Source organism: Buchnera aphidicola (Rhopalosiphum padi) (genome assembly GCF_005080845.1).
Taxonomy (GTDB): domain Bacteria; phylum Pseudomonadota; class Gammaproteobacteria; order Enterobacterales; family Enterobacteriaceae; genus Buchnera; species Buchnera aphidicola_AO.
Genome location: NZ_CP034858.1, coordinates 230,686 through 288,356, shown reverse-complemented (window position 1 = coordinate 288,356; position 57,671 = coordinate 230,686). Strand labels below are relative to the sequence as shown.

General features: G+C 25.7%; 51 protein-coding genes, 3 tRNA genes, 1 rRNA gene and 2 pseudogenes (2 of these 57 only partly in view). 34 read left to right on the top strand and 23 right to left on the bottom strand.

Going from position 1 to position 57,671, the window contains the following annotated elements:
* From lepA to acpS, 5 genes and pseudogenes are all read left to right on the top strand, one after another.
* Positions 1 to 1,521 carry the 3' portion of a translation elongation factor 4 gene (gene lepA / locus D9V76_RS01350; protein WP_172599428.1) on the top strand. The gene continues 273 nt to the left of window position 1, outside the view, so the window shows 1,521 of its 1,794 coding nt (coding positions 274-1,794); the start codon falls outside the window, past its left edge; the stop codon is at positions 1,519 to 1,521.
* 15 nt (positions 1,522 to 1,536) lie between these two features.
* Positions 1,537 to 2,471 (top strand): annotated as a pseudogene (gene lepB, locus D9V76_RS01345) (signal peptidase I).
* Between the two features lie 137 nt (positions 2,472 to 2,608).
* Positions 2,609 to 3,289 (top strand): ribonuclease III, encoded by a 681-nt coding sequence (rnc, locus tag D9V76_RS01340; RefSeq protein WP_158337074.1) that lies wholly within the window; start codon positions 2,609 to 2,611, stop codon positions 3,287 to 3,289.
* Positions 3,286 to 4,140 carry a GTPase Era gene (gene era / locus D9V76_RS01335; protein ID WP_158337072.1) on the top strand — a complete coding sequence of 285 codons (855 nt, stop codon included), beginning with the start codon at positions 3,286 to 3,288 and terminating at the stop codon, positions 4,138 to 4,140. The genes rnc and era overlap by 4 nt, the downstream gene beginning before the upstream one ends.
* A gap of 91 nt (positions 4,141 to 4,231) precedes the next feature.
* Positions 4,232 to 4,612, top strand: a complete 381-nt coding sequence (gene acpS / locus D9V76_RS01330) for a holo-ACP synthase (protein WP_158337070.1) — start codon at positions 4,232 to 4,234, stop codon at positions 4,610 to 4,612.
* 30 nt (positions 4,613 to 4,642) lie between these two features.
* On the opposite strand, the gene tadA is transcribed toward acpS, so the two are convergent.
* Positions 4,643 to 5,101 carry a tRNA adenosine(34) deaminase TadA gene (gene tadA / locus D9V76_RS01325; protein ID WP_158337068.1) on the bottom strand — a complete coding sequence of 153 codons (459 nt, stop codon included), beginning with the start codon at positions 5,099 to 5,101 and terminating at the stop codon, positions 4,643 to 4,645.
* Positions 5,102 to 5,111: 10 nt separating this feature from the next.
* Positions 5,112 to 5,603 carry an SsrA-binding protein SmpB gene (gene smpB, locus D9V76_RS01320; protein ID WP_158337066.1) on the bottom strand — a complete coding sequence of 164 codons (492 nt, stop codon included), beginning with the start codon at positions 5,601 to 5,603 and terminating at the stop codon, positions 5,112 to 5,114.
* Between the two features lie 123 nt (positions 5,604 to 5,726).
* On the opposite strand from smpB, the gene D9V76_RS01315 reads away from it, so the two are divergent.
* Positions 5,727 to 6,008, top strand: a complete 282-nt coding sequence (locus D9V76_RS01315; protein ID WP_158337064.1) for an RnfH family protein — start codon at positions 5,727 to 5,729, stop codon at positions 6,006 to 6,008.
* A 9-nt stretch (positions 6,009 to 6,017) separates the two neighbouring features.
* On the opposite strand, the gene D9V76_RS01310 is transcribed toward D9V76_RS01315, so the two are convergent.
* The 5 genes from D9V76_RS01310 to dnaQ form a co-directional block, all read right to left on the bottom strand.
* Positions 6,018 to 6,587, bottom strand: a complete 570-nt coding sequence (locus tag D9V76_RS01310; RefSeq protein WP_158337062.1) for a nucleotide exchange factor GrpE — start codon at positions 6,585 to 6,587, stop codon at positions 6,018 to 6,020.
* Between the two features lie 99 nt (positions 6,588 to 6,686).
* Positions 6,687 to 7,151: a xanthine phosphoribosyltransferase gene (gpt, locus tag D9V76_RS01305; protein WP_158337060.1), complete on the bottom strand. Its 465-nt coding sequence runs from the start codon at positions 7,149 to 7,151 to the stop codon at positions 6,687 to 6,689.
* A gap of 109 nt (positions 7,152 to 7,260) precedes the next feature.
* On the bottom strand, positions 7,261 to 7,839 hold the full coding sequence (lpcA, locus tag D9V76_RS01300) for a D-sedoheptulose 7-phosphate isomerase (RefSeq protein ID WP_158337058.1): 579 nt from the start codon (positions 7,837 to 7,839) through the stop codon (positions 7,261 to 7,263).
* 87 nt (positions 7,840 to 7,926) lie between these two features.
* Positions 7,927 to 8,000, bottom strand: a tRNA-Asp gene (locus tag D9V76_RS01295).
* A 73-nt stretch (positions 8,001 to 8,073) separates the two neighbouring features.
* Positions 8,074 to 8,790, bottom strand: a complete 717-nt coding sequence (dnaQ, locus tag D9V76_RS01290) for a DNA polymerase III subunit epsilon (protein ID WP_158337056.1) — start codon at positions 8,788 to 8,790, stop codon at positions 8,074 to 8,076.
* Positions 8,791 to 8,836: 46 nt separating this feature from the next.
* Between dnaQ and rnhA the strand changes: the two genes are divergently transcribed.
* Complete coding sequence (gene rnhA, locus D9V76_RS01285) at positions 8,837 to 9,319, top strand: ribonuclease HI (RefSeq protein ID WP_158337054.1); 483 nt, start codon at positions 8,837 to 8,839, stop codon at positions 9,317 to 9,319.
* A 33-nt stretch (positions 9,320 to 9,352) separates the two neighbouring features.
* Positions 9,353 to 10,114, top strand: a complete 762-nt coding sequence (gene gloB, locus D9V76_RS01280) for a hydroxyacylglutathione hydrolase (RefSeq protein ID WP_158337052.1) — start codon at positions 9,353 to 9,355, stop codon at positions 10,112 to 10,114.
* Here gloB and D9V76_RS01275 read toward each other — a convergent pair.
* From D9V76_RS01275 to D9V76_RS01265, 3 genes are all read right to left on the bottom strand, one after another.
* Positions 10,106 to 10,178, bottom strand: a tRNA-Ala gene (locus D9V76_RS01275). The two genes, gloB and D9V76_RS01275, sit on opposite strands and share 9 nt — an antisense overlap.
* Before the next feature lie 16 nt (positions 10,179 to 10,194).
* Positions 10,195 to 10,271 (bottom strand) — tRNA-Ile (locus tag D9V76_RS01270).
* A 61-nt stretch (positions 10,272 to 10,332) separates the two neighbouring features.
* Positions 10,333 to 11,881, bottom strand: a 16S ribosomal RNA gene (locus D9V76_RS01265).
* 366 nt (positions 11,882 to 12,247) lie between these two features.
* Here D9V76_RS01265 and argS point away from each other — a divergent pair.
* Positions 12,248 to 13,990, top strand: a complete 1,743-nt coding sequence (gene argS / locus D9V76_RS01260; RefSeq protein ID WP_158337050.1) for an arginine--tRNA ligase — start codon at positions 12,248 to 12,250, stop codon at positions 13,988 to 13,990.
* A gap of 103 nt (positions 13,991 to 14,093) precedes the next feature.
* Here argS and flhA read toward each other — a convergent pair whose 3' ends face one another.
* Entirely contained in the window at positions 14,094 to 16,181 is a 2,088-nt protein-coding gene (gene flhA, locus D9V76_RS01255; protein WP_158337048.1) for a flagellar biosynthesis protein FlhA, read from the bottom strand.
* On the bottom strand, positions 16,174 to 17,325 hold the full coding sequence (gene flhB, locus D9V76_RS01250; protein ID WP_158337046.1) for a flagellar biosynthesis protein FlhB: 1,152 nt from the start codon (positions 17,323 to 17,325) through the stop codon (positions 16,174 to 16,176). The genes flhA and flhB overlap by 8 nt, the downstream gene beginning before the upstream one ends.
* Before the next feature lie 199 nt (positions 17,326 to 17,524).
* Between flhB and D9V76_RS01245 the strand changes: the two genes are divergently transcribed.
* Entirely contained in the window at positions 17,525 to 19,240 is a 1,716-nt protein-coding gene (locus D9V76_RS01245; RefSeq protein WP_158337044.1) for a proline--tRNA ligase, read from the top strand.
* 56 nt (positions 19,241 to 19,296) lie between these two features.
* Here D9V76_RS01245 and dnaE read toward each other — a convergent pair whose 3' ends face one another.
* The 9 genes from dnaE to rpsB form a co-directional block, all read right to left on the bottom strand.
* Positions 19,297 to 22,779: a DNA polymerase III subunit alpha gene (gene dnaE / locus D9V76_RS01240; RefSeq protein WP_158337042.1), complete on the bottom strand. Its 3,483-nt coding sequence runs from the start codon at positions 22,777 to 22,779 to the stop codon at positions 19,297 to 19,299.
* A gap of 32 nt (positions 22,780 to 22,811) precedes the next feature.
* Positions 22,812 to 23,270 carry a 3-hydroxyacyl-ACP dehydratase FabZ gene (fabZ, locus tag D9V76_RS01235; RefSeq protein ID WP_158337040.1) on the bottom strand — a complete coding sequence of 153 codons (459 nt, stop codon included), beginning with the start codon at positions 23,268 to 23,270 and terminating at the stop codon, positions 22,812 to 22,814.
* 97 nt (positions 23,271 to 23,367) lie between these two features.
* Positions 23,368 to 25,767, bottom strand: a complete 2,400-nt coding sequence (gene bamA, locus D9V76_RS01230) for an outer membrane protein assembly factor BamA (RefSeq protein ID WP_158337038.1) — start codon at positions 25,765 to 25,767, stop codon at positions 23,368 to 23,370.
* Positions 25,768 to 25,942: 175 nt separating this feature from the next.
* Positions 25,943 to 26,683 (bottom strand): polyprenyl diphosphate synthase, encoded by a 741-nt coding sequence (gene uppS, locus D9V76_RS01225; protein ID WP_158337037.1) that lies wholly within the window; start codon positions 26,681 to 26,683, stop codon positions 25,943 to 25,945.
* A gap of 56 nt (positions 26,684 to 26,739) precedes the next feature.
* Positions 26,740 to 27,936, bottom strand: a complete 1,197-nt coding sequence (ispC, locus tag D9V76_RS01220; RefSeq protein WP_158337036.1) for a 1-deoxy-D-xylulose-5-phosphate reductoisomerase — start codon at positions 27,934 to 27,936, stop codon at positions 26,740 to 26,742.
* A 101-nt stretch (positions 27,937 to 28,037) separates the two neighbouring features.
* The gene (gene frr / locus D9V76_RS01215) at positions 28,038 to 28,595 is read right to left on the bottom strand and encodes a ribosome recycling factor (RefSeq protein ID WP_158337035.1); all 558 of its coding nucleotides are present in this window, start codon (positions 28,593 to 28,595) and stop codon (positions 28,038 to 28,040) included.
* A gap of 55 nt (positions 28,596 to 28,650) precedes the next feature.
* Complete coding sequence (gene pyrH / locus D9V76_RS01210; protein ID WP_158337034.1) at positions 28,651 to 29,373, bottom strand: UMP kinase; 723 nt, start codon at positions 29,371 to 29,373, stop codon at positions 28,651 to 28,653.
* A gap of 100 nt (positions 29,374 to 29,473) precedes the next feature.
* Positions 29,474 to 30,274, bottom strand: coding sequence for a translation elongation factor Ts (tsf, locus tag D9V76_RS01205; RefSeq protein ID WP_158337033.1), 801 nt, complete (start codon positions 30,272 to 30,274; stop codon positions 29,474 to 29,476).
* A gap of 41 nt (positions 30,275 to 30,315) precedes the next feature.
* On the bottom strand, positions 30,316 to 31,050 hold the full coding sequence (gene rpsB / locus D9V76_RS01200; protein ID WP_158337032.1) for a 30S ribosomal protein S2: 735 nt from the start codon (positions 31,048 to 31,050) through the stop codon (positions 30,316 to 30,318).
* A 294-nt stretch (positions 31,051 to 31,344) separates the two neighbouring features.
* On the opposite strand from rpsB, the gene map reads away from it, so the two are divergent.
* On the top strand, positions 31,345 to 32,130 hold the full coding sequence (gene map / locus D9V76_RS01195) for a type I methionyl aminopeptidase (RefSeq protein WP_158337031.1): 786 nt from the start codon (positions 31,345 to 31,347) through the stop codon (positions 32,128 to 32,130).
* Positions 32,131 to 32,180: 50 nt separating this feature from the next.
* Complete coding sequence (gene dapD / locus D9V76_RS01190) at positions 32,181 to 33,005, top strand: 2,3,4,5-tetrahydropyridine-2,6-dicarboxylate N-succinyltransferase (RefSeq protein WP_158337030.1); 825 nt, start codon at positions 32,181 to 32,183, stop codon at positions 33,003 to 33,005.
* Positions 33,006 to 33,052: 47 nt separating this feature from the next.
* Here dapD and degP read toward each other — a convergent pair whose 3' ends face one another.
* Complete coding sequence (gene degP / locus D9V76_RS01185) at positions 33,053 to 34,489, bottom strand: serine endoprotease DegP (RefSeq protein ID WP_158337029.1); 1,437 nt, start codon at positions 34,487 to 34,489, stop codon at positions 33,053 to 33,055.
* Positions 34,490 to 34,802: 313 nt separating this feature from the next.
* Between degP and D9V76_RS01180 the strand changes: the two genes are divergently transcribed.
* The 22 genes and pseudogenes from D9V76_RS01180 (at position 34,803) to speD (ending at position 57,398) form a co-directional block, all read left to right on the top strand.
* Positions 34,803 to 35,732 (top strand): FAD:protein FMN transferase, encoded by a 930-nt coding sequence (locus D9V76_RS01180; protein WP_172599427.1) that lies wholly within the window; start codon positions 34,803 to 34,805, stop codon positions 35,730 to 35,732.
* Between the two features lie 292 nt (positions 35,733 to 36,024).
* Positions 36,025 to 37,740: an acetolactate synthase 3 large subunit gene (gene ilvI / locus D9V76_RS01175; RefSeq protein WP_158337027.1), complete on the top strand. Its 1,716-nt coding sequence runs from the start codon at positions 36,025 to 36,027 to the stop codon at positions 37,738 to 37,740.
* 3 nt (positions 37,741 to 37,743) lie between these two features.
* Positions 37,744 to 38,220: an acetolactate synthase small subunit gene (gene ilvN / locus D9V76_RS01170; RefSeq protein WP_158337026.1), complete on the top strand. Its 477-nt coding sequence runs from the start codon at positions 37,744 to 37,746 to the stop codon at positions 38,218 to 38,220.
* A 162-nt stretch (positions 38,221 to 38,382) separates the two neighbouring features.
* Positions 38,383 to 39,321, top strand: coding sequence for a 16S rRNA (cytosine(1402)-N(4))-methyltransferase RsmH (gene rsmH, locus D9V76_RS01165; protein WP_158337720.1), 939 nt, complete (start codon positions 38,383 to 38,385; stop codon positions 39,319 to 39,321).
* Positions 39,318 to 39,527, top strand: coding sequence for a cell division protein FtsL (locus tag D9V76_RS01160; RefSeq protein WP_253254728.1), 210 nt, complete (start codon positions 39,318 to 39,320; stop codon positions 39,525 to 39,527). The genes rsmH and D9V76_RS01160 overlap by 4 nt, the downstream gene beginning before the upstream one ends.
* Positions 39,528 to 39,624: 97 nt before the next feature.
* Complete coding sequence (gene ftsI, locus D9V76_RS01155) at positions 39,625 to 41,343, top strand: peptidoglycan glycosyltransferase FtsI (protein WP_158337025.1); 1,719 nt, start codon at positions 39,625 to 39,627, stop codon at positions 41,341 to 41,343.
* Between the two features lie 23 nt (positions 41,344 to 41,366).
* Entirely contained in the window at positions 41,367 to 41,903 is a 537-nt protein-coding gene (locus D9V76_RS03210; protein ID WP_253254727.1) for a Mur ligase family protein, read from the top strand.
* Between the two features lie 5 nt (positions 41,904 to 41,908).
* Positions 41,909 to 42,898, top strand: coding sequence for a Mur ligase family protein (locus D9V76_RS03205; RefSeq protein WP_253254726.1), 990 nt, complete (start codon positions 41,909 to 41,911; stop codon positions 42,896 to 42,898).
* Entirely contained in the window at positions 42,858 to 43,673 is an 816-nt protein-coding gene (locus D9V76_RS03200) for a Mur ligase family protein (RefSeq protein WP_253254725.1), read from the top strand. Before D9V76_RS03205 ends, D9V76_RS03200 begins: the two co-directional genes overlap by 41 nt.
* The gene (locus D9V76_RS03195) at positions 43,649 to 44,233 is read left to right on the top strand and encodes a glutamate ligase domain-containing protein (RefSeq protein ID WP_253254724.1); all 585 of its coding nucleotides are present in this window, start codon (positions 43,649 to 43,651) and stop codon (positions 44,231 to 44,233) included. The genes D9V76_RS03200 and D9V76_RS03195 overlap by 25 nt, the downstream gene beginning before the upstream one ends.
* Entirely contained in the window at positions 44,217 to 45,284 is a 1,068-nt protein-coding gene (mraY, locus tag D9V76_RS01140) for a phospho-N-acetylmuramoyl-pentapeptide-transferase (RefSeq protein ID WP_158337024.1), read from the top strand. The genes D9V76_RS03195 and mraY overlap by 17 nt, the downstream gene beginning before the upstream one ends.
* Positions 45,284 to 46,606 carry a UDP-N-acetylmuramoyl-L-alanine--D-glutamate ligase gene (murD, locus tag D9V76_RS01135; RefSeq protein ID WP_158337023.1) on the top strand — a complete coding sequence of 441 codons (1,323 nt, stop codon included), beginning with the start codon at positions 45,284 to 45,286 and terminating at the stop codon, positions 46,604 to 46,606. The genes mraY and murD overlap by 1 nt, the downstream gene beginning before the upstream one ends.
* Positions 46,602 to 47,768 carry a cell division protein FtsW gene (ftsW, locus tag D9V76_RS01130; RefSeq protein WP_158337022.1) on the top strand — a complete coding sequence of 389 codons (1,167 nt, stop codon included), beginning with the start codon at positions 46,602 to 46,604 and terminating at the stop codon, positions 47,766 to 47,768. The genes murD and ftsW overlap by 5 nt, the downstream gene beginning before the upstream one ends.
* The gene (gene murG / locus D9V76_RS01125; RefSeq protein WP_158337021.1) at positions 47,769 to 48,833 is read left to right on the top strand and encodes an undecaprenyldiphospho-muramoylpentapeptide beta-N-acetylglucosaminyltransferase; all 1,065 of its coding nucleotides are present in this window, start codon (positions 47,769 to 47,771) and stop codon (positions 48,831 to 48,833) included.
* A 51-nt stretch (positions 48,834 to 48,884) separates the two neighbouring features.
* Positions 48,885 to 50,314 (top strand): annotated as a pseudogene (gene murC / locus D9V76_RS01120) (UDP-N-acetylmuramate--L-alanine ligase).
* 18 nt (positions 50,315 to 50,332) lie between these two features.
* The gene (locus D9V76_RS01115; RefSeq protein ID WP_158337020.1) at positions 50,333 to 51,250 is read left to right on the top strand and encodes a D-alanine--D-alanine ligase; all 918 of its coding nucleotides are present in this window, start codon (positions 50,333 to 50,335) and stop codon (positions 51,248 to 51,250) included.
* A gap of 362 nt (positions 51,251 to 51,612) precedes the next feature.
* The gene (ftsA, locus tag D9V76_RS01110; RefSeq protein ID WP_158337019.1) at positions 51,613 to 52,869 is read left to right on the top strand and encodes a cell division protein FtsA; all 1,257 of its coding nucleotides are present in this window, start codon (positions 51,613 to 51,615) and stop codon (positions 52,867 to 52,869) included.
* A 47-nt stretch (positions 52,870 to 52,916) separates the two neighbouring features.
* Positions 52,917 to 54,071: a cell division protein FtsZ gene (gene ftsZ / locus D9V76_RS01105; protein ID WP_158337018.1), complete on the top strand. Its 1,155-nt coding sequence runs from the start codon at positions 52,917 to 52,919 to the stop codon at positions 54,069 to 54,071.
* A gap of 276 nt (positions 54,072 to 54,347) precedes the next feature.
* On the top strand, positions 54,348 to 54,692 hold the full coding sequence (gene erpA / locus D9V76_RS01100; protein WP_158337017.1) for an iron-sulfur cluster insertion protein ErpA: 345 nt from the start codon (positions 54,348 to 54,350) through the stop codon (positions 54,690 to 54,692).
* A 79-nt stretch (positions 54,693 to 54,771) separates the two neighbouring features.
* Positions 54,772 to 55,467 (top strand): 5'-methylthioadenosine/adenosylhomocysteine nucleosidase, encoded by a 696-nt coding sequence (locus tag D9V76_RS01095; protein ID WP_158337016.1) that lies wholly within the window; start codon positions 54,772 to 54,774, stop codon positions 55,465 to 55,467.
* Between the two features lie 236 nt (positions 55,468 to 55,703).
* Positions 55,704 to 56,564: a polyamine aminopropyltransferase gene (speE, locus tag D9V76_RS01090; protein ID WP_158337015.1), complete on the top strand. Its 861-nt coding sequence runs from the start codon at positions 55,704 to 55,706 to the stop codon at positions 56,562 to 56,564.
* A gap of 27 nt (positions 56,565 to 56,591) precedes the next feature.
* Positions 56,592 to 57,398, top strand: a complete 807-nt coding sequence (gene speD, locus D9V76_RS01085; RefSeq protein WP_158337014.1) for an adenosylmethionine decarboxylase — start codon at positions 56,592 to 56,594, stop codon at positions 57,396 to 57,398.
* 87 nt (positions 57,399 to 57,485) lie between these two features.
* Here the strand turns inward: speD and lpdA are convergent, their stop codons facing one another.
* Positions 57,486 to 57,671, bottom strand: the 3' end of a protein-coding gene (gene lpdA / locus D9V76_RS01080; protein ID WP_158337013.1) for a dihydrolipoyl dehydrogenase. 1,245 nt of this gene lie beyond the right edge of the window; only the last 186 of its 1,431 coding nucleotides appear in the window; its start codon lies off the right edge, out of view; its stop codon occupies positions 57,486 to 57,488.

Below are 57,671 nucleotides of genomic sequence, written 5' to 3'. Positions count from 1 at the left end.
TTAGCAGCATGTGAAGGCGCATTATTAGTTGTTGATGCAAGTCAAGGTGTAGAAGCTCAAACATTAGCAAATTGTTCTACTGCTTTAGAGATGAACTTATCAATAGTCCCAGTATTAAACAAAATAGATTTACCTAGTTCAAATCCGGAAAAAGTAGCTAGAGAAATTGAAGATATTATTGGAATTTCTGCATTAGATGCAATTAGATGTTCGGCTAAAACTGGTCAGGGAATAGAAGAATTAATAGAACAGATTATTAATAAAATTCCAGCTCCTGATGGTAATGAAAATCAACCATTACAAGCACTTATTATCGATTCATGGTTTGATAACTATCTCGGTGTAGTATCTTTAATAAGAATTAAAAATGGAATAGTTTCAAAAAAAGATAAAATTAAAGTGATGAGTACAGGAAAAACATATTTTGTTGATCATTTAGGTATATTTACACCAAAAAAAATAAATAAAAATTATTTAAAATGTGGAGAAGTAGGTTGGATTATTTGTGGCATTAAAAATATTTCTGCAGCTCCAGTTGGCGATACTTTAACAAATGCTAAAAATCCAGCAATCAATATGTTAACAGGTTTTAAAAAAATAAAACCTCAAATTTATGCTGGTTTATTTCCCACTACATCAGATCAATACGAAATATTTAGAGATGCTTTAGGAAAACTTAGTTTAAATGATTCTTCGTTGTTTTATGAGCCAGAAAACTCAACTGCTCTTGGTTTTGGATTTCGATGTGGTTTTTTAGGATTACTACATATGGAAATTGTTCAAGCTCGTTTAGAGCGAGAATATTCTCTTGATCTAATTTCAACAGCTCCAAATGTCATTTATCAAATAGAATTAACTAACGGGAAAAAAATTTATTTAGATACTCCTTCAAATTTTCCCATTAACAGCGAAATAAAAAAAATAAAAGAACCTATCGTTGAATGCAATATTCTATTACCACCTAAATTTCTTGGTCCAGTTATGAAATTATGTATAAAAAAAAGAGGAACTGAAATTAACATGATTTATCATGAACAACAAGTGTCTTTAAAATATCATATTCCAATGAACGAAGTTGTTTTAAATTTTTTTGATGAATTAAAATCAGTTTCAAGTGGATATGCTTCACTAGAATATGATTTTAAACATTTTAAAACTGTTAAAATGGTTAGAATAGATGTCCTAATCAATTCAGAGAGAGTAGATGCATTAACAACAATTTCTTATTATAAAAATGCGCAACATCGTGCTCGTGAAATAGTTGATAAAATGAAAGAATTAATCCCCCGACATCAGTTTGATATTAATATTCAAGCAACTATTAATAATAGTATTGTTGCTAGATCAACAATTAAACAATTAAGAAAAAATGTATTAGCGAAATGTTATGGAGGCGATATTAGTAGAAAAAAGAAACTATTAAAAAAACAAAAAGATGGTAAGAAAAGAATGAAAAAAATAGGAAATGTTAATATGCCAAAAACAGCGTTTCTTGCAATTTTAAACATTAATAACAATTAGAATATAAGGAAAAAAATGCGTAATATATTAACTTTTTTTTTATTAATTAGTACTTTCTTCACAGGTATATTATGGATAATTTATCGAATTCCTTTAATTAAAAATTATTTTTACGATAAAAAAAAAAGAACAATAATATATTTTTAATAAATAAAACAATTTTTGAAAATAAAAAATGTTTTTTTCGGTCTTTATCATCTCTTTTTCCAACATTTTTTATTGTTCTAATAGTACGTTCTTTTATTTATGAACCTTTTCAAATACCTTCAGGTTCAATGATGCCAACTCTTTTAGTAGGAGATTTTATTTTAGTAGAAAAATTTTCATATGGTATTAAAGAACCAATTACAAATAAAATTCTAATTCGAATAAATTTACCGCAACGTGGCGATATTGTAGTTTTTAAACATCCTAAAAATAACATTGATTATATTAAACGCGTAATAGGATTACCCGGGGATAAAATTCAATATGATATAAATAAAAAAAAATTAAAGGTTTGTATTAATTATATTAATCAAAAAAATTGTGAAAATAAATTATTCATTAAATATTCTAAAACTGAATTAAGCAATTTTTTTCAAAAAATATATCTTTTTAACGAAAATAAAACAGAAAAAGAGAGAATATATAATTCTATTTACTTTAAGAAAGTTGAAGAACAAATTAATAATTTAAAACACAATATACTAATATTAGATGGAATTAAAAACAAAAAAAATGATTATTATCATCAACCAGATATGCCTAAATTAACGTGGATAGTACCTAAAAACAAATATTTTATGATGGGGGATAATCGTGACAATAGTTTAGATAGCCGTTATTGGGGTTTTGTACCTGAAGAAAATTTATTAGGAAAAGCTATAAAAATATGGATGAGCTTTGAGAAAAAAGAAAATGAATGGCCAACAGGTATACGTATTAATAGAATTGGAAACATATATTAAAAATAATAATTAATATAGCAGAACATAATCAGTATTATATATTAATATTTGAAATATATCTTCAATGTTATCAAAATTTTACTGTTTTTCCTGTTATATGTAAAAATCAATTAAAATATTATTGAAATTGGTATAACATGAACCATATCGTAGCAAATAAAATACAGCAAGTATTAGGATATACCTTTACTCATCAAGACCTGTTAAAACAGGCATTAACACATCGTAGTGCAAGTAGTAAACATAATGAAAGACTCGAATTTTTAGGAGATTCTATTCTGAGTTTTGTAATTGCTAACGCTTTATATAAGCATTTTCCGTATATTGATGAAGGCGATATGAGTCGTATGAGAGCCACTTTAGTAAGAGGCAACACCTTGGCAGAAATAGCATATGAATTTGATTTAGGAGAATATTTACAATTAGGTCAAGGTGAATTAAAAAGTGGGGGATTTCGTCGTGAATCTATTTTAGCCAATACTGTAGAAGCATTAATCGGTGGTATTTATTTAGATAGTAATATTAAAACAGTAGAAGAATTAATACTCAAATGGTATGAAAAACGTTTAGAAAAAATAAGCCCTGGTGACACACAAAAAGATCCTAAAACACGATTACAAGAATATTTACAATCTAAACACTTGTCTTTACCTTCGTATTTGATTGTTGAAGTTTATGGTGAAGCACATAATCAATTATTTACTATTCAATGCGAAGTTAGTACAATTCCAAAAAGTTTAATTGGTAAAGGTACAAGCAGAAGAAAAGCCGAACAAGATGCAGCAAAAAAAGCATTAATTAAATTGGGTGTAGAGTGAAAAAGAAAACAGAATATTGTGGGTATATAGCTATTGTTGGTAGGCCAAATGTTGGCAAATCAACTTTAATTAATGAAATAGTGGGAAATGAAATTTCTATTACATCAAAAAAGAAAAATACAACACAAAAAAATATTATAGGTATAAAAACAAAAAAATCCCATCAATTCATTTACATAGATACACCAGGAATACATATTACCAAAAAAAAAGATATAAAAGAAAAACAAGATAATAATTTAAAAATTATAAAAAATTCAATATTAATTGTATTTATTATAGATCGTACTATTTGGAAAATAGATGATGAAATTGTTTTTAATAAAATTAAAAAGAATAAAATTCCTATTATTTGTGTTATTAATAAGATTGATAAAATTCAAAACAAAAGACTTATTTTACCACATATTAACTTTCTTTCAAAAAAAATTAACCCAATAGAAATTATACCTATTTCAGCGAAAAAAAGAGAAAATATAACTCTTTTAGAAAATAAAATATATCCTTATTTACCAAAAAAAAATCATGCTTTTTCTAAAAAATGTACTACAACAAATTCTTTATTTTTTTCAATATCCGAAATTATTCGTCAACAATTAATATTTTTTTTAAGAGATGAGTTACTTTCAACAACAACAGTAGAAATTGAATCACTTAAAGAAAAAATAAAAAAAAATTTATATATTAAGGCTATAATTTATGTAAAAAAAGAAAGACAAAAAAAAATTATTATTGGGAAAAAAGCGGCAATAATTAAAAAAATTAGTATGTCGTCTAGGTTTGATATCGAAAAAAAAATGAATATGAAAGTACATCTTCTAATATGGGTAAAAGAAAAAATTAAAAAATAATTTTTAAAATTAGTTAAAATGTTTTAAGTATTTTAACTAATTTTAAAAATAAAACTAAAATTTTTTAAATTAAAGGAACATAGTTAATAATATGTCTATTATAGGTATAGGAACAGATATCATAGAAATTTTACGTATTAAAAATATTGTTTATAATTTTAAAGATAAATTAGCTAAAAGAATTTTATCAATAGAAGAATGGGAAAAATATGTAGTAAACAAAAATCCTATTCATTTTCTTGCTAAAAAATTTGCAGCTAAGGAAGCAGCTTCTAAAGCTTTAGGAACAGGAATAAACTGCGGAATAAAATTTAATCAGCTGGAATTATATAATGATAATCTAGGAAAACCAAAACTGCGTTTTTTAAAATGTGCTTTACAGAAATCTAGAGAAATAAAATGTAAATCTATATTTGTTAGTATATCTGATGAAAGATTATATGCATATGCATTAGTTATTTTAGAAAACTAGTGCTTTTTTTTAAAAATGTTAAATAAAGGGTTAACATCTTTTTTTTTTAAAAAAATTATTTAATATCTGAGAACATTCATTTTTCATTATATTTTTTTGTATTATTAATTTACTTTTTTTTTCCAAATTTAAAAAAATTTTTTTTAAAAAAGGATTTTTTTCTGAATCTTTGTAATTAGCGCCAAATACTAATCTTGTAATACGACTATTTATAATAGCTCCACAACACATCATACAAGGTTGTAATGTTACATATAGCGTGGTGTTCAACAATCTATAATTCTTTATTTTTCTACCTGCTTGACGTAAAGCCATAATTTCTGCATGAGCAGTAGAATCATTCTGAGAAATTACACTATTCCAGCCAGTTCCTAAAACGTTTTCTTGAAAAACAAGTATTGCACCTATGGGTACTTCTCCATTTTCTTCTGCATAACATGCATATCTTAAAGCAACTTTCATCCAATAACTATCGCGATTGTTTTTCATAAAATTTTTTCTAATTATGAAATCTGGTTTTTTTTAAAATTTTTAATTTTTCTTTTTTCCATTCGTTTTGTTTTTCGTCTGCTCTTTTATCTATTTTAGTTTTTCCCTTAGCTAATCCAAAATTTAATTTGCACCAAGATTTTTCCCAAAATAAAGATATTGCAATCAATGTAGAACCTATTTTATTTTTTTTATTAGATAAATATTGAATTTCATTCTTATGCAATAATAATTTTCTTTTTCTAGATGAATCACAAAACAAGTGATTAGAAGATGTGTTCAAAGGTTGAATAATAGAATTATAAAGATACATTTCGTTTAAATTATCATTATTAATATAACTCTCAGTAATATTTATTTTTCCTAATCTAATAGATTTTACTTCCCAGCCCATTAATACAAGACCTGATTGAAATACTTCTTCTATAAAATAATTATAATATGCTTTTTTATTCGTACAAATGGTAGACGATTTTAAATGGTATTTTTTTTTATGAGACATAATTAGATGTAATCCAAAAAAAACTTGTATTTAAATATTTTTTTAAAAAAATTTATTTTTATATATTGATTTATTTCAAAAATTTTGTTAAAAAAGAACTTATTTCTAAAAAATAAAAAAACTATGAAAACTATTAAAGTAACAGTTGTTTATGCTTTACCTAATATTCAATATATTAATGAAGTTAATATCAATTCAAATTCAACTGTAAAAGATGCCATATTGGCTTCAAATTTATTAAATTTAGTGAAAAATATTCAATTTTATAGAAATAATGTAGGAATTTATAATAAATTAGTATGTTTAAATTCAAATATAAAAAATGGAGATCGAATTGAAATCTATAGAAATTTAATCATCGACCCCAAAGAACGAAGAAGAAAAAGATCAAATATTTATATTTAAAATAAAAGACTAATTATTTTTATATGTTGAAACAACAACCATTGCAGGGCGTAATAAACGAGATTTATGAAGAATATAACCAGATTGCATAATATCTAGTACATGATTATCTTTTTTTATTTCATTATTATAACTCACAGACATAGCTTGATGAATATCTGGATTAAATAATACATTTTTTTCATTAATCTTTAAAACATTGAATTCATTTAAAATTTCATCTGATAGAGATAAAATAAAATTTATTTTTTTGATAATTTCTAAATAAAAATTTTCTTTATTTTCTTTAATCACACTTGAAGCCCGTTCAACATTATCTATAATTAGAAGAAATTCAATAATTATTTTTTCTAAAGAAAATTTTCTAGATTTTTCTATTTCATTATTTAATCGATTGTTTAACTTTGTTATTTCCTCATGATTTTCTAATTGCAACTCTATAAGTTGTTCCTGAGATTCTTTTAACTTTATTTCTAATGAATTTATCAAATCATTTTCTTCTATATTATTTTTTTCTATATTTTCTTTTTTTTCAAAAATATTAACTGTTTTTTCATGTTTTTCTTTTTTATTTTCCATAAATTTACCTTTTTTATAATTTAATACATTTTTGTTGATGTAAATTTGTATAGTATATTTTTATAAAAAACGATTTTATTATTTTTTAAATTGATTTTATTATTTTTTAACAAGAGGTGAAATATACGATATTGACATATCCCATGGTTGTTCTATCCATATGTTTTGCTCAATATCAATAATATAATCATCTACTAATAATCGACCCAGTGGTTTTGCAAAAATAGTTACAAAGTATGCTTTTGGATATAAATTACGAATAATTTTTGCTGTCCCTCCTGTATCGACAAGATCGTCTACAACAATAACTTTTTCTCCGTTTCCTTTTGCTTTTTTAATTATTTTTCTATTTTTTTGCAAACAATCATAATTATAACTTGCAATACATACGGTGTCTACGCATCGAATACCTAATTCTCTTGCTAATATAGCAGAAGGAACAAGACCTCCTCGACTTACAGCAATAATACCATTCCAAGAATTTTGTATTTTTAGTAACCGTTTTGCTAGTCTTCTAGTATGAATTTGAAGCATATCCCAGGTAACAATGTATTTCTCACTCATGAAAAAAAAATCCAAAACTATAAAAATAGTATTTATTATAAAAGTGGAAATAATTTGTAATTATTGTAGGATTTATGATGATTAAAATCAAATTAAATGATTTATTAGTTTATTTTTTCATTTCTTTTTCAATAATTAATATTAATATATGAATAACCTTAATATGCATTTCTTGTATTCGGTCTGAATAACCATGATATGGAATACAAATTTCTATATCAGATAAATTTTTAACTTCACCTCCATTGTTTCCTGTTAAAACAATGACTTTCATATTTTTTTTACGCGCTGCTTGTATTGCATTAATAATATTAATAGACTTACCAGAGGTGGAAATTGCTAGAAGCACATCATTGGAACGACCAATGCTTTCTATATAACGTGAAAATATCTGATCATATCCGAAATCATTTCCTATTGCTGAAATATGACCAACATCAGAAATGGGTATTGCAGCATATCCGGGTCTTTTTTCTCGATAAAGACCAGTTAATTCTTCAGAAAAATGAACAGCATCGCAATGAGAACCACCATTTCCACATGAAATTACTTTTTTTTTATTTTTAAAGGATTGTGCTATTAAAATAGCTGCTTTTTCGATATTTTTTATTTGTTCTTCTTTTTTTAAAAAATTTTTTAATATTTTTAATGCAGTATTTAATTCAGAAGAAATAATTTTTTTATACATTTTTTAATATTCTTAAAATTTAAAAAAGATAGAAAAAATTTTTTCTATTTTTATTAGAAAAAAATTATTAAAGAGAATTATTTTTTTCGGTGCGGACGGGACTCGAACCCGCGACCCCCGGCGTGACAGGCCGGTATTCTAACCGACTGAACTACCGCACCTTTTTACTATTTCTATATTGTACATATTTTAAAAAAATGAGTCAATCATCTTTTTACAGTTATTCATAATTTACTATAAAATATATTCTTTTGTCTTTTTTAAACATCTTAAATATTCTTTATGAAGTTCTAATTCCTCTTTATTTGCTTTTAGTATTTTTAAAGAGCGATTTTCTTTTATTATTGATTTTTGGGGGTTTCCAAAATATTTTTTATTTTCAAGATTCTTATCAAACAATATTGATTCTTGACCACTAGTCATCAAAAGATATAATTTACCTAAGAGAAAAGCATCTAAAATAGCACCATGTAAAATTCTATGAGAATTTTTTATTTTATAACGTAAACATAATGCATCTAATGTATTTTTCTTACCAGGAAATAATTTTCTAGCTATTTTTAATGTGTCAATAATAGAACAAAAATTTGATATATCTTGTATTTTTGCGCTTAACATTGAAAACTCTTGGTTTATAAAACCTACATCAAAAGATGCATTATGAATTATTAATTCTGAATTTTTGATATAATTAAAAAAATCTTTAGCTATATCCTTAAAAGAGGGTTTATCTAATAAAAAATCATCAGTAATACCATGAATTTTTAAAGCACTTGATTCTATCAATCTATTAGGTTTAACATAAGAATGAAATTTTTTTCCTGTAAAACGACGATTAATAATTTCAATAGCACCGATTTCAATAATTCGATGATTCAGATAAGGTGGGCCTACACTATTTATCCCTGTTGTTTCAGTATCTAATACAATTATTCTTTTTTTATTATTCATAATGAATTATTTATTTAAATTATTTAATATTGGAATAATTATTAAAATGTTAAAATTAGTTGAAATATTTTCAGATGGTTCTTGTTTAGGAAATCCTGGTTCAGGTGGATATGGTACAATATTACGTTACAAATCACATGAAAAGATATTAACTTCAGGTTTTTTTTTAACTACAAATAATAGAATGGAATTAATGGGTGTAATATCTGGTTTAGAAACTCTTAAACAATCTTGTATAGTTGAAATTACAATTGATAGTCAATATGTAAAACAAGGTATTACGAATTGGATTTCTAAATGGGAGCAACAAAAATGGAAAACAACTAAAAAAAAATCAGTAAAAAATTTAGATTTATGGTTACGTATCAATTCTGCTATAAAAAATCATCATGTCACATGGTTTTGGGTTAAAGCCCATATGGGACATTTAGAAAATGAAAGATGTGATAAAATTGCTCGTAAATCTGCTCAAAATCCTTCAATTAAGGATTTTTTTTATGAAAATAATTTTTATCAAAACAAAAATTGATAAAAAAATTTTTTGTTTTTAATGGAATATAAAATGATTTTAACAAGTATCTCTATATTAAATGATAACTACATTTGGATCCTGTACAATACTAATGATTTTTGTATCATCGTTGATCCTGGTGTTTCTGAAAAGATAATAAAAAAAATAGAAGAAAAAAGATGGAAACCAATAGCAATTTTATTAACACATAATCATATTGATCATGTAGGAGGAGTAAGGGAAATTGTAAAAAGATATCCAAATATAATTGTTTTTGGTCCTGAAGAAACAAAAAAAAACGGTGTAAATCAAGTTGTACAAAAAGGAGATAAAATAAAGTTATTAGAAAATGAGATTGATGTTTTTTTTACACCAGGTCATACATTAGGTCATGTTTCATATTATTTAAAACCATATATTTTTTGTGGTGACACTCTATTTTCAGGTGGTTGTGGACGTGTTTTTGAAAACAGATTTTTTGATATGTATCAATCTATTAATTTTATTAAATCTTTACCAAAGAAAACAATATTATGTTGTTCACATGAATATACGCTATCTAATTTAATTTTTTCTATGTCCATTCTCCCATTTGATAAAAAAATAAAAAAATACTATAAAAAAACAAAAAAAATTATTTCCAAAAATAAGAAAAGTCTTCCAGTTACTCTCGAAACTGAAAAAAAAATAAATATATTTTTAAGAACAAAGGAAAAAATAATTAAAAAATCAATGGGATTAAAAATTAGCACAAGTAGTTTTGAGGTTTTTGTTTTACTGAGGAAAAAAAAAGATATTTTTAATTGGAGCTAAGCGGGATTGAACCGCTGACCTCCTGCGTGCAAGGCAGGCGCTCTCCCAGCTGAGCTATAGCCCCCAGACAGTATTTATTATGGTAGGCCTGAGTGGAATTGAACCACCGACCTCACCCTTATCAGGGGTGCGCTCTTACCATCTGAGCTACAAGCCTTTATAAAACAAAATTTTATTAGATAATTTGTGTGGGCACTTTCAAAAAAAGTATATATTTTTAAGGAGGTGATCCAACCGCAGGTTCCCCTACGGTTACCTTGTTACGACTTCACCCCAGTCATGAATCACAAAGTGGTAGACGCCTTCCTTTTTCAAGGTTAGGATATCTGCTTCTTTTGCAACCCACTCCCATGGTGTGACGGGCGGTGTGTACAAGGCCCGGGAACGTATTCACCGTGGCATTCTGATCCACGATTACTAGCGATTCCGACTTCGTGGAGTCGAGTTGCAGACTCCAGTCCGGACTACGATTTACTTTATGAGGTTTGCTTGTCTTTGCAGATTTGCTTCTCTTTGTATAAACCATTGTAGCACGTGTGTAGCCCTGGTCGTAAGGGCCATGATGACTTGACGTCGTCCCCACCTTCCTCCGGTTTATAACCGGCAGTCTCCTCTGAGTTCCCGGCCGAACCGCTGGCAACAGGGGATAAGGGTTGCGCTCGTTGCGGGACTTAACCCAACATTTCACAACACGAGCTGACGACAGCCATGCAGCACCTGTCTCACAGGTCCCGAAGGCACTTTTTTATTTCTAAAAAATTCTGTGGATGTCAAGACCAGGTAAGGTTTTTCGCGTTGCATCGAATTAAACCACATGCTCCACCGCTTGTGCGGGCCCCCGTCAATTCATTTGAGTTTTAGCCTTGCGGCCGTACTCCCCAGGCGGTCGACTTAATGCGTTAGCTTCGGAAGTCACTTCTCTTGGAAACAACCTCCAAGTCGACATCGTTTACGGCATGGACTACCAGGGTATCTAATCCTGTTTGCTCCCCACGCTTTCGCACCTCAGTGTCAGTATTCGTTTAGGAGGCCGCTTTCGCCACGGGTATTCCTCCAGATATCTACGCATTTCACCGCTACACCTAGAATTCTACCTCCCTCTACGATACTCTAGTATTTCAGTTTCAAATGCAGTTCCTAGGTTGAGCCCAGGGATTTCACATCTGACTTAAAAAACCACCTACGTGCTCTTTACGCCCAGTAATTCTGATTAACGCTCGCACCCTCCGTATTACCGCGGCTGCTGGCACGGAGTTAGCCGGTGCTTCTTCTGCAGGTAACGTCACAAAATAAAATTATTAGTTTTACTTCTTTCCTCCCTGCTGAAAGTACTTTACAACCCTAAGGCCTTCTTCATACACGCGGCATAGCTGCATCAGGCTTTCGCCCATTGTGCAATATTCCCCACTGCTGCCTCCCGTAGGAGTCTGGACCGTGTCTCAGTTCCAGTGTGGCTGGTTATCCTCTCAGACCAGCTAGAGATCGTGGCCTTGGTAAGCTTTTACCTTACCAACAAGCTAATCTCGTCTGGGTTCATCCAAAAGCATGAGGTCTTAAAAAGATCCCCCACTTTGGTTTTTCAACTTTATGCGGTATTAGCTACCATTTCTAGTAGTTATCCCCCTCTTTTGGGTAGATCCCCAGATATTACTCACCCGTTTGCCGCTCGCCGACAAGAAAGCAAGCTTTCTTTCGCTGCCGCTCGACTTGCATGTGTTAGGCTTGCCGCCAGCGTTCAATCTGAGCCATGATCAAACTCTTCAGTTTTAAAAGCTTTGCTCTTAAAGAATAAATTCTTTAAGAATTTTTTTAAAAATTAATTTTGTACTTAATTTTCTGTGCCCACACAGATTATCTAATTATTTTGTTAAAGAGCGTTGTTTTTAAACTTTATATGAGATTACATTTTTTTTATCCTGTTGTCAACCTTTTTTAATAAAATTAATTTTTATTTTTAATTTTATAAAAAAATCTATTAAGTAAGTTATATTATTATTGAATAAATAAAAAAATATAAATATAGATCTACTAATATTTATAATAAAAATCAACTAAATATTAAAAATATTATAGTATATTAAAAAAATTATTTATAAAAATTAATTTTATTTAAATTTATAAAAAAGGTTGCTTATGAATATAAAATACATAATAAAAAAAAATATTGAACAAGCTCTGATCAAAATTAATAGTAATTACAATTATAAAGTATTAATTATATCAAGTAAAAAAATAGAATTTGGTCACTATCAAGTGGACAACTTAATTAAGATATCTTCTATATTAAAAATAGAACCATATAAATTGTTTCAAAAAATAATAAATCACATAGAAAAAAAAAATATCTATAAAAAAATAATTTTTTCACATCCAGGGTTCATTAATATCTTTATTAAAAACGAATGGTTATCTGAGAAATTAGAAATACCATTTATTTCATCTCGTCTTGGCATAAAGTATATTTATCCAAAAAAAAATATTGTAGTAGATTATTCTTCTCCAAACATTGCAAAAGAAATGCATGTTGGACATTTAAGATCAACTATAATAGGAGATGTTACAGTAAGAATACTAGAGTTTTTGGGACAAAAAGTAATCAGAGCCAATCATATTGGAGATTGGGGAACACAATTCGGCATGCTAATTGCGTATTTAGAAGACAATAAGCTACTAAAAAAACTAAAAAAAAATCTTCTTTCACTTAAAGATTTAGAAAAAATTTACTGTCAATCAAAAAAAAAATATGATTCAAATGAGTTATTTTCAAAAAAATCCAGAGAATTTGTAGTAAAACTACAGAATGGAGATCAATACTGTTGTTCTATTTGGAAAAAATTAGTATCAATTACTATGTTAGAAAATTATAAGATATATAAAAAACTTAATGTAACATTAGAAAAAAAGCATACTATGGGAGAAAGTTTGTATAATCCAATGCTTCCAAAAGTTGTAGAAGATCTTAAAAAACAAAAAATAGCTATTGAAAAAAACGGAGCTACTATTGTTTTTCTTGACGAATTTAAAAACAGGATTGGAGACTCTATGGGAGTCATAATTCAAAAAAAAGACAAAGGTTTTTTATATTCAACTACTGATATTGCTTGCTTTAAATATAGATATCAAAATTTACATGCTGATCGAATTATATATTATACCGATTCCCGTCAATATCAACATCTTCTACAATCATGGACTATTGCAAAAAAAGCTAATTACATATCTAAACGTTTATTATTAGAACATCATACGTTTGGAATGATGTTATCTAAAAATAAACGTCCTTTTAAAACTCGTGATGGAGACACTATTAAACTTTCTGACCTTCTTAATGAATCTATAAATAGAGCTACTAATTTAATTAAGAAAAAAAAACCTAATTTATGCAAAAAAAAATTAATTAAATTAGGAAAAATAATTGGAATAAGCGCTGTAAAATATTCTGATTTATCTAAAAACAGAAATACTAATTATATATTTGATTGGAATAAGATGCTTAGCTTTGAAGGCAATACCGCTCCTTATATACAATACGCTTATACAAGAATTATATCTATTTTAAAAAAATCTACTATTCCATTTCATAAAATAAAAATGAAAATAATTCTTAATGAAGAAAGTGAAATTAACTTAGCTATTAAAATATTAGAATTTGAAGAAATTATTTTATTAATAGCTAAAAATGGAACTCCTCATGTTATGTGCAAATATCTTTATCAACTTTCTACATATTTTTCTAATTTTTATGAAAACTGTTCAATTTTATTTTCCGAAAAAATAAAAATACGGAAAAGTAGACTTAAATTATCTTTTTTAACAGCAAAAACAATAAAAAAAGGGTTAAATCTTTTGGGAATAAAAACAGTAAAAAAAATGTAAAAAAATAATTTAAATTTTAAAAAATTCAGCAAGGTGAGGAAATAATGCAGTACTAAAAATGTACTACTTAAAACCACACCAATCTGTATTTATATAAATATAGTTAACTGCCAATTATACTAGTCATTTTTATTTTTTTTATATCTATTATTTCAAATTGAGATAAAACTGTTAATTCTGGAAAATTTTTTCGCAAAATTTTTGATAAAAAAAATCGAAGAGGATGAATTACTAATAATACAATAGGAGCATTTATTGATTTTTGTTTTTCAATAGCTTCTTGAGTTTTAATTATCAGTAATTCAGACAAACCAGGTTCTATATTATTAGTTTGTCCTTTTAAATTATCTAATAGTAATTGTTCTAAATTTGTTTCTAAACCTATTATTTCAATAATATCTTTTTTATAAAATAATTTTTGTGTAATAATTTTACCTAACGCAATGCGAACAAAACTAGTTAATTCATTTGGATCTTTTTGATCAATAGAAAATTCTGATAATGTTTCTAAAATAGTTCTCATATCTCGTATTGGAACTTTTTCTAAAAGAAGATTTTTTAAAATTTTATGTAAAGTTGTTAAGCTGAGTATATTTGGTATTAAATCTTCAGTTAATTTTGGCATTTCTAAATTAACATGATCTAATAGTTGTTGAGCTTCTTGACGACCGAATAATTCATCAATATGTTTAGAAATTAAAAAATTTAAATGTGTTGCAATAATAGCACTAGCTTCTACTATAGAATAACCTTTTTTTTCTGCTTCACTTTTGAAATGTAAATCGATCCAATAACCAGATAAACCAAAAGTAGGTTCATAAACTTCTTTAAACGGTAAAGGTTCTGTTTCTCTTCCTGAACGGATAGCCATATATTTTCCATAAAAACAATCACCTTGACCTACTTCTACTCCTTTAATAAAGATGTGATAACGAGTTCTTTTTAAATTTATATTATTCTTAATATGAACCAATGGAGGGAGAAATCCAATTTCTTGAGCAAATTTTTTGCGAATAATACGAATTTTATCTAATAAATCACCTTTTTTTTGAACATCAACCATAGGTATTAAATTATGTCCGATTTCTATTCTTATAGGATCTTCTAATTCTACATCAGTCCAAGAAGCTTCAGAAATTGAATTATCTACTGACTTATATTTGTTTTCAGGAACTAGAAGGTTTTTTTCAACATTAGTTTTTTTTCTATTTAACCACCAAGAAAGAGATAATAGCGAAACGGTAAATACTAAGAATATAATATTTGGCATTCCTGGAACTAAACCAAGAACACCTAAAACTATTGCACTTAGTAAAATTACTTGAGAATTATAAAATAATTGACTTATCATTTGTTCGCCAACATTTTGATTCGTACTAACACGTGTAACAATTACTCCAGCTGCTGTAGAAATAACTAAAGCGGGAATTTGAGCAACTAAACCATCTCCTATAGTTAATAAGGTATATACTTCTGCAGCTTTATTTAACAACATATTATGTTGAAATAAACCGATAATTAATCCTCCAAAAATATTAAGAACCATAATCAAAATACCAGCAATTGCATCTCCTCGAACAAATTTACTTGCACCATCCATTGATCCATAAAAATCAGCTTCTTTTGTTATTTTTAAACGACGTTTTTTAGCTTCTGTTTCCCCAATTAAACCTGCATTTAAGTCAGCATCAATAGCCATTTGTTTTCCTGGCATTGCATCCAATATAAATCTTGCTCCAACTTCAGCTATTCTTCCAGATCCTTTAGTAATCACCATAAAATTGATAATAACTAAAATAATAAAAACAACTATACCAATAGCAAAATTTCCACCTACTAAAAAATGACCAAATGATTCTATTACTCGACCCGCAGCATGAGTCCCAGTATGACCATTTAAAAATATTACACGTGTAGATGCAACATTTAAAGCTAAACGCAACAATGTAGAAAAAAGTAAAATTGTTGGAAAAGCAGCAAAATCTAAAGTATGTCGAGTAAACATAGAAACAAGTAAGATAATTATTGATAAAGCGATATTAAAAGTAAAAAAAACATCTAAAACAAATGGTGCTAATGGCAGAACCATCATTGATAAAATAATTAAGATTAACACTGGACCTGCTAGTATTTGCCATTGTGTTTTTTTTAAATTTTGTACAATACGAAAAAAAGAAGAAAAATTAATCATTACTTTTACTTTCTCCTGCAACATTTAATTCTGATGGAACTGATATATTTTTAGGTTTTTCAGGGAAAACACCACCATCTCTTTTCCATTTTCTTACTTTCCAAACCCATGCTAAAATTTCAGCTACAGCTTTATAAAGAGGACCTGGAATATATTGACCTATTTCTGAATAACGATATAATGAACGAGCTAAAGATGGAGCAGAAATAATAGAAATTTTATTTTTAATCGCAATTTCTTTTATTTTTTCAGCCGTTTCACCAATGCCTTTAGCTATTACCTTAGGAGCATTCATTTTATTAATATCATACTTAAGTGCAATTGCATAATAAATAGGATTAGTTATAATAACATCTGCTTTAGGTACATCTAAAATCATTCTTCTTCGTAAATTTATTTTCATTTGTTGTCGAATACGTGTTTTTATTTGTGGGCTTCCTTCTCTTTCTTTAAACTCATCTTTTATCTCGTGATGAGTCATTTTTAATTTTTTGTAATACTTCCACTGTTGCCAAAAAATATCTAAAACAACAATTGGTATTAACCCCAACATTACTAAAACACAACAATAAGCAATTAAATTAGATCCATAGGATAATGAAGATGAAATACCTTTAGTGTTTAAAAATAATATTTTAAAAAAATACATCCATAAATACCAAATAGATATACCACTTATGATAAATAACTTTAATATTATTTTAAATGATTCAAAAAATATTTGAAAAGAAAAAATTTTTTTTAAACCATCTAATGGGTTTAATCTTCTAAAATTTAATTTCAATGATTTAAAATTGAATTTTATACCGCTAAATAAGATAGGAGGAACAATAATTATAAATATTAAAAATGAAAAAAATGGAAAAAAAACAATCAATATTTTTTTTATAAAAATAAAAAAATTTAATGAAATATTTTGTTTATTTGTAAGAATATTTTCATTAAAATAAAAACTATTAAATATAGTATTTTTTAATTCAAAAATAATTGAATGCCTGAACCACCATAAATTTGACAAACCAACTATTAAGATTAATAAAGAATTTAATTCACGAGAATATCTTGTTTGTCCCTTTTTTTTAAATTTTTCAATATGATGTTCTGTTGGTTGTTCTGTTTTTTCTTCGTTTATATCATGATTCATTTTAAATGCTTTTAACCATTAAAGTTTTTAGTCAACAAATAAATTTTAATTAAATAAAACTATTTTTTAAAAAACATTTTAAATAATTTTCTTATATAATAAGGTTATTAATAATAATTTAAAATAAACATTTTAAATATTTTTGAAATAAATGTTTTATTTTAAAAAATAATTTTTATTCTTATCGAGACTTTTTTATATGCGTGCAAGTCAATATTTATTTTCAACTTTAAAAGAAACACCACATAATACAAAAATTATTAGTCATCAACTTATGCTTAAAAGTGGAATGATTAGAAAACTATCTTCAGGTATATATATTTGGCTTCCAACAGGTATTAAGGTATTACAGAAAATCAAAGATATCATCAGAAAAGAAATGAAAAAAATAAATGCCTTAGAAATATTAATGCCAATTATACAACCTGAAATAATATGGAAAAACAGTGGACGATTAAGTATATATGGAGAAGAATTATTACAATTTTGTGATCGACGCAATCAAAAATTTATATTAGGACCAACTAACGAAGAAGTTGTCAGCAATTTTATTCGAAATGAAATACATTCATATAAAGCACTTCCATTAACTATATATCAAATACAAACAAAATTTCGAGATGAAATAAGGCCTAGATTTGGTGTTATTAGATCGCGTGAATTTATTATGAAAGACGCTTATTCTTTTCATATTAATAAACATTGTTTAGAAAAAACTTATAACAATTTTTATCAAAGTTATATAAATATATTTAATAAAATAAAAATTCAATTTCGTGCGGTAAATGCAGATTCAGGATCTATGGGAGGCAATATTTCCCATGAATTTCAAGCTTTATCTGAAAATGGTGAAGATAAAATTGTTTTTTCAAAAAATACATCATATGCTTCAAATATCAATACAGCAAAATCGATGGAAACTATTAATTTTTTTAAAGAAAAAAATGAAATTATTCAAAATAAAACAAAAAGCAAAAAATCTATAAAAAATTTTAACGAATTGGAAAAACCTCTTAAAAATTTTATAAAAACTATTTTAGTTCGTACTAAAGTTAATAATAGTTCTTCATTAGCAGCTCTTTTAATCCGTGAAGAACACGAACTAAACTTATTTAAAATAGAAGAAATTGACATCATTGAAAAACCATTGTCATTTGTTAATGAACAAGAAACTATCGCATTGATGGGAGTAAAATCAAAATTTTTAGGTCCTTTAGGGTTAAAAATTCCTATTTTTGCTGATGTCTCTGTCTATTATATGAAAAATTTTACTATTGGATCAAATATCAATGAGAAATTATTTATCAATGTAAATTGGAATGTAGATCTATCTATGCCAATTGTTAAAGATATTAGAAATATAACAAAAAAAGATTTGAGTTCAGATGGATCAGGAAATTTAGAAATTAAAAAAAGCATTGAAATTGGACATATTTTTCAATTAGGACAAGAATACTCCAAAAAAATGAATGTACTAGTTCAAGGAAAAAAAAATGATCAGAAACATATACATATGGGATGCTATGGTATTGGAATAACACGTATAATTGCTGCTATAATTGAACAAAATCATGATAATAATGGAATTATTTGGCCTGATTCCATCGCTCCTTTTCAGATTGTTATCTTACCTTTGAATATAAAAAAATGTATTAAAATTAAAGAAATTACAGAAAACTTATATAAAAATTTAAAAAAAGAAAAAATAGATGTAATTTTAGATGATCGTAATGAAAGACCAGGAATTATGTTCAATGAAATGGATTTAATTGGTATTCCACATCAAATTATAATTAGTCCACGTCACATTAATGAAAATAAAGTTGAATACAGAGAAAGAAAAAATAAAAAAAGTATTTTAATTAAATTAAACGAAATTATTTGTTTTTTTAAGAAAAAATTTAATTTAATATAAAAAATTTAATAATCTTTTCTTATATTTTTAAAAATTATTTTTTTTAAAAAATACTTTTAAAAATACTTTACAGATATTTTATTTTCATTGATTAAGATATCTAATTCAATTAAAAATTCATTACTAATTTTAATGAACCATTTTTTTATCAATTTAAATTCAGAATTAAGATCTTTTTTTTCAAAAAGAATATAAACAGGAATTTTACCTATAGCTTGTTTTTTAAAAAATTGATCAATTTTTTTTAAAAAATATTTATCTTTTTGTTCTTCTTTTAATATGATCTTCAATTGATTAAGATATTTTTCTCTTGCTAAATTTAAATCCATAATATTATATGCTGTCATTTTTAAGTTTTTATTAATAAAATTAGCATTTAAAATACCTGAAACAATTAAAATTTTATTTAATTTAATTAAATGTTCAGATGAATTTAATAAACTTTTAAAAACTACAACTTCTAAAAGACCAGTATTATCATCTAATACTAAAATGGCTATACGATCTTTAGTTTTTGTTGTTTTTATTTTAATAGACACAACTATTCCTGCAACCATTATTTTTTTTTTAGTATTATTAAAAGATTTTAATTTTGAAAATGTTAAATTATTAACATAATATTTTAATTCTTCTGAATAGCTATCAATAGGATGACCTGTGAGATAAAAACCTAAAACTTTATGTTCATTTTCTAGCTTATTTTCTTCATAGGAAAGAAAATTTAATAAATTATTATTTTTTATAATATTTAATTCTTTTTCAAATGAACCGAATAAACTTTCTTGTTGAAATTTTTTTATTTTAAAGTGTTCTTTTGATGCTTTGATCGCATCTTCCATTAAAGAAAGTAAATAGCTTCTATTTTTATTAAGACAATCACAGCTGCCAGACATAATTAGTTTTTCTAATACTCTCCGAGTTATTTTATTAGGATCAGTACGCACACACAGATCAAACAAATCAGAAAAAAATCCATTTTTTTCTCTTTCTTTAACAAGATGAAACATTGAGCTTATACCTATACCTTTAATAGCTCCAAGACCATAAACTATATTTTTTTTATTATTGACATAAAATTCATATTTACTTAAATTAATATTTGGAGGTATTATTTTTATTCCCATTTGAATAGATTCATTAACTAAAATTACAATTTTATCCGTATAATCTATATCAGAAGTCATAGTAGAAGCCATAAATTCAGAAGGATAATGTGCTTTTAACCATAAAGTTTGATAAGATACTAATGCATAAGCTACAGAATGAGATTTATTAAATCCATATCCAGCAAATTTTTCTAGTAAGTCAAAAATTTTTATAGATAGCTTTCTATTGATTCCTTTTTTTTGAGCGCCGTCTATAAAAACAACGCGTTGTTCGGCCATATCTTTTAAATTTTTTTTACTCATAGCTCGTCTTAAAATATCAGCTTTTCCTAAAGTATAACCTGCTAAAATTTGAGCAATTTGCATCACTTGTTCTTGATATAAAATAATTCCATATGTTGATTCTAATACTGGTTTTAATAATCGATGTTGCCATTTGTGGTCAGGATATGCAATGTCTTCATTCCCGTGCTTACGATTAATAAAATTATCTACCATTCCAGATTGTAAAGGACCAGGTCTAAAAAGTGCAATTAATGCAACTATATCTTCAAAACAATCTGGTTGTAGTCTTTTTATTAAATCTTTCATTCCATATGATTCTAATTGAAAAATAGCTGTAGTTTCACATTTTTTTAATAAACTAAAACATTTACTGTCATTCAGAGGAATAGAATTAATATTAATTGTTTTTTTATTGTTTAATAATAAATTTGTATTAATCATATTTGCTGCACAATTAATAATTGTCAATGTGCGTAAACCAAGAAAATCAAATTTTAATAATCCGACATACTCTATATCATTTTTATCAAATTGTGTTACAGGATTATTACCTTTTTCATCACAGTATAAAGGACAAAAATCAGTAATTTTAGTAGGAGAAATCACTACACCTCCCGCATGTTTCCCAACATTACGTTTTACTCCTTCTAATTTTTTTGATATATCAACTAAGTTTTTAACATCTTCATCATTTTTATAAAGATTATATAATTCTGAATCTTTAGCAAAAGCATCTTTTAATGTAATTCCTGGATCTAAAGGAACTAATTTAGATAAATTATTAATAAATCCATAAGGATATCCTAAAACCCTTCCAACATCTCTAATAACAGCTTTTGCTGTCATTGTACCAAATGTAATAATTTGAGCTACTGATTCTCTACCATACATATTTGCAACATGTTCAATAACTCGATCACGTTTTTCCATACAAAAATCAATATCAAAATCGGGTAATGAAATGCGTTCTGGATTTAAAAATCGTTCAAATAACAAATCAAAAAAAAGTGGATCTACCTCTGTTATATTTAATACATATGCTACTAAGGAACCAGCTCCTGATCCTCTTCCAGGGCCTACTGGTATATTATTATCTTTTGCCCATTGTATAAATTCCATAACAATTAGAAAATAACCAGGAAATCCCATTTTATTAATGATACTTAGTTCAATATCTAAACGATTTTTATATTTAAAGTAGATTTTTTTATCTATTTTTTTAAAATTTGATTTTAAACGTTTTTTTAATCCCATTTCAGACTGTATAATTAAATAATTCTCAATACTTGTTTTTCCTGTAAAAAATTGAGGTAAAAAATATTTACCAGATTTTATAAAAACATTACAACGTTTTGAAATTTCTACACTATTGATAATTGCTTCTGGAATATCAGAAAAAAGAGAATACATTTCTTTTTCAGTTTTTAAAAACTGATGTTCACTATAATTATTTTGAATCTTAGATTCTTTTAATCTTACACCTTCATTAATTGCAATTCTGATTTTGTGAATTTTAAAATCTTCTTTATTTAAAAAACATACATCATTAGTTGCAACAACTGGAATATTTTTGGAATAAGATAAATTTACTGCTAAATGTAAATATTTTTCTTCATTTTCTCTATCAGTACGAATTAATTCTAAATAGTAAAATCCAGAAAAATATTTTTCATAAAAATATAAACAATTAGATATTAATGAAGGTTGACCACGTAATAAAACCTTTCCAATTTCACCTTGACAACCCCCTGAAAGTAATATTAATCCATCGTTTAATTCTGATAACCACTTTTTCTCTATTGTTACATGCTTTTCACAAAAATATCCTTTTTTATAAGCACGAGAAATTAATAAAATTAAATTTTTGTATCCTTCTTGAGTCGCAGCTAATATAGTTAGTTCTGTTAATTCATTTTTTATTAACTCGGAAAAAAATTTAACTGTAACACCAATAATAGGTTTTACACCCCATTTATGCGCTGCACTATAAAATTTTATTACACCATATAAATTATTAAAATCTGTTATAGCAATAGACTTCATTCCTAAATAAACTGTTTTTTTTACTAAATTTTCTGGTTTTGATAATCCATCAATAATTGAATAATCGCTATGTACATGAAGATGCACAAATTTTTCTGAATTCATTTATTTTCCTAACATTTATATAAAAAATGTATTTAATTAAATATATTTTTTTTACAAAAAATTATTGTAGCTTTACAAACATTTTTTTTGTTTACTATGGCAAAGATTCTAAATTTTATAAAATTTTTTTTAGATTCTAAGAAAATTACTTTAATAAACATTTGATCACCAGGAACTACGATTTTTTTAAATCTAGTGTTTTCAATGCCTACAAAATAATATAACTTATTAATATTTAATGTACCTATACTTTTAAAAATCAAAATCGCAGCCGCTTGAGTCATAGCTTCAATAATTAAAACACCAGGGAAAATAGGTTCTTTTGTAAAATGACCTTGAAAAAAAGGTTCATTTATAGTGCAGTTTTTAAGTGCTGTTAAATATTGAAATATTTTTAAATCTAAAATCCGATCAATAAGTAGAAAAGGATAGCGATGCGGTAAAATTTTTAAAATTTCTTTAATATTCAAAATATATTTATTATCATTCAAAATTTTTTCCTATTGAAAAAAAATAATATTTTTATTTTTTATAAAATTAACATTAAAAATTAAATTTTTTAATATTAAAAATTAAATTTTATTTCGATCACCAATTTTTTCCAAAATTAAATTGAAATGCTTCTAATTGAGTACTTTCATTTTTATGAATAGGGTATGCATAAGAAAAAACTAATGGACCAATAGGAGAAAACCATTGTAAAGATATACCGATTGATGCATAAATATTATTCAAACTACTATAATCTGGAAATTGTGAAAAATTAATATTTTGTTTTTTTTTCCACATGGTATCCCAAATATTTCCAGCGTCTAAAAAGAACGAAGATCTAAGAAATTTACTATATTTGTTTTTAATTAATGGAATTGGTGTAATTAATTCTAAATTAGAAATTAGCATAACATTTCCACCAATAGAATCTATAGATTCACAAAAAACATTTTCTTTATTATGTCCCAAACATTTTTCTAAATTAGAATTAGCATAAATTTTTTTAGGACCAATAGTATTTGCTCGAAATCCACGAATATTATTTGAATTAATGGCATGAAAATTTTCATAAAAAGGCAATTTTTCTTTATTTAAACTATTACCAATACCAGCACGAACATGAGTTAAAAATATAAATTTTTTTTCTTTATCCAACGGAATGTATTGTTCACTGTCAAATAGAAATTTATAAAAATTATTATCTGAACCTGGAATTGTATTTTTTCCACTAATATAGGTTTGATTTCCTGAAATAGGAAAATAAAAATGTTTTAAAGTATCATGCATTAAGGAATAATTTAAAGTAAAATCGTCTACTAAACTATCTTTTAAAGACTTATCATTAGATGTATTTTCAACTTTGAAAACAACTTTTTCTTCTTTATTTATTAAACCATTATGGGTATATCCAAAACCAATATTAATTCTATTAAATGTATTAATTAAAAAACTCAAATCACTTTCGAATCCAGAAGTGCTTTTTATAATATTAGAAAAATTGTTTATATTATATTTAAAATCATTATAAAAAAGTCTAGTATTCAAATTTGTACCATCGTTAGTAAAATATGGATATATAATTGATATATCAGCATATTTTTGATTATCGTTTTTAATAATACTAGCTTTTAGTGAATTTCCAGAACCAAATAAATTATCCTGAGAAATAGATGTATTAAAACTTAATCCACTGTCTCTTCCATATCCCAAACCAAAGTTCAAAGTACCAGTAGGTTGTTCTTTTAGTGTATAGGTAATATCAACTCCATTGTCTTTATTAGATAAAATCTTTTTTTGTATAGTAATATCACGCAAAAATTTTATTTTTTCCAATGATCTCTTACCTAATTCTATTAATTTTAAATTAAACCATTCACCTTCTATTTGTTTCATTTCACGTCTTAAAACTATATCTTGAGTTAATTCGTTTCCTCTAAAGTTTATTCTATTTACAAAATAACGTTTTTGAATATCTATATTAAAATTTAAAATAATTTTTTTTTCTTTAAAATCAATTTGTGGATAAACAATAATTTTAGGATGAATATATCCTTTTTCAAATAAAAATCTTTGTATTTTTTTGACTATCAAAGTAATTTTTTCTTTATTATACAATTCGTTCTTATTAATCTTAATAAGATTTTTAATGAATTGATAATAATGTAATAAATTACCATTAATAAAAAAATTAGAAACTTTATATTTTTTACCTTCAGAAATATAAACTGTAATATTTACTTTATTTTGATTTTTTAAAAAATGTACTATTTTTTTATTTATATTAAAGTAGTAATATCCTTTATTTAAATAAAAATTAGTTAAATTTTTTAAATCTTCTTCTAATTGTTCAGAATAGTAAAAACGTTTTTTTAAAAAATTCCACCAAGACTTATCATCGTTTAATTTAAACAATGAAAGTATTTTTTCTTGAGAAAAATAATTATTTCCAATAATTTTAATATGATTTATTTCTAATAAATTACTTTCATAAATAAGTATTTTTAAATTTACTTTATTATTTGAAGAAATTTTTTTTAATATCTTGATATTAGAGTTATATCTTCCAACGTTACTATAAAATTCTTTTAAATTTTTTACAAAAATAGAATTTAAAAAAGGATTAAAGAAATTACCTTCTTTAACACCTAATTCAGTAAGATATTTCTTAAGAACAGAGTCCTTAATTACTTTATTTCCTAAAAAAGTAATATTTGAAATAATAGGTTGTTCTTTTATTTTAAAAATAATAGTTTTACCTGAATAAACTATTTTAATAGTTTTAAACTTTCCAGTTTGAAATAAAGATTTTATACTATTTTTAATATCATTTTCAGATACGTTACTTCCAACATTAAAAAAAATATTTTTTAACACCTCATCTTTGGAAAAATTTTTTAATCCTTTAAATTGAATTTTTTCTATAGTCCATGCATTTTTTGAAAAAACATTAGTACTAAAAAACATTAAAAAAATTATGAAAAAACTTTTAATTAACATTATTATTACAATTTTTCCTACAATATATCTCTTATTTTTTATAAAAATTAATTTTACTTAAATAAAAGATACTACGAAATAAAAAAAGAAGATTTGAATAAAAGCTAGTTTTAATGAAAAATTTATTTTTTAATAAAAAAGTATTTTTTTATATTAAAAATATTTTTAATTATTTTTAAATTCCCCCAAAACGACGTTCGCGAGTAAAAAAATAATTAATTGCATGCTGAAAATCGCGCTGATTAAAATCAGGCCATAAAATATCAGTAAAGTATAATTCAGAGTACGCTATCTGCCATAAAAAAAAATTACTGATTCTTTTTTCTCCTCCTGTTCTAACAACTAAATCTACTGGTAATAATTCACTTGTAGACAAATATTGAGAAAAATTTTGTTCTTGAATTTGCTCGATGTTTAAAAACCCTTTTTGAACAGCTTTAATCACTTTCTTCACACCTTGTGTGATATCCCATCTACCACTATAATTCGCGGCAATATTTAAAATTAAACCAGTATTGTTCAAAGTTTTTTTTTCTACTTTATAAATATAGTTTTGTAATCTTTCATTAAAAGAACTTATATCTCCAATTATTTTTAAACGAATATTATACTTATTTAAATTTTTTATTTCACTTTTTAATGCAAAAAAAAACAATTTCATTAAAGCTATAATTTCTAATTTCGGACGTTTCCAATTTTCTTTACTAAAAACATATAGTGTTAATATTTCTATATTATTTTCAACAGCAAACTTTACTATTTTTCTTGCTGTTTTAAAACCTTCTTTATGACCTAGAGTGCGTATTTTACCTCTTTTTTCAGCCCATCGTCCATTTCCATCCATAATAATCGCTACATGACGAAGATTTTCTTCTTTAATTTTTTGCCTATTTTTTAACGAAGATTTATATAACATAATTGGTTTAGATTTCTCTTAAGAAAACATTTTTTTAAATTGTATATGAAATAATATTAATTTATTAAAGACGATATTTTTTTTTGAGATTTTATTCTTGTTTTTTTATCAATTTCTAAAACTTCTTCAATAGAAACAGGTTCTGAAAAAGAAGAAGACATTAAAATATCAGTGTTAATCTCAGAAATTTTATTAAAACTGATTTTTGAATTTAAAAAAGCTGAAACGGTAACTTCATTAACAGCATTCAAAACTATCATTGCTGATTGACCTTGAGAGAAAGCATCAATGGCTAATTTTAAACATGGAAATTGAATAAAATCTGGTTTAAAAAAAGTTAAATTACTTAATTTATTGAAATTTAAAAAATTAGCTCCAGAAGATATACGATTAGGCCAAGACATAGCATATGAAATTGCAACTTTCATATCAGGAACTGCAAGTTGTGCCAATACTGATCCATCAATATACTCAACCATAGAATGAATAATTGACTGAGGATGAATTACAATATCAATTTCTGAAGATGAAGCATTAAAAAGCCATCTTGCCTCAGCATATTCAAAACCTTTATTTATCATCGTTGCTGAATCTATTGATATTTTTCTTCCCATTGACCAATTTGGATGAGAACATGCTTCTAATGGCGTAATAAAAGATAAATCTTTTTTTTTAAAATTAAAAAAAGGACCTCCAGAAGCCGTTAAAATAATAGATTTAATACCATTTTTTTTTAAATTAACTGTACCTAAATTTTCCTGCACAAACTTAGGCAAAACTTGAAAGATAGCATTATGTTCGCTATCAATAGGAAAAATTTTAGCTTTGTTAGAAGCCAAAGCTTTCATAAAAATAATACCGCATGTAATTAAAGATTCTTTATTAGCTAATAAAATTGTTTTTCCAGCATTTATTGCAGACAAAGTAGGTAATAAACCTGCCATTCCTACGATGGCAGATATAACTAAATCAACTTCTTTTAAAGAAGCTATTTCACAAATAGCTTTATTACCAGATAAAACTTCTGTTTTTATTTTTTTATCTTTTAGTCTTTTTCTTAAAATATCAGCTGATTTTTTATTTTTCATTACAACCCAATCAGGAGAAAAAAACTCACATTGTTGTAACATAATAGAAAAGTTTTTATTAGCTACTAAAACAATTACCTTAAACAAAGAAGGATTTTTTTTAACAATAGATAGAGTACTAATACCAATAGAACCAGTAGATCCTAGAACAGTTATTTTTTTCATAAAAATTTTTAATATTAATAATATTCAATTATTAAAAATTACTGTACAAACATATATAATAAAATTATAGAAAATGATTTTTAAAAAATATTTTATAAAATTTAAAATTTCATAAGTTCTTTTTCTTTTTCCAATAAGATTGCATCGATTTTTTTAATATAGTCATCTGTCATTATCTGAATTTTATTTTGTGCAGTATGCTCATTATCTTCGCTAATAATTTTACTTTTTAGATAATTCTTTATCTTATCATTTGCATCTCTACGAATATTTCTTATATAAATTCGAGCATTTTCTGCATTATTACGTATTATTTTAATTAAATGTTTTCTTCTTTCTTCTGTCAATCCGGGTATTGGTATAATAATATCTTTACCATATAAAACTGGATTCAAGTCAAGATTGGAATTTAAAATTGCTTTTTTAATTAAAGAAGTACTAGAATCATCAAAAATATTAATTTTAAGAGTATGATAATCTTCAACTATTACATTAGATATTTGACGTAAGGGAACTTTAGAACCAAAATATTCAACATAAATATTGTTTAATAATTCTGGAGATGCTCGTCCAGTTCGAATATTATTAACTTGAATTTGAAAATTATTAATACATACCTTCATTTTTTCATTACTTTTAACATGAATATCATTAATCACATGAGTACCTATACAATCTATTCTTTAAATGGATAATGTTCTTTTTGTTAAGAATTTACTTAATAAGAGTACCTTCATCGTAACCTTTAATAATACGGTACAAAGATCTAGGTTTATTAATGTTAAATACTCGAATTGGTAAATTATGGTCTCTAGCTAAAGAAAAAGCCGATAAATCCATCACTTTTAGTTCTTTTTGAATAACATCTTTATATGTTAAGTTTTTATAAAAAATAGCTTGAGAATGTTTTTTTGGATCTTTAGAATAAACTCCATCAACTTTTGTACCCTTTAAGATTATATCTGATTTTGTTTCAATCCCGCGTAAACACGCAGCAGAATCAGTTGTAAACAAAGGATTACCTGTACCAGCAGCAAAGATAACAACAATATTATTAGACAGTAAATCTATTGCTCTTTCATAATGATATATTTCACATATTCCATTCACTGGTATAGAAGACATAACGTAAGTAGGAATTGAATGAGAATTCATAATATCTCTCATAGCCAAACTATTAATAATCGTTGATAAAATACCTATATGATCTGCTGCTATTCTATTTACCCCCAATTGAGACAAAGTTGAACCACGAAATAAATTTCCACTACCAATTACCAAACCCACTTGAATACCTAATTTTAATACTAATTTAATTTCTTTTACTATTCTTTTTAAAGAATTTATATCAATACCAAATTTATTCACTCCTTGCAAGACTTCACCGCTTATTTTAAGCAAAACACGACGGTATATAAATTTTGTATTGGTAGACATATTTTTTTAACCTAAATAGATTTTTTATTAAAAATATTTTTTATTTTTTTTAAATTAACTAGTATATATTTTATTTTTTAAAATAATTTTTTTAAATCAATTAAATTTTTTTCTCTCCGATTTCAAATCTAATAAAAGATATAATACGAGCATTATATTCATTTAGTAATGAACCCACTGTTTTTGTAGTATCCATAATAAAATCTTGACCAGTTAATGCAATATTATTAATAAATTTATTCATTCGACCTTGAACTATTTTCTTTAATATTTCAGAAGATTTATTTTGTTTTTTCGCTAATTCGAATTGAATTTTATATTCACGTTGAAAAACAGAATCAGATATTTCATTCGGAGATAAATATTCAGGTTTACTTGCAGCAATATGCATGGCAATATTTTTTAACATTTCTTTATTTAGATTACTAGCGCTAACTAATACACCAATTCGACCACCATGTATATAAGAAAATATGTTGTCACCTTCAATAAAACTAAATCGATTAATTTTAATATTTTCACCTACTTTTGAAATTAATTCTGTTTTTTTCATTTCAAAAATATTTTTTATATCATCAATATTTCTTATTTTTTGTGATAATGCTGTTAAAATTATTTCGTTTCCTAATAAGGAAAATAAATTATCTTTTGCAACAAAATCAGTTTGGCAATTTAGTTCAAGCATAGCACCAATTTTATTTTGAATTTTTGCAAATATCACCCCTTGATTTGTAATATTATGCATTTTTTTCTCAGCTCTTACTTGTCCTGATTTTCTTAAATTATCAATTGATAGTTCAATATCTCCCTTCTCTTCTATTAATGCACGTTTACATTCCATAAACCCTGCCCCTGTACGTAATCTTAACTCTTTAATTAAGAAAGCAGTAATATTACTCATAATTATTTCCTCTTCTACTTTAAAATAAAAACACGTAATTGTTATTCTATACTTATGTTTTTATCTGCATCTAACAACATTTCACTAAATGAGTTACAATTTTGGTTTTTGGAAATACTAATTGATACAGCTTGTAAATATAATGTCACTGATCTGATGGCATCATCGTTCCCAGGAATTACATAATCCACACCATCAGGATTAGAATTAGTATCAACTATAGCAAACACGGGAATTCCTAAATTGTTTGCTTCTTTAATTGCAATGTTTTCATGAGCAGCATCAATTACAAATAAACAATCAGGTAAACCTCCCATATTTTTAATACCACCTAAACTATTTTCTAACTTAGATAATTCTCGTGTTCTTATCAAAGCTTCTTTCTTCGTAAGTTTTAAAAAAGTACCGTCTTGTGATTCTATTTCTAAATCTTTTAAACGTTTTATAGATTGGCGAACAGTTTTCCAGTTAGTTAGCATTCCTCCTAACCAACGATGATTAACATAAAATTGATTACAATTTAAAGCTGTTTCTTTTACTTTTTTACTAGCAGCTCTTTTAGTGCCTACAAACAATATTTTCCCTTTTTTAAAAGAAATCTTCTTTAATTCAGATAAAGCAAAATTAAACATTGGAAGAGTTTTTTCCAAATTAATAATGTGTACTTTATTTCGAGAACCAAAAATAAAAGGTTTCATTTTTGGGTTCCAATAACGTGTTTGATGACCAAAATGAACTCCTGCTTTTAACATATCTCGCATTGATACTATTTCCATAACTATTCCTTAAAATAAAAAAGTTTAATAAAAATATCAGAACAATACATTTTTAAATAATTCATGCCAAATAAAAACTTTATAAATAAAAAAATCATATTTCATTTATAAAAATGAATTTAATATAAATATATCATATTCAATATTAAGAATAATAATAATTATTAACGTCTTTTACTTTTTATTTCAATATATTAATTAAATAATAAAACAAAAAATTATTTTCAAGTAGGATTTTAAACGTATAATTTAAATATTCTAAATTTTATTAAATCTAAAAAGCGGCTAAATATTATGAATTGCATAATAAAAACAGAATCAGAAATTGAAAGAATGAAAATATCTGGGAAAATAGCTGCAGAAGTATTAGAAATGATCGAAAAATATATTAAACCTGATATAAGTACAGACGAAATTAATAATATTTGCCACGATTTTATTATTAAAAAAAAAGCTGTTTCAGCATGTTTAGGCTATCATGGTTTTCCAAAATCTATTTGTGTTTCTATTAATGACGTAGTATGCCATGGAATTCCAAATAAAAATCAAATTTTAAAATCAGGAGACATAGTTAATATCGATATTACAATTATAAAAAACAATTATCATGCAGATACTTCAAAAATGTTTCTTGTAGGAAAAACAAGCACTTTATCTAGACGTTTGTGTAAAATTGCTCAAGAAAGTCTATATAAATCTTTAAATATATTAAAACCAGGGATACCGCTATACAAAATTGGTGAAGTCATTCAGAATTACGTCGAAAATAATAATTTTTCAGTTGTAAAAGAATATTGTGGTCATGGTATTGGACGTTCATTTCATGAAGAACCATATGTACTGCATTATAAAAACAAAAGTAATATTATTCTAGAAAAGGGAATGATTTTTACTATTGAACCTATGATTAATGCAGGAAGTCATGAAGTAAAATGTATGAAAGATGGTTGGACTGTTAAAACAAAAGATCATTCTCTATCTGCACAATATGAACATACTGTACTAATAATAGAAAACGGATGTGATGTTTTAACATGGCAGAAAAATGAAATAATACCATCCAAGTTTATTAATAAATAGTTATATCTAGGAAAAATTTAATAACATATTTAATCAGGTTAATTTAAAAAATGAGAAAATACAAAGAAATTATTGAAAATGCTTATGTAAAAAAAAATGAAATTAATATTAAAAACATTGATGTTGAAACGCATCAAACAATTCATCATATTATTAAATTATTAAATAGTGGAAAAATTAGAATTTCAGAAAAAAAAGAAAATGTGTGGATTACACATCAATGGTTAAAAAAAGCAATTTTATTGTATATGTATTTAAATACAAATAATATATTCCAAGGTAGTATTAGTAACTACTACGATAAAATTCCTCTTAAATACGAAAATTATAATGAAAAAAAATTTAAAGAAGAAAAAATTCGAGTAGTTCCACCAGCTACAATTCGGTATGGATCATTTATTAACGCTAATACTATTATAATGCCATCATATATAAATATTGGTGCATATATAGATCAAGGAACTATGATAGATACTTGGGCCACTGTAGGTTCTTGTGCTCAAATTGGAAAAAATGTGCATTTATCTGGTGGTGTAGGTATAGGGGGTGTTTTAGAACCTCTTCAAAATAATCCTACGATTATTGAAGATAATTGTTTTATTGGAGCACGTTCCGAAATAGTAGAAGGGGTAATTGTAGAAGAAGGTTCAGTGATCTCTATGGGAGTATTTATAGGACAAAGTACTAAAGTTTATAATAGAGAAACAGGAGAAATTTTATATGGAAGAGTACCGGCTAACTCTGTAGTAGTTTCTGGAAGCTTACCATCACAGAATGGGAAATATAATTTATATGCTGCAATTATTGTTAAAAAAGTAGATTCTAAAACACTTAATAAAGTAGAAATTAATCAACTTTTACGCGGTACAAAATAAAAAAATGAAAACCGCCCGGTTATGTATCGGGCGGAACGATAAAATAGTTATTCACTTACTAAGTAAATACTATTACTTCCTCTTTTCACACTAAAAACTAATATATTTGGCTTTAAATCTAAAATATTTTTTAAATCATTTAAATTATTTATTAATTTTTGATTTACTTCTACAATGATATCATCTTTCTTAAAACCAATTTTTGACGCTTGAGTATTCAGTTTTACATTTTCTATCTTTACACCTTTTTGTCCATTTAAGGAATAATCACTTAAATCAGCACCTTCGACTCCCGTATAAATATCCCCTAAACTAATACTCGTTTTTAAAGATGCTTTTAATTCAACAATGACATTTTTAGTTATTCCATTTCGAAATATTCCTAATTCCATTTTAGTAGATACTGGTAAAGATCCCACTTCAGCACGTAATGCTGCAAAACTCGAAATTGATTTTTTATTTAAGGAAACAATAATATCGCCAGCTTTAATACCTGCATGAAAAGCAGAAGAATCGGGTAAAACTTGACTTACAAATGCGCCTTTTTGAGCATTTATTTTCATCACATTAGCTAAATCTGAATTTAATTCCATACCTATTATACCAAGTTCTCCACGTTTTACTTGTCCAAATTTTACCATTTGTTCTGTAAGGTTTTTAACCATGTTTCCAGGAATAGCAAATCCAATTCCAATATTACCTCCATCTGGTGCCAATATTGCAGTATTAATACCTATTAATTCACCGTTTAAATTAACTAATGCTCCACCAGAATTGCCTCTGTTAATAGCTGCATCAGTTTGAATAAAATTTTCGTAATGCTCAATATTTAATCCACTTCGTCCTAAAGCGGAAACAATACCAGAAGTCACAGTTTCACCAAGACCGTATGGATTACCAATTGCTACAGTATAGTCACCTACCCGAAGTGTATCAGAATCAGCAATTTTTATTGCACTTAAATTTTTTGCATTTTTTAATTGTATTAAAGCAATATCGGAACGAGCGTCTTTACCAATTATGCACGCTTCATAACGACGTCCGTCACTTAATTGTACTTGAATTTTATTTGCATTTTCTACAACATGATTATTTGTTACAGCATATGCTTTGTCAGCATTAATAATTACACCAGAACCCAATGCATGAAATTTTTCATGCATACTGTTAGAATTTGGATTAGAATGACAAAAAGGAGAATTTCGAAATGGTGAATTACCCTGACAAAATGGAGAATTATGACCAAAAAATGGTTGAAATTGATGAGGTAAGCGAGAAGTGTGAACTACAGTACTTCCTTCAATATTAATACTAATAACTGAAGGCATAACTTTTTCCAGCATCGGAGCTAAACTAGGAGCTGGTTGTACAGAAGGAATGTTTTGAGAATAAGTAAAAGTTTTATTTCCCCAAGACATTCCAAAACTTAGTAATAGCGTTAAAACAAGCATTATCCCGCTTAATACTATATTTATTCTTTTCATCGTTTATTTCTCGTAAATTACAATCTGATCTTATAAATAAAACCACTAAAAAATATTACTATTAAATCACAATAAATTTTTAGTATACACTCCATCTTTAATTAACTCCATCGATGCTTAGGAGAAAATAAAAAAATAAATTTATTAAATTAAAATATAAAAATAATTTATAATAAATTTTTTTATTTAAACGGATAATTTGACATCAATGATTTTAAATATTATGTTCAGTATTTTTTTTTTATTTTTAATGCTTTTTACTATTTTACACAAAAATGAAGAAAAAAAATTTACAAAATTAAAAGGAAGAACTATGGGTACATATTGGCAAGTGAACGTTCCTTATGTACCAAATAAATTATATATAAAAAATTTAATACAAAAAAACTTAAATGAAGATGAAGAACTACTATCTTCTTGGAAAGAAAATTCTTTAGTATCTAAATTTAACAAAATAAAAAAAAATAAACTGTTAGTTATCAATGAAAGTTTTTTTAAAATTATTTCAACAGCGTTAAAAATTAATAAAAAAACTTCTGGAAAACTAGATATTACAATTGGTAATTTAATTAATATATGGGGGTTTGGTGAACAAAAAAAACTGTATCTCTATCCATCTATTAATAAAATAAAAAAAAATATTGCTCTTACGGGAATTCAACATTTAAAACTAATTAGTAATTCTACTGGGAATTATATCAAAAAGAATTTAGATGGTATTAAAATTAATCTTTCTACATTAGGCGAAGGATTTGCAGCAGATCACCTTTCTTCTATTCTTAAAAAAGAAGGAATAGAAAATTATACCATTTCAGTAGGAGGTACAGTTTTAGTTAAAACAAAAAGAAAAGAAAGTCCTAAAATTATTGCAATTCAAAAACCTACTGATAAAATAAAATCAATTCATTTATTAGTTGGTTTAAAAAATGAATCAATTAGTACAGCTGGTACTTATCGCAATTATTATTATTTAAAAGGTAAAAAAATATCACATCTGATTGATCCTAAAACAGGAATTCCTGTAACACATAACTTAATATCAGTAAGCGTGATTTCATCAACTGCTTTAGAAGCTGATGGTTGGGATAGTGCATTACTTATTTTGGGTTTTAAAAAAGCCAAGGTGTTGGCATTAAAAGAAAATTTAGCAGCCTGTTTTATAACTAAAAAAGATAATACGTTTTCAACATGGATATCACCCTGTTTTAAAAAATTTTTAATTAGTGGTAAAAATATAAATTAGTATTAAATACTAACTCGAGTATTTTAATAAAACAAATTTATATAAATTATTTCAATTGATTGATAATATTTAATATATTTGTAATAATAAAATAATTCAATTAATTAAACTAAAAAAATCAAGTTTTCTACAAATTTTAAATTAAGTAATTGTATTAAAAATAAAAATATTTATTTAAAATTTTTTTAATAATATTAAATTATTCTTTTTTTATCTAGATAAACTATCAGGATAAACTACAAATAGAAAACTAGGAAATAAAACCTAATAAATTAGCATCCTGGAGGAAAAATTGGAAATATTATCAGGAGCCGAAATGGTCATCAGATCATTAATTAATCAGGGAATACAGCATATATTTGGTTATCCTGGTGGTGCTGTCCTAGATATTTATGATGCTCTTAAAACTGTTGGCGGAGTTGAACACATTTTAGTAAGACACGAACAAGCAGCAACTCATATGGCTGATGGATATGCAAGATCTACTGGAAAAATAGGTGTTGTGTTAGTGACTTCAGGGCCGGGTGCCACCAATGCTATTACTGGTATTGCCACAGCTTATATGGATTCTATTCCTATGGTAGTAATTTCTGGTCAAGTGGCTTCATCATTAATTGGATACGATGCATTCCAAGAATGTGATATGATTGGTATTTCTCGTCCAATAGTCAAACATAGCTTTTTAGTGAAAAAAACTGAAGATATACCTATCATTTTTAAAAAAGCTTTTTGGTTAGCATCTACTGGACGTCCCGGACCAGTAGTTATTGATTTGCCAAAAGATATTTTAAAAAAAACAAATAAATACAGTTTTATATGGCCCGAAAACATACATATACGTTCTTATAATCCAACAACTAAAGGTCATCAGGGACAAATTAAAAAAGCACTTCGTACACTATTAAAAGCAAAAAAACCTGTTATTTACGCAGGTGGAGGAATTATTAGTTCTAATAGCAGTGAAGAATTGCGTACGTTTGCAGAAAAAATTAATTGTCCTGTAACAACATCTTTAATGGGGTTAGGTGCATTTCCAGGTACTCATATTCAAAGTATTTCTATGTTAGGTATGCATGGTACTTACGAAGCTAATATGGCCATGCATTATTCTGATGTAATTTTTGCAATTGGTGTACGATTTGATGATCGTACAACAAACAATTTAAAAAAATATTGTCCAAATGCCACTATTTTACATGTTGATATTGATCCTACTTCAATTTCTAAAACTGTTTCAGCAGACATCCCTATTGTTGGAGATGCTAAACAAGTTTTAAAAGAAATGATTGAATTAATAAAAAAAGAAAAAAAAATTCATTCTTTAAAAGAATGGTGGTCTTCTATAGAAGAATGGAAAAAAATTAAAAGTTTAGAATATAATAAAAAAAGTACTAAAATAAAACCACAAACAATTATTAAAACTCTTTTTAAATTAACAAAAGGCACATCCTATATTACTTCAGATGTAGGACAACATCAGATGTTTACTGCATTATATTATCAATTTAATAAACCTAGACGTTGGATTAATTCAGGTGGATTAGGTACTATGGGATTTGGATTACCTGCTGCTTTAGGCGTTAAATTAGCATTACCAAAAGCTACAGTAATTTGTATTACTGGAGATGGTAGTATTCAAATGAATATTCAAGAATTATCTACAGCAAGACAATATAATCTTGCAATTTTAATATTAAATCTTAATAATTCTTCTCTAGGTATGGTTAAACAATGGCAAGACATGATTTATTCTGGAAGGCATTCACATTCCTATATGGATTCACTTCCAGATTTTGTAAAGTTAGTTGAATCATATGGACACATTGGTTTAAGAGTAAAAAAAACCGAAGAATTAGAAGAAAAATTAATGTTAGCATTAAAAAAACTATCTGAAGGTAATTTAGTTTTTTTAGATATTCAAATAGATGATTCTGAGCATGTTTATCCTATGCAAATTCAAGGTGGCGGTATGAATGAAATGTGGTTAAGGAAAAAAGAGGTCTCCTAAAATATGCGAAGAATTTTATCTGTTCTCTTAGAAAATGAATCAGGTGCATTATCACGAGTGATAGGATTGTTTTCACAAAGAGGTTACAATATAGAAACAATTACAGTTGCACCGACAGAAGATCCTTCTCTATCAAAAATGACTATACAAACAATCGGAAATGAAAAATCTATTGAACAAATTGAAAAACAACTACATAAATTAATTGATGTATTAAGAGTAATAAAAATTGGACAAAATTCTCATATAGAACGTGAAATAATGTTGTTAAAGGTACAAACAAATAACTGTAAAAAAGATGACATTAAACATATTACTGAAGTATTTCGAGGACAAATTGTAGATATAACACCTACAACATATGTGTTACAGCTTGCTGGTACTACAAAAAAACTAGATTCTTTTCTTAAAATAATTAGAAATATATCAGAAATTATTGAAATGACTCGTTCTGGAATAGTCGGCATTTCTCGCGGTTGATTTTGTTATAAAGTAAAAAATTAATTTCTATCTAAAAAAGTATTTTTATTTATACACATAAAATATTTCAAAATAATTTATCAAAAAAAATATATTAAACATGGTTATTTTCAAATGAAAATGACCATGTACCTTCTTCATTTATATCATGTATATTCCACTATGAATCAAACAATCAAACATATTTCTGTAATGAAAAAAGAACTAATAGAATCATTAAAAATAAAAAAAAACGGTATTTATATTGATGGTACATTTGGCATGGGTGGCCATTCTATTGCAATTTTAAAAAAATTAGGACAAGAAGGAAAACTCTATTCTATTGATAGAGACCCAAATTCTGTGTTTATAGGAAATCAAATTAAAGACAAACGTTTTCATATTATTCATGAAAACTTTTCAAAAATTTTAAGTTATGCAAAATATAAAAATATTATTGGAAAAGTTAATGGAATCTTATTTGATCTTGGAACATCATCACTTCAAATAGAAGATGAAAAAAGGGGTTTTTCATTTAAAAAAAACGGCCCTTTAGATATGAGAATGAATCCAAATTGCGGTATTTCTGCTTCAGACTGGCTTTTCAAAAGTGATATGAAAGAAATTTATTTTGTTTTAAAAAACTTTGGAGAAGAGCGATTTTCAAAAAGAATTGCCTATGCGATAAAAAACTATTGCAAAACAAAGAAAATAAAAAGCACCTTTGAACTAGTAGAAATTATAAAAAAAGCAACACCTATAAAAAATAAATTTAAACATCCTGCTAGAAGAACTTTTCAAGCAATCAGAATTTATATCAATCAAGAATTAGAAGAAATCAAACAAGGATTAGAAAATACATTACAAATATTAAAGCCAGGAGGTCGTCTGTCTATTATTACTTTTCATTCTTTAGAAGATAGAATAGTAAAAAATTTTATGATTAAAAATAGCAAAAAAGCTACTGTTCCATACGGTTTACCTATTACAGAAAACCAACTAAATAAACTAAAAACATGTAAATTAAAAATTATCAATCGAATCTTCCCAACCTTGAAAGAAATTAAAAAAAATTCTAGATCTCGTAGCTCCGTACTTCGAATAGCTGAATTAAAAGAATGAATATGAAAATAAAACGTTATGATTTACCAAAAATAATTAAAAAAGATTTTTTTTTATATGGAAAAATTCATCTAATTTTACTATTAGCAATTATTTTATCCGCTAATTCTGTTGTTATTGTAGTTTACAATACTCGTTTGCTAATTGCTGAAGAAGAAAATTTAAGTTTAAAACAAAAAAAAAAGACGATGAATGGAGAAATTTAATTATCGAAAAAAATGCTATTTCCACAACTTCTATTAATTAGAAATTAATATTTTAATTAAATAAAAAACATGTCTAAAATATAATAGATATCTAAAAATGTATACGAAAAAAAAAACAAACTTATTTAAAGAAAAAAGAAAAAAAAAAATAATTTATATAAACTGGCGTTTTATAACATTATGCAGTATTGTTTTTTTATTTTTAGTGATTTTAACATCACGCATAGTATTCCTTCAAATAATTAATTCTAAAAAACTATCATATGAAGGAGATCGCAGAACACTAAGAATACAATCAGTAATAAGTAGAAGAGGAATAATTAATGATCGATCAGGATATCCATTGGCTGTAGCTGTTCCAGTAAACGCAGTATTTATAGATCCAACAGTTATTGTCAACATAAACGATATTACAAACAATATACGTTGGAAAGCGTTATCAGAGATATTATCAATTCCATTAAAAAAAATAATATTTCGTATTAACTCAGATAAAAATATTAAGTTTATTTATTTAGCTCGTCAAATTAATCCAGAAATTGGAGATTATATTAAAGCATTAAAATTACCAGGAGTTTTTTTAATAGAAGAATCAAAACGATATTATCCTTCAGGAGAAATCGCAGCTCAATTAATTGGGATAAACAATATAGATGGAGAAGGAATTGAAGGTATAGAAAAAAGTTTTAATTCATATCTAACAGGAAAACCAGGAAAAAGAAAAGTAAGAAGAGATAATCAAGGACAAATAATTGAAAATGAATCCTTAATAAATAAATCTAATTCTAATAATTTAATACTGAGTATCGACAAAAAATTACAAACAATTGTATATCAAAAATTAAACAATGCAGTTAATGAAAATAAAGCAGATTTTGGAATTGCGATTTTAGTTAATATCAAAACTGGAGAAATATTAGCTATGGCTAATAGTCCTTCATACAATCCAAATGATGTACAATACATGATCAAGAAAAATCTTCGGAACAGAGCCATTACAGATGCTTTTGAACCAGGATCAACAGTTAAACCAATCGTTATCATGGAAGCATTAAAAAGAGGGATAATTAAAAAAAACTCAATAGTTAACACCAAACCTTACTTTATAAAAAAACATAAAATACAAGACGTTTCATACCACGAGAAACTAGATATAACAGGGATATTAAAAAAATCTAGTAATGTTGGAGTATCAAAAATTGCATTATCTATGAATACTGAAGAACTAATTAATAGCTATATTAAATTCGGATTAGGACAACCAACTAATTTAGGATTAATTGGAGAACAAAAAGGTTTTCTTCCTAAAAAGAAAAAATTGTCAGATTTAGAAAAAGCTACTTTTTCTTTTGGATACGGATTGATGATAACGCCTCTTCAATTAGCTCGTCTATATACAATTATTGGTAGCCATGGAATTTATCGTCCACTTTCTATTATTAGAATTAATCATCCATTGTATGAAAAAAGAATTTTTCCTAAAAAATATGTAAAAAATGTTATCGATATGATGGAAACTGTTTCCCAACCTGGTGAAGGTGGTTCGCAGGCAGCAATTAAAGGATATCGTGTTGCAATTAAAACAGGAACTGCAAAAAAAGTAGGTATTCACGGATACTACATCAAAAAATATATAGCTTATACTGCAGGAATAGCACCAGTTAGCAATCCAAAATTTTCTTTAATAATTATAGTTGATAATCCTAAGGGAAAAAAATACTATGGAGGTGCAGTTTCTGCTCCAATATTTGGTAAAATAATGAAATTAGTACTAAAAGAAATGAAAATAAAACCAGATAATTTAAAAAATAAATAATCGTAATATTCTAAAGAAAATTAATGAAAAAAAATAACTTGAAAAATATTTTATTTCCATGGATTAAAAATACTCCTGAAAAAAAATTTTTAAACCTATGTCTAGACAGTAGAAAATTAACTTCTCAAGATGTTTTTATAGCTATACAAGGTACAAAAGAAGATGGAAATAATTTTATTTCTGAAGCAATTAAAAAAAAAGCAGTAGCAATAATCTCAGAAACTAAAGAAAAAAACAAACATGGAGAAATAAGTTATATTAATAAAATTCCTATATTGTCTTTTTTCAAATTATCTGAAAACATTTCAAATTTAGCAGGAAGAATATACAAAGAACCAGCTAATAATTTAAAAATTATTGGTGTGACTGGGACTAATGGAAAAACTACTGTAACACAATTAATTAATCAATGGAGCGAATTATTGGGGGAAAAAATTGCCACAATGGGCACTTTGGGAAATGGTTTTTATAACGCTTTAAAACCTACAAAAAATACAACTTCTTCAGCTATTGATATTCAATCATTTTTATACATCGCCTTAAAAAAAAAATTAATTTAGTTACCATGGAAGTTTCATCACACGGTTTAATACAAAATCGTGTAAAACAAATCCCATTCTATATTGGAATATTTACAAACTTAACGCAAGATCATTTGGATTATCATAAAAATATGAAACAATATGAATTAGCAAAATGGTCTTTTTTTAGTCAACATAAAGTAAAAAAAATAATATTAAATGCTAATGATAAATATGCAAAAAAATGGTTAAAAAAACTATCAGATAAATATACAATTGCAGTTACTATAAAAGATAAAACACAAAAAAAATATTCTAAAAAATGGATAAATGCAATTAACATCCAATCTAACAGTAATTTTACTGATATAGAATTTGAATCGAGTTGGGGTAAAGGAGTGTTATCAACTTGCTTAATTGGTTATTTTAACATACAAAATCTATTATTGTCATTAGCTTCTATGCTTGAAATGAACTATAAATTATCAGATCTTATTAATACATCTATTCAACTTCAACCAATACTTGGACGAATGCAAAAATTTAATATTTTTGGAAAACCAACTATTATTATAGACTATGCTCATACTCCTGATGCACTGGAAAAAGCATTAAATGCAATCAAATCATATTTTTTTAAAAAAAAAATATGGTGTATATTTGGATGTGGAGGGGAAAGAGATCAAAAAAAGCGTCCATTAATGGGAGCTATTTCAGAAAAAATAGCAGATAGAGTAATTGTTACGAATGATAATCCTAGAAACGAAAATCAAAACAAAATTATTAAAGAAATTATACAAGGATGCATAAAAAAAGAAAAAATAATAATTATTCCTGATAGAAAAAAAGCAATATCTTATGTTTTTTTTAAAGCAAATGTTAATGATATAATTTTTATCTCTGGAAAAGGACATGAAAATCAACAAATAATCGGCAATAAAATAATTAATTATTCAGATCAAAAAATAATATTAAAATTATTGGAAAAAAAATATGATTCCTCTATCGTTAAAAAAAATTTCTATCATCACTAACGGTCAATTATACGGGAAAAATTTAATAATACATGACATTATTATAGATACAAAAAAAATTACATTAGGTTGTCTTTTTATTGCTTTAAAAGGTAAAAAATTTGACGCACATATCTTTATAAGAGAAGCAGTTAATAAAGGTTGTTCTGCAGTTATCAGTCAAAAAAAAATAAATTGTAATATTTCTTACATCGTAGTAGAAGATACATCTATTGCTTTAGGAAAAATTGCAGCTTGGATTCGTCAAAAAATCAATCCAAAAATATTGGCAATTACTGGATCTTGCGGTAAAACATCAGTAAAAGAAATGACTACATCTATACTAAAAAAGAATGAAAAAACAATATCTACAACGAATAATTTAAACAATCACATAGGAGTTCCTATAACCTTAATTAAGTTAACAAAAAAGCATAAATATGGAGTAATTGAATTAGGTGCCAATCATCCCGGTGAAATTCACTATACTTCTAATCTTACACAACCAAATGTAGTTTTAATAAATAATATTTATTATTCACACTTAGAAGGTTTTAAATCATTATTAGGAGTATCGAAAGCAAAATCGGAAATATTATCTGGTCTACAGTCTCAAGGTACAGTGATCATTAATTTAGATAGTCATCATCTTTCTCAATGGAAAAAAAAGATAAAAAATAAAAATATTTTTTATTTTTCTATTGAAAAAAAAAAGAAAGTGATTTTTTTTCTACTAATATTAAAGTTCATACGGATAAAACATATTTTACCATGTGTACACCATCTGGTAAAATAGATATTTCATTACCTTTTCTAGGATATCAAAGCATATCTAACGCGTTAGCAGCTAGCGCTCTCGCATTTTCTCTCAATATACCTTTAAAAAAAATCCAAGATGGTCTGTCATCTACACCTATATTGCCAGGTCGATTAGAACCAATTAAATTAAGCATAAATAAAATTTTAATTAACGATACATATAATTCTAATGTTGCATCAATGACAACAGCAATCAAGGTATTAGAAAACATGCCAGGCTATAAAATACTAGTAGTTGGTGATATGGCTGAATTAGGAGAAAAAAGCATTCTATATCATAGAATAATAGGAAACATTGCTAGTTTATCTAAAATCGATAACATCTTAAGTGTTGGTGAAAATAGTTATGAAATTAGTAAAATATGTAAAAATAGTATACATTTTTCAAAAAAAGAAAAATTAATAAAAATTTTAAAAAAAATAATCTTAAAAAAAGATCGAACTACAGTTTTAATTAAAGGTTCTCGTAATGCAAAAATGGAAACAATAGTAGAATATCTCATCAGGGAGTTCAAAAAAAATGCTGATTTGGCTTAATCAATATTTACACTTAAAGGTATTTTCTTATATTTCATTTCGTATGATGTTTAGTTTATTGACATCTTTTTTTATTAATTTATATTTCGGTCCATACATCATATCTTACTTTAAAAAAGCACAAAAATATCAAATAATACGTAAAGATGGACCGATAACACATCGTTTAAAAAAAAATACACCAACTATGGGGGGATTATTTGTACTTATCTCAATATTAATTTCTATTTTTCTTTATTGTAATTTATTTAATCTATACATTTGGTATGTTATAAGTATATTAGTAGGATATGGCTTTATTGGATTTTTAGATGACTATAAAAAAATAAAATATAACAATTCTAAGGGATTAAAAATTTTTTTGAAATTCTTTTGGCTATCAATAATTGCTATTGTTATTATTTATTTAATTCATTTTAATTCAAGTGATACACTTAGTGTTGAATTAGTAGTTCCATTCTATACTAAAGTACTTTTCAAAGTAAATTATTTATATATGTTTTTATGTTATTTTGTTATTGTTGGCACAAGTAATGCAGTAAATCTAACAGATGGATTAGATGGATTAGCAATTATGCCAGTAATTTTATTATCTTTTGGTTTAGGATTAGTTTCTTTTTGCAGTTCAAATGTTTTTATTTCTAATTATATGAATATTCCTTATTTAGCAAAAGCAAACGAGTTAAGTATTTTATGTACAGCAATAATTGGATCAGGATTAGGGTTTTTATGGTTTAATACCTATCCAGCTAAAATATTTATGGGTGATGTTGGATCGCTATCGTTAGGTGGTTCATTAGGAATGATATCTATATTACTACATCAAGAATTTTTATTATTAATTTTAGGTGGTGTTTTTGTATTTGAAACTATATCAGTGATATTACAAATTATATACTTTAAAATAAGAAAAAAAAGAATTTTTAAAATGGCACCAATTCATCATCACTATGAAATAACAGGATTATCTGAATCTTTAATTGTTGTAAGATTTTGGATAATTTCTCTGTTACTTTTATTTGTAGGAATGCTATCTTTAAAGGTAAATTAATGTCATATAATTATTTTGGAAAAAAAATATTAATTTTAGGATTAGGATTAACTGGAATATCATGTATTAACTTTTTTCTAAAAAAAGGAATAAAACCTAGAGCAATAGATGAATGTAAAAAACCTAATTTTTTAGACAAAATACCTAAAGATATTGAATACAGGTTAGGAAAATTAGAAAAAGATTGGATTTTAGAATCTGATCTAATTGTTATTAGTCCAGGTATTTCTTCTTTTAAATCTATTTTAATAAAAGCCCGCTCATTAGGAATTCATATTATTAGCGATATTGAATTATTTTCTAGAGAAACAAAATGTCCAATTATTTCGATTACTGGTACTAATGGAAAAAGCACTGTAGCAACTATGGTAAAAAAAATTGCAGAGAAATCAGGATATAAAGTTTTTTTAGGGGGAAATATTGGATTTCCAGTATTAGAAATGCTAAACCAAAAAGCTAATTTATATATACTTGAATTATCTAGTTTTCAATTAGAAACTACATTTAGTTTAAAATCAAAAATAGCTGTAGTTCTAAATATTACTGAAGATCATCTTGACAGATATCCAGAAGGATTTGAACAATATAAAAAAATTAAATTATCTATTTATAATCAAGCTGAAATTTGTTTAATTAAATTAAAAAAAGGGGGAAAAAAACCATTTGATACACAATTTAAAAAATATATTAGTTTTGGTATATGTCAAAATAATAACTATCATATTAATTATGAAAAAGAAAAAGCAATTTTATACTGTAAAAATAAAAAAGTTCTTGATACTAGTAATATGTTTTTAAACGGATATCATAACTATGAAAATGCACTTATATCATTGGCGATTTCTGATGCAATGAAATTTAATCGAGAAATTGCAATTAATACACTCAAACAATTTTCAGGATTACCACATCGATTCCAAACAGTACATATTAATAATAATATATCCTGGATCAATGATTCTAAATCCACTAATGTTGATAGCACCAAAGTCGCTCTTCAGAATTTAAATATAAAAGGAACAATATGGTTATTATTAGGAGGAGATGGTAAATCTTCAAATTTCAATATTCTAAAAGAATATTTCGAGAAATTAAAAATAAAAATATATTGTTTTGGAAAAGACGGTCTTAGTTTATCAAAACTATGCAAAAAAAAATCTGTTTATGTTGAAACTTTAAAGCAAGCAATAATTTTAATTTCGAAAAAAATTCAACCAGGTGACGTTGTTCTGCTATCTCCTGGATGTAGTAGTAAAGATCAATTTTCTAACTTTGAAGAAAGAGGTAATCTTTTTATAGAATTATCGAAGGAAATGAATTAATGTTTTTTTTAAAAAAAAAAATAATATAAAAAATAATAATATTGTATTATATGATCGTTTCTTAGTATGGTTGACGTTAGGTTTATGTGTAACAGGATTAGTTATGGTGACATCTTCATCTATTCCTATAGGTCAAATTTTATATCATGATCCCTTTTTTTTTGTAAAAAGAGAGATATTTTATTTTTTTTTAATATTTTTATTATCTTTTATTTTTTTACGTATACCCATTTCATTTTGGAAAAAAAACAGTAACTTAATATTAATTATTTCAATTTTTTTACTTACAATTGTATTATTAATAGGAAAATCAGTACATGGATCACATCGATGGATAAATATAGGTATGTTACATATACAACCTGCTGAAATATGTAAGATATCTTCATTCTTTTATATATCTAATTATTTATCACGAAAAATAAATGAAGTACGTAATAATTTTTGGGGTTTTTTAAAACCTATGACAATTATCACGATACAATCAATTCTTTTATTAGCAGAACCTGATCTAGGTACAGTTATTGTTTTATTTGTTACTACTTTATCAGTTTTATTTCTCTCTGGAGTAAAAATAAAACAGTTTTTTACAATTATTTTTTTAGTAGTTGTAATTATCACTGCTTTAGTTTTTTTTGAACCATATCGTATTAAAAGAATATTATCGTTTTGGAACCCTTGGAAAGACCCATTCGGTAATGGATATCAATTAACACAATCGTTAATAGCTTTAGGACGTGGTCATTTCTTCGGACAAGGTTTAGGCAACTCAATACAGAAATTAAATTATTTACCAGAAGCTCATAGTGATTTTATATTTTCTATAATAGGTGAAGAATTAGGCTATATAGGCTGTTTTTTAATATTATTGACAATTTTTTTTATTTCTTTTCGAGCTATGTATATAGGACAAAAATCTTTTGAAAAAAAACAAATTTTTTCAGGGTTTTTGGCTTGTTCAATTGGTTTATGGTTTAGTTTTCAAACACTTATTAATATTGGAGCTGTAACTGGTATCTTACCTACTAAGGGTTTAACTTTACCATTAATTAGCTATGGTGGTTCAAGTCTAATTATTAATTTAATGGCTATTTGTATATTGCTAAGAATTGATTTTGAAATACGATTAAGTGAACACCAAGCTTTTCCTAAAGGAATTTAAATGAATTCTAAAAAAATAATAATTATAGCAGGCGGTAGTGGTGGACATGTTTTTCCAGGTCTTACTATTGCAAAATATTTGATTAAAAAAGGATGGGATGTACATTGGATAGGTACAAAAAACAAAATAGAATCTGAAATTGTTCCAAAATATAATATTAAAATACATTTTATAAAAATTCAGGGATTACGTAATACTAGCTTAAAAAATTTAATTTTTTCTCCAATAAATATATTAAATTCATATTTTCAAGTTAGAAAAATAATAAAAAATTGGATACCAGATGTTATATTGGGCATGGGGGGATACGTATCAGGTCCTGGTGGATTAGCAGCATGGAGTTGTAAAATTCCTTTTATTTTACATGAACAAAACAAAATTGCAGGAATAACAAATAAACTACTTTCTAGATTTTCTACGAAAAACATGCAAGCATTTTCCGGAACTTTGTTAAACGCAGAAGTAGTTGGAAATCCTATTCGTGAAAATATTATAAATATACCACCACCAGTTGAACGTTTTAAAAATAGAAAAGGTCCTTTGAGAATTTTAATTATTGGAGGAAGTCAAGGCGCTTCTATTTTTAATCAAGTTCTTCCAAAGATATCATTTTTTTTAAAAGAAAAAGTTATTATTTGGCACCAATCAGGTAATAATGATCTTGAAATAACTAGAAAAAAATATCAAAAATATAGTTCATATAAGCATATAATAACTTCATTTATCGAAAATATATCAGAAGCATACGCATGGGCAGATATAATTATATCTCGATCTGGTGCTTTAACAGTAAGTGAAATTACCGTAGTAGGATTAGGTGCAATATTTATACCTTATCCACATAAAGACAAACAGCAATATTTAAATGCAGAAGATCTAAAAAAAAATGGTGCCGCAAAAATTATTGAACAATCAATATTTAGTACAAAATTAATTATAAAGACATTAAATTCTCTAAATAGAGATAAACTCTACATAATGGCTAAAAAAGCTTATTCTTTAGGCATTAGAAATGCTACATCAAAAATATCTAAAATCATTCATGATGTTAGTAGTAAAATATAAAATATTACTAATAACATAAATATTAAAATTTTTTACTAAATAAATTAAAAAATGAATATAAATAAGATAAAAAAAAACAATTTTTTTAAAGAAAAAAAATTTAAAAAAATTCATTTAATAGGAATTTCTGGATCAGGAATGAGTGGAATTGCTCTTATTTTGTTTAAATTAGGATATAAAATCAGTGGTTCAGATTTATCAAAAAACTTTATGACGCAAAAACTAAAAAAAATGGGAGTAAATATCTATTTTCAACATGCTGAAGAAAATATTAAATGTGCCGATTTCATTGTTATATCTAGTGCCATTCCTTCTGATAATCCAGAAATTATAGCAGCTAAAAAAAAAACATTCCTATACTATTAAGAGCTGAAATGCTTCAAATATTAATGCAATTTAAATTTGGAATAGCAGTGTCAGGGACACATGGAAAAACTACAACTACTTCAATGATTTTTGATATATTAAACAAAAATAAATTAGATCCTACAGTTGTTAATGGAGGTTTAATAAAATCAATTAATTCTCACGCAAAACTTGGATTTTCTAATTATTTTATTGCAGAAGCAGACGAAAGTGATGCTTCTTTTCTTTACTTACATCCTACAACAGCTATTGTAACTAATATAGAATCTGATCATATAAATAATTATCATGGTAAATTTGAAATATTAAAAGAAACATTTTTAAAATTTTTAAATAAAATTCCATCGTATGGTGTTGCAATACTATGCATAGATAACCAGGCCATTCTTGATATTTTACCAAAAATAAAATGTAAGGTGATTACATATGGGTTTAACAAAAATGCAGAATTTTGCATTTCATCTTATGAACAATGCGATTTTATAAGCAATTTCACATTAATTAGAAAAAAAAAATTAAATAACCTAAAAATTACCTTAAATTTACCCGGTGAACATAACGCATTAAATGCTGCCGCTGCTATTGCTTTTGCAACATATCAAAAAATACCTGATCAAAAAATTTACCAATCATTAAAAAACTTTCAAGGCACTTCGAGACGATTTGAATACATTGGAAAATTATTTATAAAAAAAAAATCCATTCAAAATGAAAGTGTTATGTTAATAGATGATTATGGACATCATCCTACTGAATTATCTGAAACCATTAAAACAATACGAAAAAGCTGGCCTGAAAAAAATTTAATAATGATATTTCAACCTCATAGATATACAAGAACTCGTGATTTATATTACGATTTTATTAAAATTTTATCTCAAGTAGACTCTCTATTAATACTAAATGTATATTCTGCAAATGAATTGTTTATTTTAGGAGCAGATAGTTTTTCACTATATAATGATATAAAAAAAATAAAAAAAACAAATGTAACTTTAGTAACCAATCATAATTTAATATTAAATTTTCTTATTCCTTATTTAAACGGAGATGATATTATTTTAATACAAGGTGCTGGAGACATAGATACTATAATAAAAAAAATTTTATCTTAAAAATAAAAAAGTGATAATATGAAAAAAATAGCAGTGTTATTAGGAGGTAATTCTTCTGAAAGACAAATTTCAATTAAATCAGGATATGCAATTCTTGAAAGTTTATTGAGATCTGGATTGAACGCATATCCGGTTGATACTCGTGATTTTCCTATCATACAATTAAAAAAACAAGGTTTTGACAGTGCCTATATCGCACTTCATGGAAAAGGAGGTGAAGATGGTAGTATCCAAGGAGTTCTTGAATATCTAAATATTCCATATACAGGTAGTGGAATTATGTCCTCTGCAATTTCTTTAGACAAATGGAGAACTAAATTGTTGTGGAAATCTTCTTCTCTTCCAGTACTACCAGATGTGTATCTGAAAAAAAAAGATATTTCACAATATACATATCCCTCGATTTTAAAAAAAATTTTACAACTAAAATTTCCTGTTGTAATAAAACCAAATAATTCAGGTTCTAGCATAGGAATAACAATAGTTCATTATCAAGACTTATTAATTGACTCTATTAATGCCGCATTCAATTATAGTAGTGATATAATTATTGAAAAATTTATAGAGGGAAGGGAATACACAGTATCAATTCTTAATAAAAAAATATTACCTCCTGTAAAAATTATTACAAAAAATCATTTTTATGATTATAGAGCTAAATATATAGAATCTTCAACTGAATATTTATGTCCAAGTGAATTACATCATCAAAAAGAAAAAGAACTAAAAAATATTGCAGAAACAGCTTGGAGAACCTTAGGGTGTAAAGGATGTGGAAGAATTGATGTAATACTAGATAATAAAAATAAATTTTGGTTATTAGAAGTAAATACAATTCCTGGAATGACTTATAGAAGTTTAGTTCCAATCTCCGCCAAAAGCATAGGAATATCATTTGATGAACTAGTATTAAAAATATTAAAAATTAATAAATAAAAAAATTATTCTTTATAATTATTACTAATTTTTAATTAATAAAATCGTTTAAAATTAAAAATTTCTTCAATAAAGATTAGAACAGAATATACTATATTAGTGAAAATATTAAAACAATTGTAAATTGTAATTTAATAAAATAGCTATATCCTATAATATTATTTTTTTAAAATAAAATAATCTTGTATAAATAAAAAAAAATAAATTAATTTATAAAGATTAATCATTTCTATAAAATAAAAATCGTAAAAAGCAAATATTATTTATGTTAAATAATTACGTTATGAAATAGATATAAAAAATTAGAAATTCCGTTTTATTGTAAAAGTAATATTTAAAAATATAGTATAGGCTAAAGAACAATGATTATATCAAAAAATAGAAAATTAGTAGTCGGATTAGAAATCGGTACTACTAAAGTAGTAACTTTAGTGGGAGAGGTTTTAACAGATGGTAAAATAAAAATAATTGGAATTGGAATATGTGAATCTAAAGGAATAGATAAAGGAAAAATAAATAATTTAGATTCAGTAATTTCGTGCATACAAGAATCTATTCATCAAGCTGAAATTATGGCTAATTGTCAAATAACATCTGTATATTTATCTTTGTCCAATAAATATATTAATTGTCAAAATGAAATAGGTATAGTTCCTATTTCTGAAGATGAAGTTACAAAAGAAGATATAGAAAATGTAATACACACTGCAAAGTCTGTAAAAATTCTTAATGAACATCATATATTACATGTAATTCCACAAGAATACTCCATTGACCAACAATCTGGAATAAAAAATCCTATAGGTTTAGCTGGTACAAGAATGCAAGTAAGAGTACATTTAATTACATGCCATCAAAATATGGCTAAAAATATTATTAAAGCAGTAGAAAAATGTGATGTTAAAGTTGATCAAGTTATTTTTTCTGGTCTTGCTTCTAGTAAAGCTGTTTTAACTGAAGATGAATGTAAACTAGGAGTCTGTATGATTGATATAGGAGGAGGAACAATAGATCTTATTACTTACATTGATGGATCTATACAAGACACCCAAGTTATTCCATATGCAGGTAATATTATAACTAAAGATATTTCATATGCTTTTAGTACATCTTACACTGATTCAGAAAATATAAAAATTACATATGGTTCTGCAATAAAGCCGTCTCCTGGAATATCAAAAAACATTGATTTATCTAGTAAATATGGAAATTTTCAAAAAAACTTACAACAAGATACAGTAATAGAAGTTATTGAATCAAGATATAATGAATTATTGCATTTAATTAATAATAGAATTCTTCATGTACAAAAAAAACTTTATAAAGAGGGAAAAAAATATCAATTAACAAGTGGTATAGTGCTTACTGGAGGCGCTTCAACAATTTCATTTTTAACAGAATGTGCGGAAAAAATTTTTCAAAAAAAAATTCGCATTGCTAAACCTCTAAATATTTCAGGACTAACAGAAAACATAACTGAACCACATTATTCAACAGTAGTTGGTTTATTGCACTACGGAAAAGAATTTTACTTTAATTATGAAAACGAAAAAAAAGAAAATTCTTTTGTTGAAAAATGGTTTAAAAGAATTAACAATTGGTTTAAAAAAGAATTTTAAAAATCAATAAACCTTCTAAAATTAAAGATAGATAATGGAATGAAATTATGTTTGAACCTGTAGAATTAAGTAATAATGCAGTAATTAAGGTAGTTGGTGTTGGTGGTGGTGGTGGAAACGCAGTAGAACATATGGTACGAGAACGAATTGAAGGTGTTGAATTTTTTGCCATTAATACTGATGCACAAGCTTTAAGAAAAGTAGAAGTAGGACAAACCATACAAATAGGAAACAACATTACTAAAGGGTTGGGAGCTGGAGCTAATCCAGAAATTGGACGTACTTCAGCAGAAGAAGATAAAGAATTATTAAAATCTGCACTAGATGGTTCTGATATGGTTTTTATAGCTGCAGGAATGGGTGGAGGAACTGGAACTGGAGCAGCACCTGTAGTAGCAGAAATAGCAAAAGAACTAGGTATTTTAACAGTTGCTGTGGTAACAAAACCTTTTAATTTTGAAGGTAAAAAAAGAATGATTGTTGCTGATCAAGGAGTTGTAGAACTGTCAAAACATGTAGATTCTTTAATTACAATACCTAATGACAAACTACTCAAGGTATTAAGTCGGGGTATTTCTTTACTAGACGCCTTTGGTGCCGCTAACAATGTTTTAAAAGGAGCTGTACAAGGAATTGCTGAATTAATTACTCGACCTGGTTTAATGAATGTAGATTTTGCTGATGTAAGAACGGTTATGGTTGAAATGGGATATGCCATGATGGGAACTGGAATATCTTCTGGAGAAAATAGAGCTGAAGAAGCCGCAGAAATTGCTATATCTAGCCCTTTATTAGAAGATATAGATTTATCAGGAGCACGAGGTGTTTTAGTCAACATTACTGCTGGTTTTGATTTAAAACTAGATGAATTTGAAACTGTAGGTAACACAATTAGATCTTTTGCGTCAGATAACGCAACAGTAGTTATAGGCACTTCTTTAGATCCTGATATGAATGATACACTTCGAGTAACAGTAGTTGCAACAGGCATTGGAATGGAAAAATATTCAGATGTTAATCAGACAAAAAATAAATCTTCTAAAGAAATGCTAATAGATTATCGATATCAATATTTAAATATTTCACCTACAACAATAGATAAAAAAAATGTAAAAAATGAAATAAAAGAAACAGAAAATCAAAAAAGAAAAGAACCAGAATATTTAGATATTCCTGCTTTTCTTCGTAAACGATCTGATTGACTTTTTTAAAATTAAAAATTTTAAAAAGTTAATATGTTAAGAAATATTATTTTTAATATTTTTTACGACACCAAATAAAAATAATATTATTTTTCCATAACCTGCGCCAATAATGAATGTATGATCTATCGGCGCAAGGACTTATTTTTATAGTAAATTAAATTAATCTAATATTTTTTATACTAAAAATATGTTTAAAATTTTTTTTATGATAAAATTAAATAAAATATTTTATTTTCTAAAAATTTCTTTAAATATTTTGAGAATATATTAAAAATGGAAAACAATCCTATAAAATATATTGAATTCACAAATTCAGCTGCTAAAAAAATAAAAAATATTATTGAAGAAAAAAAAAATAAAAATTTAAAACTAAGAATATATATTATTGGTGGTGGATGCAGTGGATTTCAATATCAATTTATTTTTGATGAAAAAACTAATAAAGATGATATCTTAATTGAAAAATTAAATATTTCTCTTGTAATTGATCCTATTAGCTTACAATATTTATATGGTGGTACAATAGATTATTTAGAAAACCTAGAAGGATCAAAATTCATAGTATCTAATCCAAATGCTAAAAGCACCTGCGGATGTGGTTTATCTTTCAGTATTTAAATTAGGCAATCAGCTTTAAATAATTAAAATTCTAGTAATTATTAATACTCTAAAAAAAATAAATTTTATTTATAAAAAAATGAAAATTGGAATAATTGGTGCTATAGAACAAGAAATTAAGAAAATAAAAGAAATCATAAATGATTTGACAATAAAAAAAACAGGAAACATTAAAATTTACATAGGAAAATTTAAAAACATGGAAATTTTTCTAATCCAATCAGGGATCGGAAAAGTTTCTGCTAGTATGTCTACTATGATTCTTATCAATTTATTTCAACCTGATTTTATTATTAACAGCGGTTCTGCAGGAAGTTTAAATTCTTCTTTAAAAATAGGCGATATTATTATTCCAAAAAAAATATGTTACCACGATGTAAATTTAACGAACTTTGGGTACTCTAGAGGACAAGTACCTCAATATCCTAAAACATTTAAAACAAATAAAAATTTACATGAAATTGTAAAAGAAATTGCTATTAAATTTAAATTCAAGTTTTTAACAGGACTACTTATCACTGGAGACTCTTTTATTAGAGGGGATAATTTTATAAAAAAAATAAAGTATCAATTTTCTTCAGCAGTAGGAGTAGAAATGGAATCTACTGCAATAGGTCAGGTATGTCATCAATTTAATATTCCTTTTATTGTAATAAAGTCAATATCTGATTTATCTGATAACGATGCTACTTCAAATTTTGAAAAAAATATTTCGATTGCATCATCAGAATCTTCAAAATTAGTGAAACTATTATTAAAAAAAATAAGTTCTTAAAATTCTATTTAATAAAAAATAGTATTTTTATTATATTTTTGATAACCTTGTACTATTTTTTTAGTTTATATTGAAAATGTATTATTTATTATAATCAGTCGACTTTAAAAATGTTTTACTATAAAAATAATTATCCTTCTTTTAAAAAAAGTCTAAAAATAAATTCTATTATTTCACTATACTCAGAATAAACTATTTGTCCTCAAATAATTTATATTTTATAGGATAAAAAAACCATGATTAACGAAAACATATGGCATGAAAAACTTCATCGTCATATTGGGCAATATTTTTCAATTGATAAAATATTATATCAAAAAAAAAATAAATACCATGATATTATTATTTTCCAAAACTCGATTATGGGACGAATCATGGCAATAGATGGTGTCGTTCAAACAACAGAAAAAGATGAGTTTATATATCATGAAATGTTGACTCATGTTCCTATATTTTATCACGGGTTAATAAAAAATGTACTAATAGTAGGTGGGGGCGATGGAGGTATACTACGAGAAATATGCCGACATAATAGTATCGAAAATATCACTATGGTTGAAATTGATTTAAATGTTATTGATTTATGCAAAAAGTTTTTTCCTAAACATAGTAATAATACATATAAAGATCCACGTCTAAAAATAATCATAGATAACGGATTAAACTTTATCAAGACAACAAAAGAAAAATTTGATCTTATTATATCAGATTCCACTGATCCTATTGGTTGCGGAAAAGATTTATTTTTATCAGAATTTTATTTTTATTGTAAAAATCATCTTCTTAAAAACGGTATATTTGTAGGGCAAAATGGTGTTTTTTTTCTCCAGAAAAACAATATTAATCAAACTTATAAAAATTTAAAAAAAAATTTTAATGACGTAAGTTTTTATCAAGCAACTATTCCTAGTTATTATGGCGGAATAATGATGTTTTCTTGGGGTACCGATAACATGGATTTACGTAAAATAAATATTAAAAATTTACAAAAACGTATAAAACATACAAAATTAGCTTTTAATTACTATAATTCCAAAATTCATATAAGTAGTTTTTATTTACCTGAATATATAATTAATACGTTAGATAAAAGTTAAAAATCCTTATATAGGAGAGTAATTAAATTGCAAAAACTAAAATTATATGGCTTTAATAATTTAACTAAAAGCCTAAGTTTTTGTATTTACGATATTTGTTATGCGAATACTAATGATTCACGAAATAGTTATATTTCTTATATTGATGAACAATATAATGCTGTTCGATTAACAAAAATCTTAAAAAAAACTTGTTCAATCATTGGTGCCAATGTTCTTAATGTTTTTCATCAAGATTATGAACCTCAAGGTGCTAGTGTAACTATTTTAGTATGCGAAGATCCAATAAATTTAGAAACAGTAAATATTGTAAATAAAAAAAATAATATTATATCATCTTCTGTATTAGCCCATTTAGATAAAAGCCATATTTGTGTTCATACATATCCAGAAAGTCATCCTCAAAGTGGAATTTGTACTTTTCGTGCAGATATAGAAGTTTCAACATGTGGAATAATCTCTCCTCTTAATGCATTAAATTATCTTATTCATCAATTAGAATCAGATATTGTAACAATTGAATATCGTGTTAGGGGATTTACACGAGACATTCACGGTATAAAACATTTTATTGATCATAAGATTAATTCTATTCAGAATTTTATGTCTAATGATATAAAATCAATGTATGAAATGCTTGATGTTAATATATATCAAGAAAATATTTTCCATACTCGTATGTTACTAAAAGAATTTAACTTAAAAAATTATTTATTTAATATTAACGTAGAAGATTTATCAAAGGAAGAATGTTCTTATATTATAGATTTATTATGGAAAGAAATGAGAGAAATATATCATGGTAAAAATATCTCTATGATTAAAAAAATATAACTTTTGAATTTATATTTTTTTAAAATTATTCAAAGGTTTAAAAATTGATACACTTCTTTTAGAACAAGAAAAGAAGTGTATCAATTGTTAATTCAATAATGATTTTTTTAAATTTAAAAGATCTGTTATTGTTCCTTGAAAAACTTCGGAAGCTGAACAAATTGATTCACTTAAAGTTGGATGGGGGTGAATAGTAAGTGAAATATCTTCAGCATCACATCCCATCTCGATTGCAAGTCCAATTTCACTAATCAGTTCACTAGCGTTTGTACC

Bases quoted from the DNA above. Each gene is read 5' to 3' on its own strand.
- uppS (WP_158337037.1), bottom strand. From the start codon at position 26,683: ATGTTATATAAATCTTCGTTAAAAAATAGGCAAAAAATTAAAGAAGAA.
- dapD (WP_158337030.1), top strand. From the start codon at position 32,181: ATGAGAAAATACAAAGAAATTATTGAAAATGCTTATGTAAAAAAAAAT.
- D9V76_RS03200 (WP_253254725.1), top strand. From the start codon at position 42,858: ATGATTCCTCTATCGTTAAAAAAAATTTCTATCATCACTAACGGTCAA.
- acpS (WP_158337070.1), top strand. From the start codon at position 4,232: ATGTCTATTATAGGTATAGGAACAGATATCATAGAAATTTTACGTATT.
- mraY (WP_158337024.1), top strand. From the start codon at position 44,217: ATGCTGATTTGGCTTAATCAATATTTACACTTAAAGGTATTTTCTTAT.
- speE (WP_158337015.1), top strand. From the start codon at position 55,704: ATGATTAACGAAAACATATGGCATGAAAAACTTCATCGTCATATTGGG.
- flhA (WP_158337048.1), bottom strand. From the start codon at position 16,181: ATGATTAATTTTTCTTCTTTTTTTCGTATTGTACAAAATTTAAAAAAA.
- argS (WP_158337050.1), top strand. From the start codon at position 12,248: ATGAATATAAAATACATAATAAAAAAAAATATTGAACAAGCTCTGATC.
- pyrH (WP_158337034.1), bottom strand. From the start codon at position 29,373: ATGTCTACCAATACAAAATTTATATACCGTCGTGTTTTGCTTAAAATA.
- tsf (WP_158337033.1), bottom strand. From the start codon at position 30,274: ATGAGTAATATTACTGCTTTCTTAATTAAAGAGTTAAGATTACGTACA.
- erpA (WP_158337017.1), top strand. From the start codon at position 54,348: ATGGAAAACAATCCTATAAAATATATTGAATTCACAAATTCAGCTGCT.
- D9V76_RS01095 (WP_158337016.1), top strand. From the start codon at position 54,772: ATGAAAATTGGAATAATTGGTGCTATAGAACAAGAAATTAAGAAAATA.
- ispC (WP_158337036.1), bottom strand. From the start codon at position 27,936: ATGAAAAAAATAACTGTTCTAGGATCTACTGGTTCTATTGGTATTAGT.
- ftsI (WP_158337025.1), top strand. From the start codon at position 39,625: ATGTATACGAAAAAAAAAACAAACTTATTTAAAGAAAAAAGAAAAAAA.
- D9V76_RS01180 (WP_172599427.1), top strand. From the start codon at position 34,803: ATGGGTACATATTGGCAAGTGAACGTTCCTTATGTACCAAATAAATTA.
- flhB (WP_158337046.1), bottom strand. From the start codon at position 17,325: ATGAATCATGATATAAACGAAGAAAAAACAGAACAACCAACAGAACAT.
- map (WP_158337031.1), top strand. From the start codon at position 31,345: ATGAATTGCATAATAAAAACAGAATCAGAAATTGAAAGAATGAAAATA.
- gloB (WP_158337052.1), top strand. From the start codon at position 9,353: ATGATTTTAACAAGTATCTCTATATTAAATGATAACTACATTTGGATC.
- D9V76_RS01115 (WP_158337020.1), top strand. From the start codon at position 50,333: ATGAAAAAAATAGCAGTGTTATTAGGAGGTAATTCTTCTGAAAGACAA.
- bamA (WP_158337038.1), bottom strand. From the start codon at position 25,767: ATGTTAATTAAAAGTTTTTTCATAATTTTTTTAATGTTTTTTAGTACT.
- lpcA (WP_158337058.1), bottom strand. From the start codon at position 7,839: ATGTATAAAAAAATTATTTCTTCTGAATTAAATACTGCATTAAAAATA.
- rsmH (WP_158337720.1), top strand. From the start codon at position 38,383: ATGAATCAAACAATCAAACATATTTCTGTAATGAAAAAAGAACTAATA.
- murD (WP_158337023.1), top strand. From the start codon at position 45,284: ATGTCATATAATTATTTTGGAAAAAAAATATTAATTTTAGGATTAGGA.
- D9V76_RS03205 (WP_253254726.1), top strand. From the start codon at position 41,909: ATGGAAGTTTCATCACACGGTTTAATACAAAATCGTGTAAAACAAATC.
- degP (WP_158337029.1), bottom strand. From the start codon at position 34,489: ATGAAAAGAATAAATATAGTATTAAGCGGGATAATGCTTGTTTTAACG.
- D9V76_RS01245 (WP_158337044.1), top strand. From the start codon at position 17,525: ATGCGTGCAAGTCAATATTTATTTTCAACTTTAAAAGAAACACCACAT.
- dnaQ (WP_158337056.1), bottom strand. From the start codon at position 8,790: ATGAATAATAAAAAAAGAATAATTGTATTAGATACTGAAACAACAGGG.
- ilvN (WP_158337026.1), top strand. From the start codon at position 37,744: ATGCGAAGAATTTTATCTGTTCTCTTAGAAAATGAATCAGGTGCATTA.
- rnhA (WP_158337054.1), top strand. From the start codon at position 8,837: ATGTTAAAATTAGTTGAAATATTTTCAGATGGTTCTTGTTTAGGAAAT.
- ftsZ (WP_158337018.1), top strand. From the start codon at position 52,917: ATGTTTGAACCTGTAGAATTAAGTAATAATGCAGTAATTAAGGTAGTT.
- rnc (WP_158337074.1), top strand. From the start codon at position 2,609: ATGAACCATATCGTAGCAAATAAAATACAGCAAGTATTAGGATATACC.
- D9V76_RS03195 (WP_253254724.1), top strand. From the start codon at position 43,649: ATGTGTACACCATCTGGTAAAATAGATATTTCATTACCTTTTCTAGGA.
- D9V76_RS01160 (WP_253254728.1), top strand. From the start codon at position 39,318: ATGAATATGAAAATAAAACGTTATGATTTACCAAAAATAATTAAAAAA.
- murG (WP_158337021.1), top strand. From the start codon at position 47,769: ATGAATTCTAAAAAAATAATAATTATAGCAGGCGGTAGTGGTGGACAT.
- tadA (WP_158337068.1), bottom strand. From the start codon at position 5,101: ATGAAAAACAATCGCGATAGTTATTGGATGAAAGTTGCTTTAAGATAT.
- gpt (WP_158337060.1), bottom strand. From the start codon at position 7,151: ATGAGTGAGAAATACATTGTTACCTGGGATATGCTTCAAATTCATACT.
- dnaE (WP_158337042.1), bottom strand. From the start codon at position 22,779: ATGAATTCAGAAAAATTTGTGCATCTTCATGTACATAGCGATTATTCA.
- D9V76_RS01315 (WP_158337064.1), top strand. From the start codon at position 5,727: ATGAAAACTATTAAAGTAACAGTTGTTTATGCTTTACCTAATATTCAA.
- rpsB (WP_158337032.1), bottom strand. From the start codon at position 31,050: ATGGAAATAGTATCAATGCGAGATATGTTAAAAGCAGGAGTTCATTTT.
- ftsA (WP_158337019.1), top strand. From the start codon at position 51,613: ATGATTATATCAAAAAATAGAAAATTAGTAGTCGGATTAGAAATCGGT.
- smpB (WP_158337066.1), bottom strand. From the start codon at position 5,603: ATGTCTCATAAAAAAAAATACCATTTAAAATCGTCTACCATTTGTACG.
- D9V76_RS01310 (WP_158337062.1), bottom strand. From the start codon at position 6,587: ATGGAAAATAAAAAAGAAAAACATGAAAAAACAGTTAATATTTTTGAA.
- D9V76_RS03210 (WP_253254727.1), top strand. From the start codon at position 41,367: ATGAAAAAAAATAACTTGAAAAATATTTTATTTCCATGGATTAAAAAT.